The sequence below is a fragment of the Ningiella ruwaisensis genome (genome assembly GCF_004798935.1).
In the GTDB taxonomy this organism is placed as follows: domain Bacteria; phylum Pseudomonadota; class Gammaproteobacteria; order Enterobacterales; family Alteromonadaceae; genus Glaciecola; species Glaciecola ruwaisensis.
In genome coordinates, this window is the sequence record NZ_RAHT01000007.1 from 1 (window position 1) to 57,671 (window position 57,671).

At 43.0% G+C, this 57,671-nt stretch carries 58 protein-coding genes, 4 tRNA genes and 2 pseudogenes (1 of these 64 running past the window's edge); 26 read left to right on the forward strand and 38 right to left on the reverse strand.

Features of this window, described 5'->3' with window-relative positions:
• Positions 1-504 precede the first annotated feature (504 nt).
• From D6V41_RS14080 to D6V41_RS14090, 3 genes are all read right to left on the reverse strand, one after another.
• Positions 505-1,023 carry a cytochrome b/b6 domain-containing protein gene (locus D6V41_RS14080; RefSeq protein WP_136252182.1) on the reverse strand — a complete coding sequence of 173 codons (519 nt, stop codon included), beginning with the start codon at positions 1,021-1,023 and terminating at the stop codon, positions 505-507.
• 121 nt (positions 1,024-1,144) lie between these two features.
• Positions 1,145-1,426, reverse strand: a complete 282-nt coding sequence (locus D6V41_RS14085; RefSeq protein ID WP_136252183.1) for a PepSY domain-containing protein — start codon at positions 1,424-1,426, stop codon at positions 1,145-1,147.
• 139 nt (positions 1,427-1,565) lie between these two features.
• Positions 1,566-2,171, reverse strand: a complete 606-nt coding sequence (locus D6V41_RS14090; RefSeq protein ID WP_168711048.1) for a manganese efflux pump MntP — start codon at positions 2,169-2,171, stop codon at positions 1,566-1,568.
• Positions 2,172-2,397: 226 nt separating this feature from the next.
• Between D6V41_RS14090 and D6V41_RS14095 the strand changes: the two genes are divergently transcribed.
• A complete protein-coding gene (locus D6V41_RS14095) occupies positions 2,398-3,159 on the forward strand; it encodes a MauE/DoxX family redox-associated membrane protein (RefSeq protein WP_136252185.1) in 762 nt (253 codons plus the stop codon).
• Positions 3,160-3,185: 26 nt separating this feature from the next.
• Here D6V41_RS14095 and D6V41_RS14100 read toward each other — a convergent pair whose 3' ends face one another.
• The 3 genes from D6V41_RS14100 to D6V41_RS14110 all read right to left on the reverse strand — a co-directional run bounded on the left by D6V41_RS14100 (position 3,186) and on the right by D6V41_RS14110 (position 5,778).
• Positions 3,186-4,403: a permease gene (locus D6V41_RS14100; protein WP_136252186.1), complete on the reverse strand. Its 1,218-nt coding sequence runs from the start codon at positions 4,401-4,403 to the stop codon at positions 3,186-3,188.
• 114 nt (positions 4,404-4,517) lie between these two features.
• Positions 4,518-5,426 carry a cation diffusion facilitator family transporter gene (locus tag D6V41_RS14105; RefSeq protein WP_136252187.1) on the reverse strand — a complete coding sequence of 303 codons (909 nt, stop codon included), beginning with the start codon at positions 5,424-5,426 and terminating at the stop codon, positions 4,518-4,520.
• The gene (locus tag D6V41_RS14110) at positions 5,413-5,778 is read right to left on the reverse strand and encodes a DUF3703 domain-containing protein (protein WP_136252188.1); all 366 of its coding nucleotides are present in this window, start codon (positions 5,776-5,778) and stop codon (positions 5,413-5,415) included. The genes D6V41_RS14105 and D6V41_RS14110 overlap by 14 nt, the downstream gene beginning before the upstream one ends.
• A 154-nt stretch (positions 5,779-5,932) precedes the next feature.
• Between D6V41_RS14110 and cadR the strand changes: the two genes are divergently transcribed.
• Positions 5,933-6,322 carry a Cd(II)/Pb(II)-responsive transcriptional regulator gene (gene cadR, locus D6V41_RS14115; RefSeq protein ID WP_136252189.1) on the forward strand — a complete coding sequence of 130 codons (390 nt, stop codon included), beginning with the start codon at positions 5,933-5,935 and terminating at the stop codon, positions 6,320-6,322.
• Between the two features lie 5 nt (positions 6,323-6,327).
• On the opposite strand, the gene D6V41_RS14120 is transcribed toward cadR, so the two are convergent.
• From D6V41_RS14120 to D6V41_RS14135, 4 genes are all read right to left on the reverse strand, one after another.
• Positions 6,328-9,459 (reverse strand): efflux RND transporter permease subunit, encoded by a 3,132-nt coding sequence (locus D6V41_RS14120; RefSeq protein WP_136252190.1) that lies wholly within the window; start codon positions 9,457-9,459, stop codon positions 6,328-6,330.
• Positions 9,456-11,132: a copper-binding protein gene (locus D6V41_RS14125; protein ID WP_136252191.1), complete on the reverse strand. Its 1,677-nt coding sequence runs from the start codon at positions 11,130-11,132 to the stop codon at positions 9,456-9,458. Before D6V41_RS14125 ends, D6V41_RS14120 begins: the two co-directional genes overlap by 4 nt.
• Positions 11,125-12,630, reverse strand: coding sequence for a TolC family protein (locus D6V41_RS14130; protein ID WP_136252192.1), 1,506 nt, complete (start codon positions 12,628-12,630; stop codon positions 11,125-11,127). The genes D6V41_RS14125 and D6V41_RS14130 overlap by 8 nt, the downstream gene beginning before the upstream one ends.
• Positions 12,631-12,811: 181 nt before the next feature.
• Positions 12,812-13,111: a hypothetical protein gene (locus D6V41_RS14135; protein WP_136252193.1), complete on the reverse strand. Its 300-nt coding sequence runs from the start codon at positions 13,109-13,111 to the stop codon at positions 12,812-12,814.
• A 460-nt stretch (positions 13,112-13,571) separates the two neighbouring features.
• Between D6V41_RS14135 and D6V41_RS14140 the strand changes: the two genes are divergently transcribed.
• The 6 genes from D6V41_RS14140 (at position 13,572) to bfr (D6V41_RS14165) (ending at position 19,255) form a co-directional block, all read left to right on the forward strand.
• The gene (locus D6V41_RS14140; RefSeq protein WP_136252194.1) at positions 13,572-15,032 is read left to right on the forward strand and encodes a flavin-containing monooxygenase; all 1,461 of its coding nucleotides are present in this window, start codon (positions 13,572-13,574) and stop codon (positions 15,030-15,032) included.
• Positions 15,033-15,104: 72 nt separating this feature from the next.
• On the forward strand, positions 15,105-16,097 hold the full coding sequence (locus D6V41_RS14145; RefSeq protein WP_136252195.1) for an alpha/beta fold hydrolase: 993 nt from the start codon (positions 15,105-15,107) through the stop codon (positions 16,095-16,097).
• A gap of 92 nt (positions 16,098-16,189) precedes the next feature.
• Positions 16,190-16,390 carry a hypothetical protein gene (locus D6V41_RS14150; protein ID WP_136252196.1) on the forward strand — a complete coding sequence of 67 codons (201 nt, stop codon included), beginning with the start codon at positions 16,190-16,192 and terminating at the stop codon, positions 16,388-16,390.
• Between the two features lie 81 nt (positions 16,391-16,471).
• Complete coding sequence (locus tag D6V41_RS14155; RefSeq protein WP_136252197.1) at positions 16,472-18,097, forward strand: cation:proton antiporter family protein; 1,626 nt, start codon at positions 16,472-16,474, stop codon at positions 18,095-18,097.
• 204 nt (positions 18,098-18,301) lie between these two features.
• On the forward strand, positions 18,302-18,772 hold the full coding sequence (bfr, locus tag D6V41_RS14160) for a bacterioferritin (protein WP_136252198.1): 471 nt from the start codon (positions 18,302-18,304) through the stop codon (positions 18,770-18,772).
• A 15-nt stretch (positions 18,773-18,787) separates the two neighbouring features.
• Complete coding sequence (gene bfr, locus D6V41_RS14165; RefSeq protein WP_136252199.1) at positions 18,788-19,255, forward strand: bacterioferritin; 468 nt, start codon at positions 18,788-18,790, stop codon at positions 19,253-19,255.
• A 399-nt stretch (positions 19,256-19,654) separates the two neighbouring features.
• On the opposite strand, the gene D6V41_RS14170 is transcribed toward bfr (D6V41_RS14165), so the two are convergent.
• Positions 19,655-20,104: a hypothetical protein gene (locus D6V41_RS14170; RefSeq protein ID WP_136252200.1), complete on the reverse strand. Its 450-nt coding sequence runs from the start codon at positions 20,102-20,104 to the stop codon at positions 19,655-19,657.
• A gap of 214 nt (positions 20,105-20,318) precedes the next feature.
• Between D6V41_RS14170 and ccoN the strand changes: the two genes are divergently transcribed.
• The 12 genes from ccoN to rssA all read left to right on the forward strand — a co-directional run bounded on the left by ccoN (position 20,319) and on the right by rssA (position 31,412).
• Positions 20,319-21,770 (forward strand): cytochrome-c oxidase, cbb3-type subunit I, encoded by a 1,452-nt coding sequence (gene ccoN, locus D6V41_RS14175; protein WP_136252201.1) that lies wholly within the window; start codon positions 20,319-20,321, stop codon positions 21,768-21,770.
• Positions 21,767-22,372 (forward strand): cytochrome-c oxidase, cbb3-type subunit II, encoded by a 606-nt coding sequence (ccoO, locus tag D6V41_RS14180; protein ID WP_136252202.1) that lies wholly within the window; start codon positions 21,767-21,769, stop codon positions 22,370-22,372. The genes ccoN and ccoO overlap by 4 nt, the downstream gene beginning before the upstream one ends.
• A 9-nt stretch (positions 22,373-22,381) precedes the next feature.
• Complete coding sequence (locus D6V41_RS14185) at positions 22,382-22,555, forward strand: cbb3-type cytochrome oxidase subunit 3 (RefSeq protein ID WP_136252203.1); 174 nt, start codon at positions 22,382-22,384, stop codon at positions 22,553-22,555.
• A gap of 3 nt (positions 22,556-22,558) precedes the next feature.
• Positions 22,559-23,512: a cytochrome-c oxidase, cbb3-type subunit III gene (gene ccoP / locus D6V41_RS14190; RefSeq protein ID WP_136252204.1), complete on the forward strand. Its 954-nt coding sequence runs from the start codon at positions 22,559-22,561 to the stop codon at positions 23,510-23,512.
• A gap of 129 nt (positions 23,513-23,641) precedes the next feature.
• Positions 23,642-24,133: a FixH family protein gene (locus D6V41_RS14195; RefSeq protein WP_136252205.1), complete on the forward strand. Its 492-nt coding sequence runs from the start codon at positions 23,642-23,644 to the stop codon at positions 24,131-24,133.
• A 9-nt stretch (positions 24,134-24,142) separates the two neighbouring features.
• Complete coding sequence (locus tag D6V41_RS14200; protein ID WP_136252206.1) at positions 24,143-26,611, forward strand: heavy metal translocating P-type ATPase; 2,469 nt, start codon at positions 24,143-24,145, stop codon at positions 26,609-26,611.
• A gap of 67 nt (positions 26,612-26,678) precedes the next feature.
• A complete protein-coding gene (gene ccoS / locus D6V41_RS14205) occupies positions 26,679-26,957 on the forward strand; it encodes a cbb3-type cytochrome oxidase assembly protein CcoS (RefSeq protein ID WP_136252207.1) in 279 nt (92 codons plus the stop codon).
• A complete protein-coding gene (locus D6V41_RS14210) occupies positions 26,954-27,622 on the forward strand; it encodes a sulfite exporter TauE/SafE family protein (RefSeq protein ID WP_136252208.1) in 669 nt (222 codons plus the stop codon). The genes ccoS and D6V41_RS14210 overlap by 4 nt, the downstream gene beginning before the upstream one ends.
• A gap of 27 nt (positions 27,623-27,649) precedes the next feature.
• Entirely contained in the window at positions 27,650-28,387 is a 738-nt protein-coding gene (gene fnr, locus D6V41_RS14215; RefSeq protein WP_136252209.1) for a fumarate/nitrate reduction transcriptional regulator Fnr, read from the forward strand.
• Between the two features lie 161 nt (positions 28,388-28,548).
• Positions 28,549-29,454, forward strand: a complete 906-nt coding sequence (gene uspE / locus D6V41_RS14220; protein WP_136252210.1) for a universal stress protein UspE — start codon at positions 28,549-28,551, stop codon at positions 29,452-29,454.
• A gap of 76 nt (positions 29,455-29,530) precedes the next feature.
• Positions 29,531-30,457, forward strand: coding sequence for a tRNA 2-thiocytidine(32) synthetase TtcA (gene ttcA / locus D6V41_RS14225; protein ID WP_136252211.1), 927 nt, complete (start codon positions 29,531-29,533; stop codon positions 30,455-30,457).
• A 31-nt stretch (positions 30,458-30,488) separates the two neighbouring features.
• The gene (rssA, locus tag D6V41_RS14230; RefSeq protein WP_136252212.1) at positions 30,489-31,412 is read left to right on the forward strand and encodes a patatin-like phospholipase RssA; all 924 of its coding nucleotides are present in this window, start codon (positions 30,489-30,491) and stop codon (positions 31,410-31,412) included.
• 19 nt (positions 31,413-31,431) lie between these two features.
• Here the strand turns inward: rssA and D6V41_RS14235 are convergent, their stop codons facing one another.
• The 12 genes from D6V41_RS14235 to D6V41_RS14290 form a co-directional block, all read right to left on the reverse strand.
• The gene (locus tag D6V41_RS14235) at positions 31,432-32,103 is read right to left on the reverse strand and encodes a DUF2987 domain-containing protein (protein WP_421907812.1); all 672 of its coding nucleotides are present in this window, start codon (positions 32,101-32,103) and stop codon (positions 31,432-31,434) included.
• A gap of 81 nt (positions 32,104-32,184) precedes the next feature.
• Complete coding sequence (locus D6V41_RS14240; protein WP_136252213.1) at positions 32,185-32,985, reverse strand: glucosaminidase domain-containing protein; 801 nt, start codon at positions 32,983-32,985, stop codon at positions 32,185-32,187.
• A complete protein-coding gene (locus D6V41_RS14245) occupies positions 32,978-33,760 on the reverse strand; it encodes a DUF2189 domain-containing protein (RefSeq protein WP_136252214.1) in 783 nt (260 codons plus the stop codon). The genes D6V41_RS14240 and D6V41_RS14245 overlap by 8 nt, the downstream gene beginning before the upstream one ends.
• A 59-nt stretch (positions 33,761-33,819) precedes the next feature.
• Positions 33,820-34,446 (reverse strand): LysE family translocator, encoded by a 627-nt coding sequence (locus tag D6V41_RS14250; RefSeq protein ID WP_136252215.1) that lies wholly within the window; start codon positions 34,444-34,446, stop codon positions 33,820-33,822.
• The gene (locus D6V41_RS14255) at positions 34,436-35,506 is read right to left on the reverse strand and encodes a sulfurtransferase (protein ID WP_136252216.1); all 1,071 of its coding nucleotides are present in this window, start codon (positions 35,504-35,506) and stop codon (positions 34,436-34,438) included. Before D6V41_RS14255 ends, D6V41_RS14250 begins: the two co-directional genes overlap by 11 nt.
• Before the next feature lie 121 nt (positions 35,507-35,627).
• Positions 35,628-35,714, reverse strand: a tRNA-Leu gene (locus D6V41_RS14260).
• 69 nt (positions 35,715-35,783) lie between these two features.
• Positions 35,784-35,858 (reverse strand) — tRNA-Cys (locus D6V41_RS14265).
• 82 nt (positions 35,859-35,940) lie between these two features.
• Positions 35,941-36,016: transfer RNA gene (locus D6V41_RS14270), tRNA-Gly, on the reverse strand.
• Positions 36,017-36,131: 115 nt separating this feature from the next.
• Complete coding sequence (pgsA, locus tag D6V41_RS14275) at positions 36,132-36,692, reverse strand: CDP-diacylglycerol--glycerol-3-phosphate 3-phosphatidyltransferase (RefSeq protein WP_136252217.1); 561 nt, start codon at positions 36,690-36,692, stop codon at positions 36,132-36,134.
• Between the two features lie 54 nt (positions 36,693-36,746).
• Entirely contained in the window at positions 36,747-38,576 is a 1,830-nt protein-coding gene (gene uvrC / locus D6V41_RS14280; protein ID WP_136252218.1) for an excinuclease ABC subunit UvrC, read from the reverse strand.
• Between the two features lie 5 nt (positions 38,577-38,581).
• The gene (uvrY, locus tag D6V41_RS14285) at positions 38,582-39,223 is read right to left on the reverse strand and encodes a UvrY/SirA/GacA family response regulator transcription factor (RefSeq protein ID WP_136252219.1); all 642 of its coding nucleotides are present in this window, start codon (positions 39,221-39,223) and stop codon (positions 38,582-38,584) included.
• 453 nt (positions 39,224-39,676) lie between these two features.
• A tRNA-Ser gene (locus D6V41_RS14290) sits at positions 39,677-39,768 on the reverse strand.
• A gap of 290 nt (positions 39,769-40,058) precedes the next feature.
• On the opposite strand from D6V41_RS14290, the gene D6V41_RS14295 reads away from it, so the two are divergent.
• The 5 genes from D6V41_RS14295 to D6V41_RS14315 all read left to right on the forward strand — a co-directional run bounded on the left by D6V41_RS14295 (position 40,059) and on the right by D6V41_RS14315 (position 42,561).
• Entirely contained in the window at positions 40,059-40,718 is a 660-nt protein-coding gene (locus D6V41_RS14295; protein ID WP_136252220.1) for a Bax inhibitor-1/YccA family protein, read from the forward strand.
• Positions 40,719-40,979: 261 nt separating this feature from the next.
• Complete coding sequence (gene tusD, locus D6V41_RS14300) at positions 40,980-41,390, forward strand: sulfurtransferase complex subunit TusD (RefSeq protein WP_136252221.1); 411 nt, start codon at positions 40,980-40,982, stop codon at positions 41,388-41,390.
• Between the two features lie 8 nt (positions 41,391-41,398).
• Positions 41,399-41,800, forward strand: coding sequence for a DsrE family protein (locus D6V41_RS14305; RefSeq protein WP_206663266.1), 402 nt, complete (start codon positions 41,399-41,401; stop codon positions 41,798-41,800).
• Positions 41,801-42,169 (forward strand): hypothetical protein, encoded by a 369-nt coding sequence (locus tag D6V41_RS14310; RefSeq protein ID WP_136252223.1) that lies wholly within the window; start codon positions 41,801-41,803, stop codon positions 42,167-42,169.
• A gap of 20 nt (positions 42,170-42,189) precedes the next feature.
• The gene (locus D6V41_RS14315) at positions 42,190-42,561 is read left to right on the forward strand and encodes a TusE/DsrC/DsvC family sulfur relay protein (RefSeq protein ID WP_136252224.1); all 372 of its coding nucleotides are present in this window, start codon (positions 42,190-42,192) and stop codon (positions 42,559-42,561) included.
• A 91-nt stretch (positions 42,562-42,652) separates the two neighbouring features.
• On the opposite strand, the gene serS is transcribed toward D6V41_RS14315, so the two are convergent.
• From serS to lrp, 7 genes and pseudogenes are all read right to left on the reverse strand, one after another.
• Positions 42,653-43,960 carry a serine--tRNA ligase gene (serS, locus tag D6V41_RS14320; protein ID WP_136252225.1) on the reverse strand — a complete coding sequence of 436 codons (1,308 nt, stop codon included), beginning with the start codon at positions 43,958-43,960 and terminating at the stop codon, positions 42,653-42,655.
• Positions 43,961-43,967: 7 nt separating this feature from the next.
• Complete coding sequence (crcB, locus tag D6V41_RS14325) at positions 43,968-44,351, reverse strand: fluoride efflux transporter CrcB (protein WP_136252226.1); 384 nt, start codon at positions 44,349-44,351, stop codon at positions 43,968-43,970.
• Between the two features lie 47 nt (positions 44,352-44,398).
• The gene (locus D6V41_RS14330; protein WP_136252227.1) at positions 44,399-45,703 is read right to left on the reverse strand and encodes a replication-associated recombination protein A; all 1,305 of its coding nucleotides are present in this window, start codon (positions 45,701-45,703) and stop codon (positions 44,399-44,401) included.
• 17 nt (positions 45,704-45,720) lie between these two features.
• Positions 45,721-46,518 (reverse strand): LolA family protein, encoded by a 798-nt coding sequence (locus D6V41_RS14335; protein ID WP_136252228.1) that lies wholly within the window; start codon positions 46,516-46,518, stop codon positions 45,721-45,723.
• A gap of 3 nt (positions 46,519-46,521) precedes the next feature.
• Positions 46,522-48,306, reverse strand: a pseudogene (locus tag D6V41_RS14340) (DNA translocase FtsK); the annotation flags it as partial.
• Between the two features lie 198 nt (positions 48,307-48,504).
• Positions 48,505-48,978 (reverse strand): annotated as a pseudogene (locus tag D6V41_RS18545) (DNA translocase FtsK 4TM domain-containing protein); the annotation flags it as partial.
• A gap of 155 nt (positions 48,979-49,133) precedes the next feature.
• A complete protein-coding gene (gene lrp / locus D6V41_RS14345; RefSeq protein WP_136252230.1) occupies positions 49,134-49,619 on the reverse strand; it encodes a leucine-responsive transcriptional regulator Lrp in 486 nt (161 codons plus the stop codon).
• Between the two features lie 129 nt (positions 49,620-49,748).
• Between lrp and ald the strand changes: the two genes are divergently transcribed.
• Positions 49,749-50,879, forward strand: coding sequence for an alanine dehydrogenase (ald, locus tag D6V41_RS14350; protein WP_136252231.1), 1,131 nt, complete (start codon positions 49,749-49,751; stop codon positions 50,877-50,879).
• A gap of 130 nt (positions 50,880-51,009) precedes the next feature.
• Here the strand turns inward: ald and pyrF are convergent, their stop codons facing one another.
• The 8 genes from pyrF to serC form a co-directional block, all read right to left on the reverse strand.
• Complete coding sequence (gene pyrF / locus D6V41_RS14355) at positions 51,010-51,723, reverse strand: orotidine-5'-phosphate decarboxylase (protein ID WP_136252232.1); 714 nt, start codon at positions 51,721-51,723, stop codon at positions 51,010-51,012.
• A 39-nt stretch (positions 51,724-51,762) separates the two neighbouring features.
• Positions 51,763-52,932, reverse strand: coding sequence for a lipopolysaccharide assembly protein LapB (lapB, locus tag D6V41_RS14360; RefSeq protein ID WP_136252233.1), 1,170 nt, complete (start codon positions 52,930-52,932; stop codon positions 51,763-51,765).
• Positions 52,933-53,196 carry a lipopolysaccharide assembly protein LapA domain-containing protein gene (locus D6V41_RS14365; RefSeq protein ID WP_136252234.1) on the reverse strand — a complete coding sequence of 88 codons (264 nt, stop codon included), beginning with the start codon at positions 53,194-53,196 and terminating at the stop codon, positions 52,933-52,935.
• A 70-nt stretch (positions 53,197-53,266) separates the two neighbouring features.
• The gene (ihfB, locus tag D6V41_RS14370) at positions 53,267-53,545 is read right to left on the reverse strand and encodes an integration host factor subunit beta (protein WP_136252235.1); all 279 of its coding nucleotides are present in this window, start codon (positions 53,543-53,545) and stop codon (positions 53,267-53,269) included.
• 88 nt (positions 53,546-53,633) lie between these two features.
• Entirely contained in the window at positions 53,634-55,307 is a 1,674-nt protein-coding gene (gene rpsA, locus D6V41_RS14375) for a 30S ribosomal protein S1 (protein ID WP_136252236.1), read from the reverse strand.
• 121 nt (positions 55,308-55,428) lie between these two features.
• Positions 55,429-56,121 carry a (d)CMP kinase gene (cmk, locus tag D6V41_RS14380; RefSeq protein WP_136252237.1) on the reverse strand — a complete coding sequence of 231 codons (693 nt, stop codon included), beginning with the start codon at positions 56,119-56,121 and terminating at the stop codon, positions 55,429-55,431.
• Positions 56,122-56,200: 79 nt separating this feature from the next.
• The gene (aroA, locus tag D6V41_RS14385) at positions 56,201-57,529 is read right to left on the reverse strand and encodes a 3-phosphoshikimate 1-carboxyvinyltransferase (RefSeq protein WP_136252238.1); all 1,329 of its coding nucleotides are present in this window, start codon (positions 57,527-57,529) and stop codon (positions 56,201-56,203) included.
• A gap of 59 nt (positions 57,530-57,588) precedes the next feature.
• Positions 57,589-57,671, reverse strand: the 3' portion of a protein-coding gene (gene serC, locus D6V41_RS14390; RefSeq protein WP_136252239.1) for a 3-phosphoserine/phosphohydroxythreonine transaminase. It continues 1,024 nt past the right edge of the window; 83 of the gene's 1,107 nt are visible here — the last part of the coding sequence; its start codon lies off the right edge, out of view; it ends in the stop codon at positions 57,589-57,591.

Consider the following 57,671-nt stretch of genomic DNA (forward strand, 5'->3'; position numbering starts at 1 on the left):
AGTGCGAAGATTTCTTACTGGTAAATTCAAAACTACGTACTAATCAACCTGTGTTGTTGAAAAGGCATCAGCAAGTTGCAATTTTTTTCATAGCACTTGATTGAACTCGACACGCGCGTACGTAAATAAAATCCGCTTTCGGCACCATAACTACTGTCAAATTTAATCTGACGCACATCTTAGTAAAATTTGAATAAATACAGCATTTACAAGGATTTGCTAAGTATTCACCCTTTATACACATATAATATATATTCGCATAATGTATATTATGTTAAATTAAATATTGTTCTCAGGTTATGCACAAAGTTATTTAAGTTGCTACCTCTTTCAAGCGCAAAAATGCCACTTGCACCCTTCTTTATAATTTGAGTTACAAATTAATATTCTAAAAACAGTGATGTGATGATTGATGAAAAATCGAAGAAGAATCAGTCGTGAGCGTATTGCTTTATTTCAACTCACAATATTTGTTTGAGTGATCGTTGATTGGGAGTTAAATCTTTATTTCTCGTTTCGTTTCCCTGTAATCATTGGCTTGATAAGTTCAATTCGTCCCCACCATCCAACAAACACGACAGCGAGAATATGTACAATCACTATCCCATACAGTACGTTGGCGAAAATGGCGTGAAGACTCTCAAGTAAGGCATTGCCAAAAAACATGTCAATCTCTTCAAACATAAAGCCGCTTACCGCCAATGCTATAAAAAGCGTCCATGTGGCGATGATCATTAACCATCCAAGCGGATTGTGACCACTTTTAAGCGGTATGTTACGCGTGCGTAAGTGCTTTAAATGAGATTTTATGCTTTCAGGCGTAATTGAAAAGTGGCTTACATTTGCAAACCCAGGAGAAAAAAACGACCACGCGATTCGAATAACCACCGCACACAAGGCGGTGTACCCTGCTATCTGATGGATGTCTCCACCTGGGTCTAAAATGAAGTAATTGATAAAAAATGCGCTTACAAGTGTCCAGTGGCAAATGATCACCACTGGATCCCATATTTTAACTGCCATAATTTAGGCGCCACATGTTAAAGCTAGTCAACTGACTCTTTAAGGTAAGTGAAGGTAAGCTATACATAAATCAAAGTAAATAGCGCTAAGTGTTACGAAGCTAAAAAAACGAATTTCAATACTAGTGAGTTTCTTGCTTAACAATTTCACCGTTAACAGGGTTAAAGTAAATCTCGACTTTGTTTCCGTTCATGTCGGTGCCATATATTTCATAGCAATTACCGCCTGTTACTTTGAACTCATTAATATTGTATCCGCTTGTTGTCAGCCCTTGCTGAAACTGCTCCTGATCCATCCAGGCACTCTCCGGCTCACTCGTACACATGGTTTCTTCACTGCCAACACCGCATGCCGACAAACCGATAACAGATGCTATACTTAAAAGCATTAATCGTACTTTCATTATTGACTCTCCATTTCTGATTTATAAATGTGAAGCGAGTACTATACTTTTAGCTAATAGTTGAGCAAAAAGCAATCTACATGTGCGGCGTGTAATAAATAGTTAATGGTTTAAAGCCTGAGTGAGTCCATCTGTTCGCTTAAGAAAGCAATAATCTAAATCCTATGCCGATCAAAATAAGTCCGCCTAAGACCCCTGCTTTATTTTCTAAATACCGAGATGCTTTTTTTCCCAAACTTAAACCGAAAAGACTGATGAATCCTGTTGTAAAACCGATCATCAAAAATGACATAAGTGGCTGTGCCTCAAGAAGAGGAATGGTGAATCCGGCTGCCATCGCATCAATACTGGTTGCCAGTGCAAGTGCTAGAACGCTTAGATGCGACAATGAGGATGATGCGGAACGTGTCGTTGCTTTTGGAGTGTGAGAATCGCCTTCTTCTATATCAATTTGCTGTTTGCTAAAAGCGCTTTTATCGCGAAAGGCTTTAAATGTGTCGAATAACATTTTCAGGCCAAGCGCAAGTAATAATACAAAGCCAATCCAACGCGCATAGCCATCAATCCATTTAACAAAACCAATGCCTACAAAATATCCTATGGCAGGCATCATTGCATGGAAAAGCCCAAAATAAAGCGCAACAAACCAGGTATGTTTTAAGGAACGGCCGTTCGCCCCTATTCCAATAGATATTGCAAAAGCGTCTGCACTGAGCGCCAGCGCGATTAGAGCAATTTCGAGCAAAAAATTTATCCTTTCTTAGTGTGTTAAGAGCTACGGTATTGAATTTGCAAACACCAATTATAAACGCGCTTTATATTAGCATTTTAAGCGCGTTATATTCATTTTAATCTCGTTAAATTTAATAAAATAACCTGATATCAAGAGTTTATAAATTCGCTACTGAAAAGTACGCTATTTAACTGAATGTAAAATATTCAATTAGCCGCAAAATTTTCAAGGAGATGATATGAGCAAGCATCAAAAACAAGCCACGCTTTATCGCATGCACACCGATAGCCACATTTGCCCGTTTGGGCTTCGCTCCAAGGATTTACTTGAAAAAAACGGCTATCAAATTGACGACAACAAGTTAAGTAGCCGCGAAGAAACAGATGCTTTTAAGAAAAAGCACGATGTTGAAACCACCCCTCAAACTTTTATTGATGGAAAGCGAATTGGAGGTTATGACGATTTAAGAGAATATTTCGATAAAGGTGAAGCGGGACAAACTGGCACAACTTATACACCGGTTATCGCCATCTTTTCAGTCGCTCTTTTACTCGCGTTGGCTATTTCCTTTTCGCAAAGCCAATCTTTTACGGCGCTTGTTTCCCTCACTACGCTTGAAAGTTTTATCGCACTGAGTATGGCCATTCTCGCCATCCAAAAACTTCAGGATCTATATAGCTTTACCAATTCGTTTATCACTTACGATTTGCTTGCCATGCGCCACTTACGCTACGGATATATTTATCCTTTCGCTGAAGCCTTCGCTGGTATTGGCATGTTAGCTGGCTTAAGTGGCTACCTTGTTGGGCCCGTATCACTATTTATTGGTACAGTTGGCGCTGTTTCCGTGTTTAAGGCCGTTTATATAGACAAACGCGAATTGAAATGCGCTTGTGTAGGGGGCGATAGTAAGGTCCCGCTCGGCTTTATATCACTAACTGAAAACTTGTTTATGATATCAGCCGGACTATGGATGCTTACGAGCGCAATTAACAGTTAATTAAGTGCACGTTCACCTATTAGCACTTAAATGAGCGCTGCGATAATAAGCCCAACTGTCAGCCAGAGTGCGCATAGCGAGGTTAAGCCAAGCATAATCTTTTCTTTTAAAGAGCGGCTAGTGCTTTGCTCGCTTTTTTTAGCGCGTTGTCGTATATAAAAATATGCCAACACAGCAGTTAAGCCAATAAAACCAAGGTTGAGAAATAGCTGGTAGTTGACCTTAAAAAACTCACGATCGGTGCTTTGAATGGCGCTGCTTGAATCAGGTAAAGCGTCGAGTGCAACTAAGGCGTAATGCATACCGATTGCGCTTATCACAATGGCCGAAAACATGATAAATGCTAGATACAAGGCCATTTTCCAACCATAGTATTTTGCGTTTATTCGTAATACAGGCAAAACCACCAAGTCAGAAAATATAAACGCCATTACTCCAGCAAAGGTCACTCCTTGACTGAATAAAACGGCTGCCAGCGGTATATTTCCCATTGAACCGATAAACGTAAAAAATGCGGCAAATGGAGCAACTACAGTTTGTGCCAAAACATAGTAAAAAGCCGGATTGCTGGCATTCTCTGTGTCTGAGCCAATAAATAAAGCTTCAAAAAATGCATTGGGTACAAACGAGGCAATCACGCCGGCTACGGTAAAGCCAATGAGTACATCCTTCCATACCATTTTCCATTCCATCACAAATTTTTTAGAGATGCTTTCCCAGCCTTTTGAGCTGCTGAGGGTTTCTTTCAGGCTTTGCCCCTTGGTTTCTTCATCGTCAGCACCATCGTCTAATCGCTCGCGAGCTTGCTCTATAAGGCGTTTAGGGCGCGTAATTTTTATTAAAAGCCAAGTGAGTAAAATCAAAAGTACGCCACCTACGTACTCTCCCACTACAAATTGCCAGCCTAAAAATACGGCAATGACCATTCCTAATTCAATCACAAGATTGGTAGATGCCAATAAAAACGCCATAGACGGCGCCAAACCCGCACCTTTTTTAAAAAGAGATTTGGTTGTTGCCAAGGCGGCAAAACTGCATGAGCTAGAGATAAAACCAAAAAAACTTCCCAGCGCGATACTTTTAGGGCCATCTTTTCCCATTGTTTTTTGCATTGCGCTTCGAGTAACGGTGAGCTGGATCAGACTACTCACAAAGTACCCCAACATGAAGGCCCAGAGCGCCATCCAAAAAAAGCCGATTGAAATAGTTGCAGCTTGTGACCAACTTGACAAAAAATTTTGCATTTTGATTTCCTTGCTGTGTCTTTCGTTTTAAAAAGATATCTTCAGATTGCTTATGTGCCCTTATTCCGTCCTATATAAAGATATAGCGTACATAAACAAGCTTTTCTCATGCATTTAATGACTTTGCGGCGCATCTCTGCAGGTTTCATCTGCAAATTCAATTTCTATAGTGGTGTGGGCAAAATTAAAGCATGAGAGCTGCTTGCGTAAATTTTCTTTCAAAGTCTGAAGCGATTGAATGTCAATATTACGTTTAAGTTGAATATGAACCGTCATAACATTTTGCTCACCATCTAATGACCATAGGTGTAAATGGTGAATGCTGGTGACTTCATCATGCGCCATTAAAACCTGCTGCACTTCGTTCATTTGTTTTTGGTCTGGCGTTGCCTGCAAGAACAAAAAAACGGTCTCTTTGAGATTTCGCGCAACGTTAAACAAAATAAAAAGCGTGAAACCAATGGATAAAATGGGATCCAAAATCGCCCATGGCTTGAACATCAAAACAACAGACACAATCAGAACAGCAACCCATCCCATTACATCCTCAAGCAAATGCCAATTCAGCACCTTTTCGTTAAGCGTATTGCCACCGCTTAATTTGTAAGCTGCATAGCCATTCACTGCGATGCCGAATATAGACAGCAAAAGCATGCCTTCTGCGTGGGGCATTTCGGGCTGGGCTAAACGTGGAACAGCCTCAATTAAAATTAAAACAGAACCGGTGATTAGCACTATTGAATTAATAAGCGCGCCAAGTAAAGAAAACCGCTTATAACCGTAGGAAAATCGGTGGTTCGCTTCTTTCTCTCCCAGTTTATTCAGTCCCCACGCGGTTCCGATAGAAAGGCTATCGCCCAAATCATGCACCGCATCAGCCATGATAGCGGTACTGTTGGTTAACCAACCACCAATAAATTCAATGATGGTAAATACCACATTCAGAAAAAACGCCCAGCCTATTCGGGTTGAGGCATTTTCGCCGTTCTTCGCGCCTGAATGGCTATGATTATGACTGTGCATGCTTAATCTTATCCAAAATCACTTGGTTACTTTGGCTGATAGGTAATGGCTTAAACGGGCTGATGTTAGCGCCGCCTGTATTGCCATTTGGAATAAAACCTATGGCGGTTTTTGTTGCAGCACCAACGAGTCGAAAGACCTGCCCTGCTACCTCTTTGAGGTCTCGACGTTTTATACCATGTATGAGCATGTGATAATGCGTCAAGCAATGAAGCTTTGTGGAATGCTGCCCAATTACGTGAGCATCTTCTAAATGCCGAAACCCTTCGTAGTAATTACCTTGTGCTATCGCCTGTGAATAGGCCTTGAGTTTTTCTTCTACGTAGGGCTTAGCCGCTTGATAAAAAGTCATAATTTTCATCCTGATTAATAATAGTGTTAAAAACAGTTTAGAGTCTATACATGGTATAGGGTCAAGCCTTCTAAATGACACAATTCGTTTGCTTTACAAGCAGTAAAGCGAAGTGTACAGTCTATACCTAGAATAGAGTCAAGGGTGGCGTATTTTGAAAATTGGTGAGTTGGCGAAACGGTCTGGTTGCAGTATTCAAACGATCCGGTTTTATGAGCGTAAAGGTTTATTATCAAAACCTAAGCGCACTGAAGCTAATTACAGAAGTTATGATAAAACCTTATTGGACGAATTGATTTTCATCAAGCAGTGTCGATCGCTCGACATTTCGTTGAAAGAAATTAAAAGCTTGATACACAATAAAAATAATCCTGAGCAAAGCTGTTCAAGTGTGAACAAACTTATAGATGAGCACATTTGCCAAGTAAATGAAAAAATTGAAGAGTTATTAAACCTCAAATCTACACTTGAGCAAATGGCTCAATCTTGTGATGCCGATAAAACAATAAAAGAATGCGGTATTTTGAACGAACTCAGCGCTTAAGTTAGTTATCGTTTGCGCCACAAAAAATATACCGCAGGTAAAACAATCAAGGACAGCACCAGTGCGCTCACCATGCCACCTACCATAGGTGCGGCTATTCTGCTCATCACTTCAGAGCCTGTACCAGTGCCATACATAACCGGCATTAAGCCAAATATAATAGATGTTGATGTCATCATGACGGGGCGAATACGCATTTCAGAGCCCGTTATCACCGCCTGTTTCAATTCCTCATCGCTGAAATTGTCGTCAAGCTCGGTAAATTTGCTATCAAGGTAGGTGAGCATAATAATGCCAATTTCCACTGCCACGCCCGCCAAGGCAATAAAGCCCACGCCTACCGCGACCGAAAAGTTGAAATTCTCTAAATATATGAGCCATATCCCACCAATCAAGGCAAACGGTAATGTGCCGATGATCATGGCCACTTGTGGAAAACTCCTAAAACTGGCGTATAAGAGAATTACAATGATGCCCAGTGTGAGTGGCACGACATAAGTCAGTTTTTCTTTTGCGCGCTCCATGTACTCAAACTGTCCGCTCCAGTTCAGCGAATATCCAGCAGGCAGTTCAACTTGCTGTGCGATGATTTGTTTTGCCTTGGCAACATACTGGCCTACATCAATATTCTCTATATCCACGTAAACCCAGCCGTTTGGTCGCGCATTTTCACTTTTGATCATCGGCGGGCTATCTTCAATCCGAATGCTAGTGATATCACCTAACTGGATATGTGCGCCACTTGGCGTTACATAAGGCAGCCGGCGAAGCTGCTCAGGTGAGTCACGGTAGGCTTGGTCAAAGCGCACTTGCACAGGATAACGCTCAAGTCCTTCAACGCTAGTTGTGAGGTTCATACCGCCAATACTGCTCGCAATAAATGATTGTACATCGGCTATATTTAAGCCGTAACGTGCAGCCCTTATACGGTCAATATCGATGGTGATATAACGACCGCCAGCTACCCTTTCTGCGTAAACAGAGGCCGTCCCTTCGACTTTCCCGAGTACCTGTTCAAGCTGTTGGCCGATGGTTTGAATGACCGATAAATCAGGCCCGCCGATTTTAATGCCAACGGGCGTTTTTATACCTGTTGCCAGCATATCAATGCGGGTTTTAATCGGCATAACCCAAGCATTGGTTAGCCCCGGAAAATTAACCAAATTATCAAACTCATTGATTAAGTCTTGGGTCGTGACGCCAACTCGCCATTGACCTTTTGGCTTTAACTGGATAAACGTTTCAATCATGGTTAGCGGGGCAGGATCGGTTGCAGTGTCAGCGCGCCCTACTTTACCGAATACAGTTTCAACTTCTGGCACGGTTTTAATCAGTTTATTAGTTTGTTGCAAAATGTCTCGAGCTTCCCCGATAGACACCGCAGCATAGGTAGTCGGCATATACATCAAATCGCCTTCGTCTAGTGGCGGTATAAATTCACTACCAATTTTGTTTACCGGCCAGAATCCAATAATTAAAATGAAAGCAGACAGCAAGATAGTTATTTTTGGAAAGCGCAGCACAGTTCGTAAAACAGGACGATACACCGAAATGAGCGCTCGATTAATCGGATTTTTGCCTTCAGCAACTATTTTACCTCTAACAAAATAACCCATGAGCACGGGCACCAAAGTAATCGCTAAGAACGCAGCGGCAGCCATGGCATAGGTTTTGGTATACGCCAATGGACTAAACATACGCCCTTCTTGGGCTTCAAGGGTAAATACCGGCAAAAAGCTCACCGTAATAATAAGCAAGCTAAAAAAGAGCGCAGGCCCTACTTCAGTAGCTGATTTCGCGACAATCTCCCAGCGATTTGCAGGGGTAAGCTCGGTTTTTTCCATGTGTTTATGCATGTTTTCAACGAGCACAATGGCGCCGTCTATCATGGCGCCAATGGCAATGGCAATACCGCCTAAAGACATGATATTGGCGTTAATTCCTTGCATGTGCATCACAATAAAGGCTGTGAGAATACCAATGGGAAGGCTGATAATTGCCACAAGTGAGGAGCGCAAATGAAACAAGAACACAAGGCATATGAGTGCGACAACGGCAAATTCCGCGAGTAATTTTTTGCTTAAGTTATCCACCGAGCGCTCAATTAATGACGAGCGGTCGTATACCGGCACAATTTCCACACCATCGGGCAAACTGTTGCTAAGTGAGTCGAGTTTAGCCTTGATGCCGTCTATGATCGCTTGCGCATTTTCGCCAAACCGCATCACCACAATGCCACCAACGCTTTCCCCTTCGCCATTGAGCTCTGCGACACCGCGTCGCATTTGAGGGCCAATTTCGACTGTGGCAATGTCTCTAATAAAAATGGGAATGCTGTCGTTTTGCGGGTTTGTGCGCTGATCTGGGCCCTCTTCTGAGCTAGCACGCAAGCCAATCGGGATATTTTCGATATCTTGCTTGTTTTTTATGTAACCGGTGGAGCGGATCATGTATTCCGCTTCTGCCATTTCCACCACCGACGCACCCGTCTCCTGATTACCGCGCTGCACGGCCATTTGTACATGCGATAAAGGAATATTAAGTGCTTGGAGCTTTAGTGGGTCAACCATGATTTGATATTGCTTGACCATGCCGCCAACTGTAGCTACCTCAGAAACACCTGCCACCGTTTGCAGCTCGTATTTCAAAAACCAGTCCTGAATACTTCTTAGCTCGCTTAAATCATGCTGACCGCTTCTGTCGATAAGCGCATACATGTATACCCAGCCCACTCCTGTAGCGTCAGGCCCAAGTTGAGGTTTTGCTGTGGCGGGGAGTGTAGGCGCAACCTGTGATAAATACTCCAGTACTCGGCTTCGCGCCCAGTAAAGGTCAGTATCGTCATCAAAAATAATGTATATGTATGAATCGCCAAAAAACGAAAAGCCTCGAACCGTTTTTGCATTGGGCACCGACAACAAGGCTGTTGTCAGTGGATAGGTGACCTGATCTTCAACCACTTGTGGCGCTTGCCCGGGATAGGATGTTTTTACAATCACCTGCACATCGCTTAAGTCGGGTATGGCATCAACAGGCGTATTTTTTAATGAATAGAGACCACCACCAATCAGCAGTAGCGTGGCAAGCAAAACAAAAAAGCGGTTATAGATAGACCAATGAATGATGGCGTTTATCATGGGTGGTCTCCGTGAGTGCTATCCATCTCGTCATCTACCATCTCGTCATCTGCCATCTTATCCATAACATGCAGCGTTTTTACTTGAAACATGCCAGATGGCTCTCTGATGATCTCTACGTGAACGTTTTCACCAAGCACGAAATCGTTCATGTCAATGTCAGGGGATACCGTGAAATCCATGGTCATGCCCATCATGTCAAAAGCATCTAAGTAACCATGAGTCAGGTTGACTTTGCGTTGTTCAAAATCAATTTCATTAACGCGTGCCTCGGTCCACGCGCTAACACTTGTTTCTTCTACAGAGTGCGTCGCCTCAGGTGATTCAAGCGGCGTCATGCGCATAAAGTCGGAGCTTATGCTGCTTTCAGAGTCGATAAGAAATTGTGCTGAGGTGACCACTTTATCGCCTTCACTGAGTCCGTCTAAAATTTCGAAAACATCATCAAAATCTCGACCTAGACGCACATTTACCGATTTGTACTTACCCTCATCTAAGGCCATTACCACACGGTCGCTTTTGCCGGTACGGATAACGGCTTGCTTAGGCACAGCTAAAATGTGTTGCTTCTCGCCTGAATCATCTTTCGGGCTATAAGGGATTTGTACAGTCGTATACATCTGTGGTCTGAGCCAAGTGGACCTATTAAATTGGCTGTTATCAACAGTGAACCGAACTTGTACGGTGCGAGTACTGGCACTTAGTGAGGGATAGATATAATCCAGTTCAGCATGAAACGCTTGTCCAGGTAAATTCGGGCTTGTGATGATGGCATGCTGCCCGATACTAAGCATACTGGCGTCTTTGGGGAAAACATCGGCAATCACCCATACTTTATCAAGTGGTGCAATAGACATCATGGTCATACTTGGCTTAACGTAAAATCCTTGCTGAATATTAAGCTCGTCGACAAAGCCCGACTGGGTGGCAGAAAATGCTATTGATTGAGTCACTTTTCGTGTCTTTTCGATTTCCTGAATCGTAGACTGTGGAATTTCCAAGGCACCTAACCTGGCTTTTGCGGCATTGATTAGCGCAGTATTATTCTGGCTCAAGGCTATGACAAACTCTTCTTGTGCGTTGACCAATTCTGGAGAATAAATCGCATAAAGCGGCTCACCTTTTTCAATATATTCGCCTGATGCACGCACGCTTAAGTTTTCTATCCAACCCTCGACACGTGAATGCACATGTTCAACGGAATCTTGTGCGTATTGAACCTGTCCTGAAGCGATTATTAAAGTGCTTGGAACGATTGACTCAACAAGACCGGTTTTTACGCCTAAATTTTGAACAGTAAGCGGATCGATAGTCACTGTGCCGGGCGAGTCATTCATTGCTTTGCCCTCTAAATCCTTTGCATACACGGGCACTAAATCCATCCCCATGGGCGACTTTCCGGGCTTATCTCGTTTAAAATTTGGGTCCATTGGGGCTACCCAATACAGTGGCTCATCTGGTTTTGATGTGTCTTGTAAGTGATGACTGTCTTTGCCTGAGGCTGCATCATACGAGCCAGGTGCTAGTAATAACAAATAGGCAGATATGCCAATAATAATTCCTACAACAATCCCCACTACAAGCCAGCTGATGACATAGCTGACCGGCCTCCCCCCTGCTGTAAATCGTGAACTAGCATTTGGTGTGTCAGATGACTTTGTTGAATTATTCATTTGGAAGACTCTTTAGTGAAACTGATGGCGCTGATGGCTTTGATGACAGCGTTGGAAAAAAGTACGCGATTTTTGAAAGCGCTTTTTGCAAGGATATTCGTAAGGTTAAGGCCGTCAGTTGTGCGTCAATCTCTGCAATTTTTGCGCGGATCACTTCGGCAAAATCACCGTTATCGTTCGTGTACGCGTTCATTGCAGTATCTGAATATTGTGCCATTTGCGGAATGATTTGTTTTTCGTAAACGGCTAAACGCTGTGCTGCTCCTGAATATTCCTCAAAGGCACTTTTTGCTCCAGCTGCCAATTCTCTGAGCACTAATCGTTTTTCAGTTTTAAGCGCTTCGCTTGAATGAATCGAGCTACTGATTTGTGCGTCTTGCCGAGAACTGGAAAATAAGGGCATGGAGACACTAAGGCCGAGTGAAAAAAAGTCTGCCCGACTGCTGTCGATCATGCCGCCGCCACTAGATGCGTCGTCTCTGTAGGCATAGCTGGCGTTAAGTGCATATTGTGGCTTCAAACTTTCCCTGGCGATTTGCGTGTCAAATTGAGAAGCTTTTACTCTCTGCTCACTTGCAAGCACAAGTGCGTGTTCTGACAAGTATGAAAACAACTTGGATTGGCCTGAAGGGCGAAGTGAGGCCTGTAAAATTTGAAGTTGTTGTTTAGCCGAGTCTGAAATAGTTGACGATAGCTCAGACAATAGCAGGCCTTCGTCATTCTGTTGATTTAACGTAGCCATCTCGCTAAGCGCATTCATATTAAACAGATATTGCGACAAGCGCTTTAAAGCAACATGTTTGTCGGTTTCAAATTGTAAGAGACGATCGTTTAACCTCAGTAATTCCAACTCAGCTCGAATCATATCCTGCTGTGTTGAGCGCGTTGCTGCTGTGGAACGGTAAGCAGAAGTCACAAATTCGCTAAGAGAATCAAATAAAGGGCGTGATTGTTCCAAGATTTTAAGGCTTTGTTGAGCCTCGTAAGCGTCTAACCACAAAATGGAGGCATTTAAAGCGACTTTGTTTTTTCTATCGACTCGCAAAAACGGTTGAACTTTTGCCTGAGCTAACAATTTATCTTGTTCAAGTGCCAAGGTATCTCCTCTCGGGAACTGTTGACTTGCCCCAACTTTAAGTTGCGTCATCGCTTCCTGATCAAAGGAAAAGGTATCAACAGGCAAATTTAATAGGCTAAGGCTCAAGACGGGATCGGGTAAAGCTGTTGCGCCTTCACTTAAGCTTTGTAAACTGCGCTCCAGTGATTCGCTTTTTTGCAGCCAATCGTCATTGTTTTGCGCAATTTGAATAGCCTCTGACAAACTTAACGACGGCTTTGAATATTGTTTCTTTGCGATGGGGCCGTTTTCGCCTGGCCTATTTTCGTTTTGCCTTTTTTCGCCTTGTCTGGGGGGCTCAGGCGACTGGCCAAGTGCAGATTCAGACGAGCATAAAGCTAAGCCCGCTAAAATGAATGTAAAAACCTTTGAAATACGCATAATAAAATCTCATTTAACACATGATGTCCTGCTAATTTGCGCTTCAGTACCGATATTGTTGTAAACATCTGCAAAGATGCCAGTGATAGAGCAAACGCGAATAAGAAGAACCGTTAAAACCTGCTGACCATGTTTGACAGGTAGGTTTAATGACCAGATTGATGGTCAGGTTAAATAGAAATTATGCGATAGGAGGTCGTTTGGCCTGTTCAACAGGTGCCTGAACAGAGCTACGGATATAGGAGTGCAAAGCGGCGCCTGAGCGCTCCAATTGGGGTGGAGTATATACCGAAATGTATAAGGTTAATGAGTTAAATACTGAACTGCACTCACATTGTCCTTCACAGCACTTGTGTTCGCCAATGTCAGCGCCATTTGTCACTTTAAGCGAAGAAAAACTGTGAGCAATGCGCATATCGTCGCAGCAATCCATTTGGCTTGATTCAGCAGCAAGTGATGAATGTGTTACGGACATGCTCATTTGCGTCTCTTGTTGCGCCTTTTGTTTCGCCTTTTGTTTTTTTGGGCAATGCTCCGAAGATGAGACAACCAAGGAAGAATCCTTAGACAAGAGACTTTTTAAAACCGGAGAAGCAGCAAAAGCCCCGCTAACTTGACTTGTTAGCAAGCTGATAATCACAATGAGGCTGTTAAACAGTTGGATTTTTCTCATTTGCTAAGTGTAATTTATATTACGTGGGTGTCAACAGGGTTTAAAAATGGTAACGCACCAACAGTTTTAATTGATTTCTAAAGCGCTCGTAAGAGGTAAAGTAAAAGGTAAATGCATTATCTCAATAGGTATAAAGTAAAACTAAACGCTATCAAAACGAAAAAGTCATCGAAAAATTAAAATTTAGGGTATATTGATTCGAATATTTTCAAGGATATGCGCTAAGAATATCGCTAATAATCGCCTGAAGTGGAGGCAGCAAGCACGCATGACAAAGCATCGTATTGTTATAATCGGAACTGGATTTGGTGGGATCAGCACCGCACTTAATCTGTTAAGAAAAGGGATAAGCGATTTTATTATGCTTGAGCGGCGTAGCTTCTACGGTGGTACATGGCTGCAAAATCGTTACCCGGGTGCGGCTGTAGACGTTCCCTCCCCTTTATACAGCATCGAAGGCGAGCCATATGCATGGTCGCAACTTTTTGCGGCGCGCGATGAACTGGAGTCCTATACGGTAAATCTCATCAAAAAGCATAAGCTTGATAAACACATTCGTTTAAATAGTGAAGTGAAGACTGCTCAGTGGGATGAGGACAATAAAAACTGGCTTATCAGCTTATCAGACAATTCACAGTTAGAGACCAAAATACTGGTCAATGCAACAGGTCCTTTAAGCACGCCCGTGGTGCCAGACTTTGAAGGAAAAGATAGCTTCAAAGGTGTGAGTTTTCATTGTAATGATTGGCCAGATGGCCTTGATTTGACAAATAAATCAGTGGCGATTGTTGGTTCAGGGGCGAGCGCCATTCAAATCATACCTGCTATTGTTGATAAAGTAAAAACCTTGCATGTATTTCAGCGCACGCCTCACTGGGTGTTATCGCGTCCTGATATGTACTTTCCAAAATGGTTTAGGAAGTGGCTTCCCAAAAAATGGCTTTACGGGCTCATTAAGTGGACCATTTATGTTCATCATGAGTTACGCGTAATCGCTTTTAAGTACAGTAAAACGCTTCTTAAGCTGGTTGCACAAAAACCTGCCCTACGCCATTTAAAAAAGCAGGTAAAAGACGAAGATCTCCGGCAATCGCTTACGCCCGACTTTGTTATTGGATGCAAACGCATTTTAATGAGCAACACCTACTATCCTGCTTTACAAAAAGACAATGTGGTTTTTCATGATAAAACAAGCGGGATCAAGCGAATTAATGAAAGCGGTATCGAAACAACAAAAGACGAACAGTTAAATGTCGACATTATTGCGTTCGCTACGGGATATGATGCCGCTGACTCAATGATTTCGTACAAGGTGATTGGCAGAAAGGATCTTAGCCTTGATGAACAATGGAAAACTTTTCCCCGAGCCTATTTGGGTACAAGCTTACCGAATTTTCCTAACTTTTTTGTTGTCACCGGTCCTAATACCGGTATTGGGCACACCAGTGCGATTTTTGTAATTGAATCTCAGATGCGCTATATCATGCAGTGCATTGATATTGCGCTATCATCTGAAAATGCGACGATTGAGCCTACAGAATATGCAGAAGACAACTACACGCGTATGGTACACGATGAAATGACGAAAACAGTTTGGCATTACGGTGGCTGTCAGTCTTGGTATCAAAATAAATCTGGTAAGGTCATTGCTATGTTTCCTGGCTTTAGCTTTACCTACCGTCAATTGTGCAAGTCATTTAAAAAGCATGACCATACGATTAACTTATAGCGCGTTGATGGTCAGAGACTAAAACTTACTAACTTGTACATTATATGTACAATATGAAAATGGAGTACGTGCATGATTGGGATCTATAGTTTTGTGGTACTGAGTTTGTTCGGCCTGCTCTTGCTTTATTTCCTTTTTATTTCTCGCTCTCCGTCCGTTGGAAAGTATTTTTATCGCTATTTTATGGCGCTGGAGCGTCAACTGGCAGGATTGGAATCAGCTCATATCAATCTAAAGCTTGAGAACAAGCCGCCGCAGCGCATATATTTTTATCGTAATAAAGGCTTCCGTGATACAAATAAAGGAAATAAAAAATCATCAACGGATAAACCCTACCTTTTACTTCTGCACGGATTCAGCGCAGATAAAAGTATTTGGCATCGATTTGCCCGCTATGCTCAGAAGGATTTTAATTTAATTATCCCGGATATGTTGGGCCATGGAGAGACTGCTTACGACCCGCAGCAATCTTATAGCACGCTTGAACAATCAAAAATGCTAATCGCATTATTAAGTGAATTGGGGATCGAGCATTATTACGCTGCGGGTAATTCAATGGGCGGGATGATTTGTGCGCAACTTTTAGAAATGGATGCTTCACGCATCAAAAAAGCCGTTTTAATTGATCCTGCAGGCGCAAAAAGCGCGTTTACCGACATGATGGACGAAACACGCGCCAATCCATTTTTACATAAAGATTTAAAAGCGTTTTTTCGTTTTTATAATGGCGTAATGTCTAAGCCCCCTTTTGCGCCACCCTGCGTACTGCATTATGTTGGTCAAACGCATTATCTTAATCGACTCGAACAGTTCAGACATATGTTCAGAGACTTTTTTAATACGCAACATTTTTATTGCGAAGCCCTTAAGTGCAAGCCATCGGATGTTATGGTTATTTGGGGAGAAGAGGACAAGTTAATTCCGGTTGAAGATGCAAAAGTGTGGCAAGGTCTTACTCAGTCAGAGCCTATAATCTATAAGGGTATTGGCCATATGCCAATGACCGAATTGCCCAGAAAAACCTATCAGGACTGTTATAAATTTTTTGAGTATTCAAAGTCTTAAACTAAGCTCATACTTAAGTATGTTAATTAATGGTGAATTTTTCGATCTTATTGCTATAGTTTAGATTCTTCACACAATAGAAGGAAATAGTTATGACTGGAAAAGCTTTTATCCGACTCATTGCTAAACGTGGTATTCCTTTAAGCTGTATTGCAAATAAATTAAACTGCAAACTCTCTACCTTGCGTTCGCTTGAAACCTATGAAAAGGTGCCTTCCCATTACTTAAAACGTTTTAAGCAGTATTTTCAGCATAACTTGACGGAACAGGACCTTTTGCTTCTGGCAAACTAAAGCGTAAAAGTAAACTGTATTTGAAGCGCTATTTAAGCTATCGTATTGAAAATACAATTGTTTGAATGCGCTTTTCTCTGCATGGAATTTTTACTGCTTTTTATTGCCTTTTTATGTGGTTTTGCCTGCAAATATCTGAGCCTGCCACCTTTAGTGGGCTATCTTATTGCTGGCTTTGTTTTAAACGGCTTAGGCTTTACGATAAGCCCCAATCTTGAAACCATTGCCAACCTCGGCATCACGGTAATGCTCTTTACCATCGGTTTAAAACTCAATGTGAAAGACCTCATTAAGCGCGAAATCTGGTTTGGCTCTGTTGCACATGCAAGTGTTTGGGTGCTCATTTGCGCGGGCTTTTTGTTTTTATTGTCGCTGACACCTCTTGCTTATGTCAGCGGCTTGTCGCTTGCGCAGCTAGCCTTAATTGGCTTTGCTTTTAGTTTTAGCTCTACGGTATGCGTTGTTAAAATTCTGGAAGAAAGCGGCGAGAGTCGCACTCGTCACGGCAAGGTGGCCATCGGCATTCTTATCATGCAGGATATTTTTGCAGTATTGTTTATGGTGCTCGCTACAGGAAAGGCTCCTTCAATCTACGCACTTGGCCTTTTTGCGCTTATTCCCCTCGCCCCCTTATTAAAACGTTTACTGTATGAAGCCGGGCATGGGGAGTTGTTACCCTTGTGCGGCTTCGTATTTGCCTTGGGAGGCTATCATTTATTTGAACTTGTTGGCATCAAAGGCGATTTAGGCGCGCTGATTTTTGGTATTTTATTGGCGGGTACGCCAAAAGCCATTGAGCTATCCAAATCATTACTCAGTTTTAAAGATATATTTTTAATTGGTTTTTTCCTTTCAATTGGATTAACGGCATTACCAACGCTCGAAATGACCTTCATTGCATTGGTTATCACTTTGCTCTTGCCCGTTAAATTTCTTCTGTTTTTTGCTTTATTTACGCAACTCAGACTTCGTGCCCGCACCTCCTATCTGGCAAGTTTGGTGATGGGTAATTATAGCGAGTTTGGACTTATTGTTGCCGCCGTTTCAGTTTCTTTGGGATTAATGAGCCAAAGCTGGCTAGTTATCATCGCGATGAGTGTGTCGTTTTCGTTTGTGATTTCAAGTGTGCTCTACAAGAACTCCCACAATCATTATCGACGTATGAAGCGTCCTTTGCGCAAGTTTCAAAAACCTCATGCGCTACCTGAAGATGTATATCCTGACTTTAACGACGTTGATGTTTTGGTTATCGGCATGGGCCGTGTTGGAAAAGGCGCGTTTCATGCGCTTTCAAAAGTACTTGGAAGTGCGGTTTGCGGTATGGATGCTGATGAAGAAAAAATCAAACGGCTGACGGATGAGGGACACAACGCCATTGTAGGTGATGGTGAGAACATCGATTTGTGGGAAAATTTGGACATTTCATCCCTGAAGCTGGTTCTGTTGGCCCTACCCTCAATTGAAGATTCGTCAAACATTACCCGACAATTGCGCAATGCGAAGTTTGATGGCAAAGTGGTCGCCATAGCGCGCTACGAAGATGAGGTGCAACCTTTGCTGGATCAGGGTGTGGATCAGGTATTTAACTTTTTCACCGATGCGGGTTTAGGTTTTGCTGAAGAAAGCCTGGCAATTTTAGAGCACGGTAATTTGGAAGATGTGCAGCTTGATCAGGAAAAAGAACTTAAACATGCCTATACTGACTAGGGCATGTAACAAAGAGCGGTGAACACATAGAGCGCACAAAACTCATACAGCAAAAATCAACACGCCCTAACCTAAATCGCATCCTAAATGAGAATGATTATATTTAGTAAATAATTGAAATTAAACAATATTTTTTGATCTATCTCAATTATTTGCTACACTCAGCACTTGAATAAGTGTGGACACCAGAAAAAGGGGCAATTTATGCAAGGCGTTCCAGCGGTGGTAAAAGCGCTCAACGAGATGTTGACAGTTGAACTTACCTCCATCAACCAATATTTTTTGCACGCAAGGATGCATAAAAATTGGGGTTTAAAAAAATTAAACGATGCAGCTTACAAAAAATCGATACTCGATATGAAACAAGCGGATCGTCTTATCGAACGGATTTTGTTTTTAGAAGGTTTGCCGAACTTGCAGGCATTAGGAAAATTGTATATCGGGGAAGATACACCAGAATGTTTAAAATGCGATATGACATTCGAACAATCTCAACTACCCCAATTAAAGCAAACTATTGCCTTATGTGAGTCTAATCAGGATTATGTCAGCCGTGATCTCTTATCCAAGATACTTGAGGAAGAAGAAGAATATTTAGACTGGCTTGAAACGCAAGTTCTTCAAATTGAACAAATGGGCCTTGAGAATTATCTCCAGGCGCAGGTTGACGAATAAAACGGGAGTAAAATCATGCAAGGTAAAGAAAAAGTAATTGCAGGATTAAATAGCCTCTTAGGCTACGAACTCGCCGCAATGGATCAGTACTTTATCCATTCGCAAATGTATTTGGACTGGGGCTTAAATAAGCTTTATGAACGGATAGACCATGAGTTTGATGACGAGCGCGGCCATGCAACCAAGCTAATTGAGCGCATGCTGTTTTTAGGCGGAACACCTGATATGGTGACCCGTACTGGCTTGAAAATCGGGTCTGATGTAAAAGAAATGCTCGAAAGCGATCTACGTGTTGAATACGAGGTGGCAGCCAAACTTAAAGAAGTAATTGCCATTTGTGAAGAAGAACACGACTTTGTTAGCCGCGATATGCTTATCGTGCTACTGGACGACACCGAAATGGACCATGCCCACTGGCTTGAACAGCAGCTTGGTTTAATCAAACGTTTGGGCTTGCAAAATTACCTACAGTCGCAAATGTAGCATAAACCATAGTCATCCCGGCCCTGAGGCGGGAACTCCAAAGTCATCGTCATCCCGGCCTTGAGCCGGGAACTCCTAAATACAATAACTGAAGCAGGATATTGCAAATCAAGTTTGCAATGACGAGGGTTGTTGGGAGATTGCAAATCAAGTTTGCAATGACGAGGGTTGTTGGGAGATTGCAAATCAAGTTTGCAATGACGAGGGTTGTTGGGATATTGCAAATCAAGTTTGCAATGACGGGGCTTGTTGGGAGATTGCAAATCAAGTTTGCAATGACGGGGCTTGTTGGGAGATTGCAAATCAAGCTTGCAATGACGAGGCTTGTTGGGAGATTGCAAATCAAGTTTGCAATGACGAGGCTTGTTGGGAGATTGCAAATCAAGTTTGCAATGACGTCTAGTTTAAATACGTATAAAAATCAAAACTTGCGCGATGTCGCTCGCTGCTTTCGATATGCTCAAGCTCAACAAACAAGCGCCACTGCATCTCTTGCAAATTACAGCTACCTAGAAACGTCACGCCGCGATTTTTTGAATTCGCGTCCTCAAACATTACGGGCGTCTTGCCCATATACATGTTGATGCCCTCAATCCATGCTTTATCAATGTGATAATTGGGTGGCATATCAAACTCGAGTAACAATTCCTCCTCGGCAACAGGTGTTTGTAAAAATCGAACGCTCAAATATTGTTCACCTAATGACACATTGCATGCGCTATTCGTTAAATTACATTCAGCTTCGTTATTTAACGAAGTGTTAACATAACCAAGATATATGCCAAAAATTAGCATGCAGAGCAGTAAAATGGTCGTAAAAACTTGCCAATGACTCAGTGATTTTTTCACAATTTATTAACCGTAAACTTTCCTTTATTGACCAAGATCAAACACTGGTCGCTTTCTATATCTTTTTGTATTTAAAAACATTAGTATTCTCGCTGACTAGTGCCGAGTTTACTTTATCTTATGCGCTCCACTCAACTAGGACCTTAGGTTTCAAAGTGAATTCAACACCAGTTTTATGGGTTCCAATTTATTTCTTTACACGGAAATTTCAGTTATGAGCGAAACAAGCCAAGTACAACCTGATTATAATTATAAAGTAGTCAGGCAGTTTACAATCATGACGGTGATATGGGGCATCATAGGAATGCTGGTAGGTGTATTACTCGCGGCTCAATTGTTCGCGCCTGCACTTAACTTTGACATTCCTTGGCTAACCTACTCCCGTTTACGTCCTCTTCATACTAACGCCGTTATCTTTGCTTTTGGCGGATGCGCGTTATTTGCCACATCTTACTACATTGTACAGCGTACCTGTCAGGTAAGATTATTCAGCGATAAACTTGCCGCCTTTACCTTTTGGGGTTGGCAGGCAGTTATCCTTTCGGCAGTCATTACTTTACCTTTGGGCTTAACCTCATCTAAAGAGTACGCTGAACTGGAATGGCCAATTGATATTTTAATTACCCTCGTTTGGGTTGCGTATGCAATCAACTTTTTTGGCACCTTGGTGGTCAGAAAAACCTCGCATATTTATGTGGCAAACTGGTTCTTGGGTGCCTTTATATTAACCGTAGCTGTTTTGCATATCGGAAACAGTATGGCTGTACCTGTTTCAATGTTTAAATCTTATTCGCTTTATGCGGGTGCGGTTGATGCAATGATGCAGTGGTGGTATGGACACAATGCAGTAGGCTTCTTCCTGACAGCCGGATTTTTGGGAATGATGTATTACTTCGTACCCAAGCAAGCTGGACGCCCTGTTTATTCATATCGTTTATCGATTGTTCACTTCTGGGCACTTGTTTCCTTGTACATCTGGGCAGGTCCTCACCACTTGCATTACACTGCTTTACCTGACTGGACGCAGTCTTTAGGTATGGTGATGTCTGTGATCCTGTTTGTACCTTCCTGGGGCGGCATGATCAACGGTATTATGACCTTATCTGGTGCATGGCATAAGCTTCGTACCGACCCGATTTTGCGCTTCCTTATCGTATCGTTGAGCTTCTACGGAATGTCTACGTTTGAAGGCCCGATGATGGCAATCAAAACGGTAAACGCGCTTTCACACTATACTGACTGGACCGTTGGCCACGTGCACTCTGGTGCGCTAGGTTGGGTTGCGATGGTATCGATTGGTTCTATCTACCACCTTGTTCCTATTCTTTTCGGTCAGCCTAAAATGTACAGTATTCGCTTGATAAACGTGCATTTCTGGTTAGCAACGATTGGCGTAGTGCTATATATCGTCGCAATGTGGATTTCAGGTGTACTTCAAGGTCTTATGTGGCGCGCAATTAACGCCGATGGAACCTTGGCCTATTCTTTTGTTGAATCACTTGAAGCGTCAAAACCTTTCTATGTAGTTCGCTTTATTGGTGGTGTGTTTGTTGTGGCTGGTATGCTGATTATGGCTTACAACTGCTATATGACTATCCGTGCACCTAAAACCGAAGAAGTTGAAAGTGGCAATGAGCAAACCGAAGCATTAGGAGCCGCTAAATGAAAAATCCACATGAGTTAGTCGAAAAAAACGTAGGCTTGTTAACGATATTGGTATTAGTTGCTATTAGCTTTGGTGCAATGGCGCAAATTCTGCCGCTGATGTTCCAGCAAAGTGCCCTTGAGCCAGTGAAAGGTCTACGTCCCTACACGGCCCTGGAACTTGAAGGTCGCGACATTTATATTCGTGAAGGCTGTGTAGGCTGTCATAGTCAAATGATCCGCCCATTTAGAGCGGAGACGGAACGTTATGGTCATTACTCTGTTTCTGGTGAATCGGTATGGGAGCGTCCCTTCCTGTGGGGTTCTAAAAGAACTGGGCCTGATCTAGCGCGCGTTGGCGGTCGATATTCTGACGAATGGCACCGTGTACACCTTATTAACCCACGTAACGTGGTACCTGAGTCCAATATGCCTGGTTATCCTTGGTTGGAGACTAACATTCTCGATGGCGAAGACACTGCCAAGAAAATGGAAGTCAACAAGATGTTGGGTGTGCCTTATACAGAAGAAGATATAGCAGGAGCGAAAGCTGCCGTTGAGGGTAAAACCGAAATGGAAGCACTGATTGCTTACCTTCAGTCTCTTGGCACTCAGCTTCAATAGGCCATGATAATGGACCAAGGAACTATCGGAAGTATTTTTACCGTTATTGTATTTGTTTCTTTTGTAGGTGTTGTCATCTGGGCGTTTAGCAGCCGTAACAAAAAAAAGTTTGATGAAGCTGCCAACCTCCCTTTTGAAGACGAAGAGAAACATGAATCATCAAAGAAAGATCAGGAGTCATAAGCTATGACTATGTTTTGGACGATATGGATTACTGTTTTAACAATCGGCACAATTATTGGCTGCTGGTGGTTACTACAGTGGACGCTGGCAAATAAAACCGGCGTTGAAGAAGGCGAATCAATGGGTCATGAATTTGATGGCATTGAGGAAATAAACAACCAATTACCGCGCTGGTGGACAATGCTGTTTTACATCACCATGGTGTGGGGCGTATTGTACTTAATCGCTTACCCAGGTTTAGGAGGCTTTAAGGGACTCTTGGGCTGGAAAAGTGCAAACTTGCATGTACTGTCGCTTGAAGAATCTGAGCAGGCACTTCGTGAAGACATTGAGCAAGGTCGTTTTAACGAATATGCGACGCAAATCAAATTGGCAGAAGAATTATTTGACCCAATTTTTGCTGAGTATGCCAAAGTTCCCGTTGAGCAACTGGCCGAAAATGAAGAAGCTTTGCAAGTGGGCAAACGCTTGTTTCTTCAAAATTGTGCGCAGTGTCATGGTTCAGATGCCAGAGGCCAAAATGGTGGCTTCCCTAACCTGACTGATAACGACTGGTTATACGGCGGTAGCGGTGACAAAATCAAAGAAACGCTTATCAAAGGTCGCATGGGTGCCATGCCAGGTTGGTTAGCGAGCTTTGGTGAGCAAGGCATTGAAGAAATTGTGGCTTACACCTTAAGTTTAAGCGGTCGCGAAGTAGATACCGCGCTAAAAGAAGCCGGTAAAGCCCGATTTGCAGCCTGCGCAGCCTGTCACGGTATGGACGGCAAAGGCAACCAAATGCTTGGTGCGCCTAACCTGACCGACAACATCTGGTTGTACGGCGGCAGCGAGCGCGCAGTCACTGAAACACTTAATTACGGTCGTAACGGTGTCATGCCTGCGTTTAATAAAACGCTTGGTGAAGACAAAGTTCATGTTGTGGCAGCTTACGTATATAGTCTGTCGCAAGAATAGTCGCGAATTATGGTGTTGATTAGCAGTTAAATTCGTATGTTAAAAGCCTCGTTTTGCGAGGCTTTTTTGTGTAAATTCAAGCTATTGTTCGTAGTAATAATATTCATCAACGTTGTTTTAAGGTAGCAAATGCAAGAACGTGATACTCAGCCTTGGTATAAGCAGTTTTGGCCCTGGTTTTTAATAGCGATTCCGCTTTCGTCGGTCATTGTTGGTAGCGTGGTTTTTAATTACGCCACTGACGGCACTAACTCGCTAGTTGTTGATGATTACTATAAAGAAGGAAAATACATCAATGCCCGCCTGGATAAAATTGAGCAGGCGAAAGCCTTAGGTATTGTTACAGAATTGTCTATTCAAGGTGGTGCGGTCAGCTTACAGTTTATTGAAGGTGCCCCGCAAACCGGTGAAGCCCTGAAACTGGACTTTTTCCATGTCACTCTGGAAGAAAAGGATTTTGATGTATTGCTTACACGTGATGCAAGCGGTATTTATCGTGCATCGTTTGATGAAAATATCAAAGGAAAATGGCGCTTACGCCTCATGCCCCTTGATGAAAGCTGGAAGGTGCAAGACACCCTCAATTTACCCCAGTCAGCCCCCTTTCGTTTTATTCCCTAGCAGGCCTGTATGAGCATAGAAATACAAGACGGTGCCTGCTATCACTGCGGCTTGCCGAATACAGAGGGTGAAAAATATCCCGTCACTATTGTTGGACAGCGCCACTACATGTGCTGTCCGGGTTGTCAGGCGGTTGCTTCTGCGATCGTAGAAAATGGTCTGGAAAGTTATTATGAATTTAGAACCGAGCCTGCCGCCCGCGGAGATGCCGCATTAGATAATACGCTCTCCAAATTAGCGGTATACGATGAGCCGGAATTACAGGAAGAATTTGTTTTTGATCAAGGCAAACATAAGCAAATTCAATTAACTGTAGAAGGCATTACCTGCGCTGCGTGTGGCTGGCTAATTGAAAAACAGCTTGCCAAGGTAAAGGGCGTAAAACAAGTTTCAGTAAATGTGTCAGCAAGGCGTGCTTTGGTCACCTGGGATAACGCTGAGCAAAAACTCTCTGGCATATTGGCAAGAATGAAATCGATTGGATATGAATCCTTGCCCTTTCAGGCCGACAATCATGAAGCTTCTTACAAAAAAGAACAAAAAAGTTATTTAAAAAAACTAGGCTTGGCCGGCATCATGACCATGCAAGTAATGATGCTCGCGATGGGTCAATACTTTGATATTTTCGGCAACATAGATGCTGAGGCTATAGCCTATTTTAATGCGGTGAGTCTTATTCTCACTACGCCTGTTGTGCTCTATTCAGGCAGTATTTTTTACATCAGTGCGCTTAAAGCCTTGCAAAATCGCAGTGTGAATATGGATGTTCCTGTTACGATTGCCATATTAGCCACATACATAGCGGGTGTAATGGCAGTGAATCAGAGTACCGGTGAGGTGTACTTTGAATCCATCTGCATGTTTATCTTCTTTTTGTTGATCAGTCGCTTTTTAGAGCATCGCTCTCGCCATCGCGCCTCTGAAATATCATCCAACATGCTAAAGCTCATTCCGGTAACTGCGCTTAAATGGGAAAATGAGCAGTGGACTTCAGTGTTAGCCAAGCAGCTTAAAACAGGTGATAGGGTTTTGGTTAAGGCAGGCAGTAACATTCCTATTGATGCACTGATTCTCGAAGGGGAATCCACGGTTGACGAGTCGATGCTTACAGGTGAATTTGAGCCTGTGCGAAAAGCCCCTAACGACCGCGTATTTGCCGGCTCTCTCAACCAACAAGGCAGCCTGACAATAGAGGTAACAAGCACCCTTAAAAACGCAATGATGAATCAGATTTTGCGTTTACAAGAGATAGCCATGGGCAGCAAGCCAAAAGTAGCGCTTATAGCGGATAATTTGTCGCGTTATTTTGTAAGCGCCGTGCTGATTATAAGCGCCCTTACCTACTGGTATTGGTGGTCAAAAGATGACCCGCATGCATTTTGGATAACGATTTCGGTCTTAGTTGCAACCTGCCCGTGTGCGCTAGGGCTTGCAACGCCTAGCGCACTTACCTGTGCAATGGCTAAACTCAATAAGTTGGGTATCTTGCTAAAACGGGCAGATGCGCTTGAACAAGTCACTCACGCAAGCGACATTGTGTTTGATAAAACGGGCACCCTGACTAAAGGACAGTTTTCTATTTCAAAGAAAGTCTTCAGGCCGTTACCCGCATCATTTACACAAGATCTCGCAACAAATGACTCAACGACTGATCCAATGCTCATTATGCAGCTTGCCAGCTTGCTTGAAAGTCGCTCTGAGCATCCTATTTCACAAGCCTTCAATGTCGACATCATGATCCATAATGCAGGTGCTGAAGTGCTAAACGATGCCGATATTAGCGATTACAAAATCGAAATTGGCAAAGGAATTAGTGCGCAAATAAATAACATTAAATGTTTAATTGGGTCTAAAAAGTTTGTTTTACAAGCAAGCTCATGTAATGACGAGACAGAATGGGCTGGCGCGAATGTTCTGATGTCGGTTGATAACACTATTGTTGCTGCTTTTTGGATTAATGATACGGTAAAAGACGATGTTCAGGACGTACTCAATACTCTACGAGACTACAACCTATCAATTTTAAGCGGTGATGAGCAATCTAATGTAGCGAGCGTTGCAAATAGCTTAGGGATAAAAAAAGCGCTCGGTGGATGTACACCAGAGGCGAAACTCAGCTACGTAAAATCAGAGCAAGCCAAAAAACACTCTTTAATCATGTTAGGTGATGGTATCAATGATGCGCCGGTGCTTGCAGCAGCTGATGTCTCTGTCGCGGTAGGTAATGCCTCTGATTTAGCAAAAAATGCAGCAGATGTGGTCTTACTCAATCCCAGTTTGCATGCCCTTGCCGACCTAATACATATGTCGAAGCGCACAAAACGAAAGATTAAACAAAACATTGCATGGGCGCTTGGCTACAACTTGCTTGTTTTACCCTTTGCAGTATCGGGTGTTTTAACGCCCTGGCAAGCCGCTTTGGGAATGTCTTTAAGTTCTGTTATTGTAGTTTACAACTCCACGCGGCTTATGAAGTAAGATATAGTAGATTAATACTTACAAAGGCAACAATGACTCGACAGATACTAAATGAGAAAATAGCAAAATGAGCGTTATATACGTATTAATACCACTGGCTGTAATCATTGTTGCTTTGGCAATCGGTGTTTTCTTTTGGGCGGTAAAATCCAATCAGTTTGACGATTTGGAGCGTCAGGGCTACAGCATTTTGTTTGACGATGATATCAAGAAAAAACCCGACGCTCGCGACAATGAGGGTGATAGCAGTGCAGTGCAATCTGAGAATAATTCATCTGAAACCCCTACGAATAAAAATGTAAACGACTCCCTCTCGGAAGAAAAAGGATTTGACGAAAAGCAATAATGGATATTAATTTACTATCCGCTTTTCTTATGGGCTTGGCAGGAGGCGTGCACTGTATTGGAATGTGCGGAGGAATTGCGACCGCGTTTACTTTTGCTATACCAAAAGAAGCATTTAACACTCCTTATATTTTGGCCTACAATATCGGTCGGATATCGTCTTACACAGCCGTTGGCGCATTGACTGGCTATTTGGGCGCCATTACCAGCACGGCAATTACAACAAATTTTCCCATTTTAACGCTGATAAGCGCTGTGTTTTTAGTGCTCCTGGCGCTTTACATCAGCGATTGGTATAAAGGGCTGTCGATACTCGAAAAAGCGGGAAGTCGTTTTTTTAAAAAAATTCAACCTTTCGCAAAACGCTTTTTGCCCTTTAAACACCCTGGCTCTGCCTTAGCCTACGGAATGGTTTGGGGGTTTTTACCCTGTGGATTGGTTTACACAGCATTGACCTGGTCATTGGCAAGTGGAAGTGCCTTAAACGGTGCGCTTTTCATGCTCATGTTCGGGCTAGGCACCTTCCCTGCTCTAATCGCAAGCAGCGTCGGAGCCAGTTTTTTAATTCCTTTTTTACAACATAAAATCACGCGGCAGGTTATCGCCATTAGTCTAATATTCTTCGCAATAATTTTGATTTTCCCTGTTATTAAGGGTATAACATGATCCAAATCAAATTTTGGAGTGTAGCTCATGGCGAAAGGACCTGAACTCTCTATTCACTGCCAAAGCTGCAGCTTTTCGCATCTTTGCCTGCCTGTAAGTCTTAATAAAAATGAACTTGAATCGCTAGACGATATCATTGAGCGCAAACGTCCTTTACACAAGCATGACAAATTGGTTCGTGCTGGGCAGGCATTTCATTCTCTTTACGCTGTTCGGTCCGGTTCATTTAAATCCTACATCAGCGATAAAGACGGTGTTGAACAAATAGTGGGATTCCACTTTCCGGGCGATATCATTGGCTTTGATGCATTAAAAGATGATACGCACCAGAGTTACTCGCAAGCGCTTGAGACGGCGATGGTGTGTGAACTCCCCTACGAAACCTTAGATAAAGTATCGGAAAAATATCCTAAGCTGCGCCAACAAATCATGCGTTTTATGAGTTCTGAAATTAAACACGATCATGATCTTATGATGTTGTTAAGCAAGCGCAGCGCTGAAGAGCGTTTATTGCACTTTATTAGCCATTTGTCACAGCGCTTTGATGAACGTGGATACTCCGCCAAACAGTTCAATCTTTCCATGACTCGTAACGAAATAGGAAACTATTTAGGGCTAACGGTAGAGACAATTAGCCGCTTACTCACGCGTTTCCAAAAAGAAGGCTTAATTCAAGTCGATGGAAAGCTCATCACAATTTTAGATTTTGATGGTTTAAGGCACCGTATTCCCGAGTCCGAAATTCCTTTTACTGCGGCAAACTAATTTATTCGTTGATGAGTCATATAAGCATAAACTGACATTCTCTAATCTTATTAACAACTTAATTGATTTAGAACAAGGTGGTTACATGCAAATGTAAACCACCTTTCTTATACTACAAGGGTAATAAATTCATCCACTTATTTTAAAAGCCTGGAGCGCATATGTTGACTAGTACCCGCATTCTTGTTGTGTTTGACCCCTACCATGATAGTCAGCCAGCTTTTGACCGAGCCTGTTTTTTGGCGCAAAAACTAAATGCAAAATTGTTATTAGTATCGTGCATTTATGACGAAACCTATGACATGACGAACTTTCTTACCACTGAACAGCGGGTAGATATGAAAACCGCACTCATTGAAGGACAGACAAAGGCTATGCAAGCCTACGTGGGTAAATGTGATAATACGGATGTTGAAATTAAAGCGGTATGGCACAAATCACTGTATCGCGGGATCATAGATGTCGCTTCACACGAACATTGCGACTTAATTGTAAAAAGCTGCAAGAGTCACAACAAATTAGCGCATCGCATTTTTACTCCGAATGACTGGCACCTTTTACGTCACAGTCCAGTAAATGTATTGATGGTGAAAGAGCACGACTGGCCCGAAAACGGCAATATCGTTTCTGCTATCAGCATCGACACTAACGACAAAGTACATAATCTCCTAAGTGAACGTATAACGAGCATCAGTACCGAACTTGCCAAAATGGTCAATGCCAATGTCCATCTTGCAAATACCTTTGCTGGCGCTCCCGTGCATATCGCTATAGAGGTGCCAAGTTTTAACGCTCAGGCTTACAATCAGGACGTACAGGCCAAGCATGAAACAGAAATAAAAGTGATTGCCAAAGAGTATGGTATTCCGGAATCCAATGCGCATGTGGCAGAGGGTTTACCAGAGGATGTCATTCCTGCCTTGTGTGAAAATCTGGACGCTGAGCTGTTAGTATTAGGCTCTGTTGGCAGGCGAGGTATAAGCGCAGCCTTGCTGGGAAATACTGCTGAACATATTATCGACAAAGTAAATTGCGATACCTTGGTGATCAAGCCACAAATGCATTAGGTCTAAATCTTAGATGAAAAAACGCGGTAATTTACGTATACTTGCCGCGTTTTCTACTATCTAAGACTTATGTTTCATGTCAGTAAAGCCAAAAACCACATACAATTTTAATAAACTTCAGAAGCGAATTCGCCGAGAGACAGGCAAAGCCATCGCTGACTTCAATATGATTGAGGATGGGGATAAGGTCATGGTTTGTCTTTCCGGTGGGAAGGATAGTTACACCCTTCTGGACGTTCTTTTGTACTTGCAGCGCATTGCCCCTATTAGTTTTTCGATTGTGGCTGTAAACCTGGATCAAAAACAACCTGGGTTCCCGGAACACGTACTACCGGAGTATCTTACAAATTTGGGCGTGGACTATCGTATTGTCGAGGAAGATACTTACTCCATTGTTAAAGAAAAAGTGCCAGAAGGAAAAACAACCTGCGCGCTATGTTCGCGTTTGCGCAGAGGAATTTTGTATAAAACGGCGTCGCAACTTGAGGCGACAAAAATTGCTTTGGGTCACCATCGTGACGATATGATTGAAACATTGTTTCTTAACATGTTTTATGGTGGGAAAATGAAATCAATGCCACCTAAACTCCTCAGTGATGATAATAAACATGTGGTGATCCGCCCTCTTGCTTATTGCAAAGAAGCTGACATCGCTCGATATGCTCAGCATATGGATTTTCCAATCATTCCATGCAATTTGTGTGGCTCTCAAGAAAATTTGCAGCGCAAAAATATAAAGATGATGCTTCAGGACTGGCATAAGCGTTTCCCTGGAAGAATTGAGTCTATGTTTAGCGCCATGCAAAATATTACTCCCTCTCATATGCTTGATCACACGCATTTTGACTTTAAATCGTTAAATAGCAGCACTATGTTGGAAGGTGAAGGCGATATTGGCTTTGACTCACCTGACCTTCCCATGCAATTTAAAGTTAATGAATCGAATGATGAATTACACGAAGGCAATCAGGTCATTCATACTAGCGTGATCCAACTGAAGTAACATTTTAATTGACAGTCAATAAGGAGATTCGGTGAAAATAGGTTTAGCACTTGGCGCAGGCGCAGCACGTGGATGGGCACATATTGGTGTGATAAAGGCGCTTGAAGAGATTGGTGTCAAAATAGACGTGGTTGCCGGCTGTTCTATTGGTGCCTATGTCGGCGCAGCATATGCAAGTGGTAAACTTACCGAGTTGGAAACGTGGGCAAATTCATTGACCGAATGGCAAGTATTCGGTTTGTTAGGCATTGGCTTTAGACGCGGCGGATTAGCCAGCGGCCAGAAGGTGTTCGACAAACATAAAGCCGACTTTTGTGCCCCTTCTTTCGAGCAAATGCAAAAACCATTTACCGCTGTTGCAACGGATTTATATTCTGGTAAAGAGGTTGTATTTAATAAAGGTGATATTAACGATGCGATCCAGGCTTCCTGCGCCATACCTGCCCTGTTTGCACCCATCGAACACGAAGGTCGCTGGCTTATCGATGGAGCTGTGGTCAATCCAGTTCCGGTGAATCAGTGTCGTCAGCTAGGAGCAGACTTTGTCATAGCAGTAAATTTAAGTGCAGATTTTCGCCCCCAATTGATTGAAAAGTTTGAAGATGAGCACCGTGAGTCGCAGCAGAAAACCGACGAGTTTATCGGGAAAGCATCAAAAGGCTTTATGAAACAGTGGTTCTCACCTGATCCAAAACCTAATAAAAAAACAGCACCAGGAATTGTCGGGGTAATGAGCAGCGCCCTTGAAATTTTGCAAGCACGAGTCACCCGTTCACGACTGGCCGGTGATCCGCCCGATATATTAATAGAGCCCCAATTAAGAGATGTGGGCCTGCTCGAGTTTCATCGCGCAAAAGAACTGGCGGAAAATGGCGAAAGAGCGGTACAGCGGCTGGCAGAACAAATTGCCTATCAGCTGAATATCAGAAAAGACACGCTGATGAAAAATGAATAGGAAATGCTCAAAAACTATATTAACTGCTGGTTACAGCGGTTACGCGTAGCGGCGCTTCAGGTAAACGGATAGGTTTGCCGTTTTCAAAGAATGCTTTATCCAATTTTAGATTACCTTGAATAATTTCATAGCCATTTGAAAGTTTTGTGCTTAAGGTTTCGTCTCTGAACTGAAGCATTAAGCCGTTTACGCTGGGCATCATAAAAGACATAAAACTGCCCATCTCATTAAAAAATGCCTCGTATTGCTCAAATAAAAAGGCTAATTCTTCAAAGCTATAGTTGGCCTTCAAATATTCAGGCTTGGTTTCTAGTTGCACAGAAATATCGCAATGATTGCTCTGTTCAACAATATCAATAATCACCAGGGCATCGGCTAAGCGCAAAGCGCGCTCAGTTGGGACAGTAAAGCGATTTTCTTCGCTAACCTCAAGCGGGATTTGCTTTTTATCGGTGCTAATTCGTGCGCTTTCAATTTGGCATAAGGCTTTACTGTGTATATTTACAAAGCCGAAGGCGAATTGAAGGGCTTGTGTATCTTCGTTATTGAGTTTGCGCACATGGGAATAAAACGTTTTATATTCGACTTCTATCGTTTCAGCGCGTGTCACATCACTATACAAAACCATAAACAGAATCGGAAATAAAATCAGGGAGACAAAAATGGCTTTAGTTGCCAGAGACCGATTCATTATTTTGCTTTTGTCAGAATTTACTAAACTTGCCAACTTGCTCATCTCCGCTTTTTGAAACTTATAATCGTACATAAATTGCTAAATCAGGTCTCTGTTGATTTGTATCATCAGTTGTAACTCTTCAACATATTCTTCGCCGCGTTCAGAGTACTTATGGAGGCCTTCAGCAAGCTTCATAGCGGTAATCTCTTGCTGGTTTGTCCGCAACTTACTCCTGATACTGCGTAACTCTCGGTATGCGGGGTGTCGGTTAATATTCCGCATATAGGAATACATCGCTGACGATAAATCATCGAACTTTGCTACTTCATGTACCGCGCCTGAATTTCTGCGCTTTGGAACAAATCCACAGCCTTCTACAAAGCACCATATACCAAAAAAGTTATATCCTTCCTGTGCAAAACGACTGGTTCCCCAGGCAGACTCATTGGCGCTTTGTATCAGTACCAGTTCGGCAGGAATAATATCAATTTTGCGCAATAGTGCGTCAAAAATCTTTATCTCGTCTTGATCAGTATCAACACGATACTCTTCTATTAGCCATTCTAGCTCTTCTTGCTGGCTTTCACTTAAGGATTCACCAGCTATCAGTTTAGCTCGTAAACCTTGTAAATAGGCACGTAAATTCAGTAAATATTCATTTTGTAGGTCAATTGCTGGGCGAAGGTAATTAAAAAACGCTTTCTTTTTATCTTCTACCCTTTCAAATTGAGAAAAGTCAGGAACGGGATCATCTGCAAACTCCACTTCCGGAATATCAGCAACAAAAGAAGGACTAGGTTGCATAAAAATAACAAGTGCGATCACAAGCACAAGGCTCAAAGCTGCGATCCCAATAATTTTTGCCTTATGTTTCAGCTTAGCGTTTTTGTTAAGCATCAAATACTCCTGATTGAGATGGATCGTTCTCAGTCCTTTGTTTGTCCTCTTCTTGCCCACAAAATAGGTCTTGATAAAGGACTGCTTTCACATTGTAGTAAAACGGACCGACCCAAATCAGCGCAAAACCAAATGAAATGATGACGCCGAATAACAAGGCAACGAAGATTAAAAATAAAATAGTGAAAGGGAATAAATACGCGTTCACCATCCTCACAGATAATACAATAGCCGAAAATGGCGTGACTCCCTTATCAACAATTAAGGGCAGAGCAAACGTTGTCGCCATTAAAAGGTAAAAACCGGGAATGACAAAAAGCGCAAATCCTAAACTCACTGCTAAATTAATTAGCACAAAAGCAACACCGAGCGGCAGGATATAGGAAATATAAGCAAAAACCTGAAACAAACTGATACCGTTGTTTCTCACCGTATTAATTGCCAGCATGACTAAACCTGCTAGCAAGGGAGAAAGAATAACGTTCATAATCAATTCACCAATGGCAAATCGCGTCTGGTCGACATTCTGAAGTTGAGCCACAATGTCCTCTGCGCTTGAATCACGTATATCAATACCGATAAATGCATAAAAAATAAAGGTTAGCGCTACAAAGACCGCGACGGTCAGCATAATAGCTCCAAAAAGCATAAGGGTATTTTGACCGCTCACCTCTCTGGCTTTGCTCAACACACGCTTTACATCAAACTCATACTTTTTCGCAAGCATGCTTTGAATATGGGCATGATTTTTAAGCTCTGATTTACTCAATCTCAATACATCTCTCTGTTTGCTGGAGTTAGATACAAATTACCTCTTAAGGATTAATACTAACATTATTGGAAAAAGACTAATAGAAGCGCCATTGCTATAAGCACTGCACCCATCACTCTATCAAACCAGTGACCATGACTTACGTAAGCACGTCGTATTTGCCTATGACTTACAAGAATACTGACTAATATAAACCAACAAGCTGTAGCAACGGACAAATAAACACCATATATGGATTTTGCGAGCAAGGTGCTTTCGGCCGGAATAGCCAGCGTATAGAGCGTAAGAAAAAACAGCGTCGCTTTTGGGTTAAGTCCATTCGTGACAAAACCTATGATAAACGCTTTTACACCAGAGTGGGCGCTAATACTTTGCGGTGCGTCATCGTCGTGGCGACCGGGTCGACTTCGCAAGCCACTCACCCCCATCCAGATAAGATAAGCGGCGGCTGCATACAGTAAACTTTGGTAAATCCATTCGGTTGTTTTGATGATAATGCTGACACCTAAAATACTGTAAGCCACGTGAAGCAGAATACCAGTGCCCACACCAATACTGGTAATAATGCCAACACGCCTGCCTTGCTGAAGACTTTGTTTCATGACTACAGCAAAATCAGGACCAGGACTTGCAACGGCAAAGGCATGCATAATAGCGATGCTTAACCAAACAGTGACATCAATCCCCATCGGCAGTATCCTTTTTTGTAGTGATGGGTAAATGGGTTTGCATGCCCCATTCCGACCACGAGCCGTCATAAACGAAAAGTGGTGAGTAACCCAAAGCATCTGCTGCTTGAGCTAGAATACAGGCTGTCACACCGCTACCACAGGTAAAAATGAGATGAGGATTAGCGTCTTTATTGCGCTTTGCTTGTTCTTGCATTGCTTGTTCTTTTATTGCGCGTTCATTCATTACGCGTTCTTTCATCGCGCATTCGTTCATTACATTGTCAAATTCTTTACGCAGTGCATTTTTATCTTTAAATTTACCGTTTTTATCTTGCAAACGTGCGTAGTGAAGATTTAAGGAGTTAGGGATGTGCCCTGCCCTTAAATTAGGTTTAGACTCATTTTGCTCTCCATCAAAGCGCGTTTGTGAGCGTGCATCCAGCAATACCTGAGCATCGTTATCTTCACTGTCTGATTCTACGATCTGCCTGAGAATGTAGTCTCTGTCAACAAAGCGAAAGTTGGTAGATGGACTGGCGATATATGATGTTTGCGTCGTTCCTGAATTCACACATGCCGAAGTGAGAAGCTGAGTGTCGGTTGGCAAATCTGCATGAAGCCAGGCAGCCAGGCCACCGCGTAATACCTGAATCTTATCATGCCCCATTGACTTAAACATGAACCACACGCGAGAGGCACAAAAGTTACCAAAATCATCGTAGACAACAATGTGACTTTCGTTACTGATACCTAAGCGCTCTACTTCACGCTCAAAATCATGTGCCGGCGGCATGGTGTTGCTTAAAGAGGAGGTTTTGTCCACAACATTATGTTGAAAGTCAATGAAGATAGACCTGGGAATATATTTGTCTGGATTAGCACTTACAATCTCGGGCTTGGAGGCTGGCGCATTTCGCATGCTTGTATAAAGCACAACAAGATTGCTGTTAGATTGTATTTCGTCTGAGGCTGTGTTTTTTGTGTTGGGCCTTGCGTCGAATGTTGCGTCAAGTATTGTTTTATAATCAATAGATAAGCGTTCAGCCAAGTCTTTACACGAAATTTCAGATTCAATCATTGCTTGTTCTCAAAAATACTGAATATCAATAGCTTAATGTAAATTCAGTATAGGGTAAACGTATAGATACAATCAGTAAAATGGCTGAGATGAATGAGTGAAAATGACTTTGAAAAGTAGTTGGTGCCCGGGGCCGGACTTGAACCGGCACACCATTACTGGCGAGGGATTTTAAATCCCTTGTGTCTACCAATTTCACCACCCGGGCATTTTACTTCGTATTATCAAAGATTGATAACAGAATAAGGGGGTATGTTTTTAAATTAACAGCAATAAGTGGAGGCGCCGACCGGATTCGAACCGGAATAGTACGGATTTGCAATCCGCTGCATCGCCATTCTGCCACAGCGCCGTAAATTTACTTAGTACTTAGCACACTTCAAAATCAAACAATTCAGAATCAAACAAGTCAAAATCAAACAAGTTGAAAGAATTGGAGCGGGAAACGAGATTCGAACTCGCGACCCCGACCTTGGCAAGGTCGTGCTCTACCAACTGAGCTATTCCCGCTCTGAAATGTGCGGTGCATTCTACCGTTAAAACAAAAGCTGTCAACCACAAATCTACTGAAAATAAGCTACTTAGCTAATTTTTAAGCACTTAGTGCATTAAGCATACATTTTGCTTATTTAAAAACCTTCCAGGCAGCAATTGAGTAACTCATCATGGACCACAGTGATAAAACAGCCGCTATCCATAATAGTATATAACCGAGTGTCACCCAGTAAATTGTCACGCCTAAAAATACTTCGAGGCCTGAGAGCAAGCCGATAAGCGCCAGCATTTGCGCCATTGTTTTTGCTTTACCGATAAAACTGACTTTAACAGCATCAGATGCATCATGTTGCCCCATCCATTCTCTTAACGCCGATACAAAAATTTCTCGCATTAACAAGATGATGGCCGGTACTGTGATCCAGATGTCTGCATATGTGTGAGTAACCATCAATAAAGCGGCTGCAACAATGAGCTTATCTGCCACTGGGTCCAAAAATGCGCCAAACGCGCTAGACTGCTCTAACTTTCTGGCAAGATAACCATCAAACCAGTCTGTAATGGCCGCTAGCCAAAATAAAAAGGCACCTGCTTCATGCGCCCAGCGCCAGTCTAAAAAATATACAGATACAAAAATCGGAATTAATATCACGCGAATAAGCGTAACAATATTCGGTATAGTCCACGTCATAGAACTGAAATCTTTTATCGTTCTTCTTTGCCACGCATAATACCAGAACTAGACTTAAGCGTGTAAATAATCATAGATAGTTTCAGCTAAATCTTCACTGATCCCCGGTACTTTTGCAATCTCGTCCCTGCTCGCTTTTTTAAGGCCCTGCAGGCCTCCCGTATATTTGAGTAATGCCTGACGTTTTTTTGCGCCAATTCCTGGAATTTCTTGTAAAACTGACTGACTTTTTGCTTTTTGCCGACGATTGCGATGTCCGGTGATGGCGAAACGATGTGACTCATCCCTTATATGTTGAATAAGGTGCAAACCAGGTGCATCTGACTCGACAGGAATTGTTTCGTGGGAATCTGCCAATATCAGAGTTTCGAGGCCTGGTTTTCGTGTGGTGCCTTTTGCAACCCCTACAATTAATGGCGTAAACTCGCTCGGCCAGTCCTGAAAATGCTGTTCAGCCTGAGATAGCTGACCTTTTCCGCCGTCGATTAATAGAACATCAGGCATTTTGGCATCTTTGTTAGGTTTTTTGTATCGACGCTTGAGTGCCTGGGCCATCGCTGCGTAATCATCCCCTGGCGTTATACCTTCTATATTGAAGCGTCGATAATCAGACTTGAGCGGACCGTTTCGGTCAAATACAACACACGATGCCACAGTTTGCTGCCCAGACGTGTGGGATATATCAAAGCATTCCATTCGTTTAATAGGGTTATCGCTACTCAGCAATCGTTCTAAATCGCTAAAGCGGGCAAAAATGGACTTTTGCTGATTTTGCTGTGTTTCCAACGCATTTTCAGCATTGGTGTTTGCCAGTTTCAGGTATTTGCGTTTCTCATCGCGGATCCCTTCGTAAAACTTTATTTTACGATGCGCCTCCTGAGACAGTACATCCTGCACCTCTTCTATCTCATCAAACTTTATCGGAATAACGATTTGTTTTGGAATAAGCTTGTTTCCAGCCAAGTAAAATTGCAGTAAAAAAGACTGGAGAATTTCTTCGGGGGTAGCGCCTTTTGGTATTTTTGGGAAAAAAGACTTACTCCCAAGCAGCTGGTTGTCACGTATGAACATCCCATAAATACAGGCCATTCCATTCTTAAAGCAAAAACCAAAGACATCCATTTCCTGCTGTGAACCGCTTATTAATTGTTGTTCTTGCACCTTTCTCAAGGCGCTTATCTGGTCTCTGTATTTTGCTGCCTGCTCAAAATTAAGTGCCTCACTTGCTTTTTCCATTTTGGCAACAAGTGTTTGTATAACTTCTGCGTTTTTTCCTCTTAAAAAAAGCGTAGCTAAACGAACCTGCTCATCATATTCCGCTTCACTTACGTAGCCCTCAACACATGGCGCTGAACATCGCTCTAACTGATACTGCAGGCAAGGACGCGAGCGATTTCGATAATAACTGTCGTCACACTGGCGAACAGGAAATAATCGCTGCATTGAACGGAGGCTTTGACGCACTGACCATGCACTTGGATATGGACCGAAATATTCTCCCTTCGCTTTTTTGGGGCCTCGATGAAAAGCTAGTCTGGGATGTTTGTGGTCTGATAGAAAAATAAAAGGATAGGATTTATCATCCCTTAACACCACATTGTAGCGAGGGCGGTATTTCTTTATGTAGTTATTTTCAAGCAAAAAAGCTTCGGTTTCGCTTGATGTAAGGGTTACATCAATATTGGCTATATTAGCAACGAGGGATTGGGTTTTACTACTGTCTACGTTTGCTCTGAAATAAGAACTTAAACGCTTTTTTAGGTTTTTAGCTTTACCAACATAAATTACATCGTTTACCGCATTATACATACGATAAACACCTGGCTTGGAAGCCAGGTGTTTTAAAAAGTGTTTGGGTTCAAAGGTGTTTTCTGAGCTTGCCATGACCTTTATGTGGCGGTTTGAATTAAGTCATGCCTGAGGGCTAAATGCGTTAATTCAACGTCTGATTCAATGCCTAGTTTATCAAAGGTACGATAACGGTAGGTATTCACAGTTTTTGCACTTAAATTTAGCGAGCGCGCAATTTGAGTGACTTTTACGCCCTGTGTAATCATCATGGTTATTTCTAACTCACGCTCGGTAAGTGCTTCAAAGGGATTTGACTGATTCAAATCCAGCGCACCAATGGCAATTTTTTGTGCAATCTCGGGGGAGATGTATTTTTGTCCGCTCGCCACTTTGTAAATAGCGTTAATCATTTCGCTATGCTCAGCATCTTTTGTCAAAAACCCATAAGCCCCGGCTTGCATTATTTTGGCCGGTATGGGGTTTTCTTTGTGCATAGACAAACAAATTACGCGTGAATCATCACACATGCGTAGAATTTTTTTGGTTGCTTCAAGCCCGCCCATTCCGGGCATGCCTACATCCATCAACACAATGTCGGGAGAATGTTTGCGGCAATAGGCAACTGCATCTTCACCGTTTGCCGCTTCTGCGACAACGTTAAAGTCTTTCACGTCGTTAAGTATTCGACTTATCCCTGTCCTTACGAGCTCATGGTCATCCACTACTAAGATTTTGATCACGTCGTAAATCAGCCTTATTGTTATTGTCGAAATTTTCTTTGTTGAACTGCGTGCAAGCTAAGTGTGTAACTGGCAGCATCTTAGTATCATACAATTATTGGCATTTGGGAATAGCTAATGAGGGCTATAAAGCTATACTTTGGTTTAAATTTTAATCATCTAAGCAAAAAATAAGATGATATTAGTGCAAAATGGCATCCTGCCATTTTGTCGAACCCAGCGGGGCTTCTCAACCTTCCCTTTCAGACAAATACAAAAAAACCGCCACGTGGGCGGTTCTTTTAGAATATTGGTGGGAGGGATTCATTCGGCGCATCCATGCGCCTCACCCTTCGGGCGCGCTTTGCGCGTGCAAAATGGCGTCCTGCCATTTTGTCGAACACAGCGGGGCTTCTCAACCTTCCCTTTCAGACAAATACAAAAAAACCGCCACGTGGGCGGTTCTTTTGTATTTGGCGGAGAGGGAGGGATTCGAACCCCCGGAAGGTTTGACCCTTCGCCTGATTTCAAGTCAGGTGCATTCAACCGGACTCTGCCACCTCTCCAATGGGTGCGCATCTTAAAATCGAATCAGAAAAATGTAAAGTGCAAATATCAAAAAATCGTAAAAATCTTACTTTGTTCGCACATTTTTCCGACATGTATTCGCAAATGAACAATATATACTCTTATTAATCACGATAAGACTTGAATTATTGAACCAAACACCCTACAAATAGACTAAGAATAGTAGAGTAAATCACTCGACTATTTTTGTTTAAGAAGTAGCAAAAGTTAGTTCTTGATTAACTTCTAAACAAAATAAACAATACTCAAGCATTTACTGGAGAAACAAATGGACAGGCGTACTATGTATTCGAGCGCGGCAGATCGTCCCGCGATTGAGATAAATAAAGTACTTCGTAACACTTACATGTTATTGGCATTAACCATCGGGTTCAGTGCGATAACAGCCACTATCTCTGTCATGGCAAATGTTGGCATGATTGGGTATTTTGCAATGATCATCGGCGGATTCATCAGCTTATTCATTGTTCAGAAAAAAGCCGATTCCTCTGCGGGTCTATTTTGGGTCTTCGTTTTCACAGGTTTGTTCGGTGGTGCGCTTGGCCCAATATTGAATATTTACTTAGCTGCAGGCGCAGGCTCAATTGTCGCGCAAGCTTTAGGCGGAACGGCGTTGGTTTTCTTTACGTTGTCAGGCTATGCGCTTGTAAGTAAAAAAGACTTTAGCTTTTTAGGCGGCTTTTTGATGGTAGGCTTGGTAGTAGCCATTGTAGGTATTATTGCAAATATCTTCTTAGCCATCCCAGCGATGAGCATGGCAATTAGTGCATTGGTTATTTTCATTATGTCGGGTTTAATTTTGTTTGACACAAGCAGAATTATTCACGGCGGAGAAACAAACTATATTCGCGCTACCGTTGGACTATACCTAAATATTTACAACATCTTTGTTCACATGCTTGCTTTACTTGGCATGAACAACGACTAGCTTGTATTATCCTCGTATTATATTTTGCAATTTACGCCCCACATTCTGGGGCGTTTTTGTTTATGAAGAAAAACGTTTATAAACGCTTCTTCTACTTGAACTGGCAAATTACTAAGCTCGCATATTAAGAAGCGTCTTATTATAATGCGGGACACGGTAATCCAGGACACAATAATGCAGGACAAGATAATCCAAGACACCGTGCTTTTAGATCGAGCCTGGTTTACTTACATCCTGTTCAATATTTTGAGTCAATGAATTATGCAGCGCTTTGCTATTTTTGTTACTAAAAGTCCCTATGATTCTCGGAATGCTGAATCAGCTCTGCGCTTTTGCGAAGCCGCTATTACAGCTGGGCATCGTATTGAACAGGTGTTTTTCTACCAGAGCGGTGTTCACAACTCGTCTACCTTTTTGGATTTAAATACAGATGAAATTAATATGTGCAAACGTTGGTCGGAATTTAAACTAGCTAACGATGTGCCCCTCAATCTATGTGTTACAGCGGCTGCTCGTCGGGGCATTGTAGCCGAGGATCAAAAAAGCAAGCCTGACTCAAATTTGGCTGCGGCGTTTACTCCGGTGGGGATGAGCGAATATTTTTCAGCGCTAAATGAAAATGCCAAAAACGAAAAGGACGCCGCATCAACTATTAAGAGTATTCAGTTTTGAGCGCCTATTTGTTAATTATAAGCACGCATGCGCCGTATCATAGTAGCTTTGCTATGGATGCTTACGAGGCCGCGCTTGGTGCAACAAACGTTGGTCTTGAGGTTCGTTTTTTATTTCAGGGAAACGGCGTTTTTCAATTGCTAAGTGCGCAAACGCCAGCAGGTATCCAGCACAAAAATATGGCCAAAAAGTTAAAGGCGCTTCCCCTTTTTGATATTGAAGACATTTATGTGTGTAGCAAAAGCGTCGCGCTTCGCTTTGAAGCAATCAGTGGGCAAAATCATGCGCAAAATTATACAAACGAGTTTTTTGAAAAAATCAGCATTTCAGATGAGCTTGAGGCTCAAATAGTAAATGAGCAAGAACTCAATATTCTCATGGCAAACGCATCACATATTCTGAGGTTTTAAATGCTGATACAAGTCTTATCCAATAGTTTCGATCTAGTGCAAAGCTATTTGCCAAACAGCGTTCAAAACGATGACGAGAACAAAGAGCGGGCAGGGTCCGTTGAAGCTGATAAAAAGATATGCGTAGTATTGTTGCAGGACGGCGTATATTTGTATCCAAGTCTAGTCAGGATATTAGAAGAAAAGGACCTCAATAATCTTATTGATTTAAGGGTTTTGGATATAGACTGGATGGCCTCAGGATTAGGAGCTTTAGTCTCTTCAGCAGACAAAAGCGGTGCACAAACCATCGAGCGACACCTCGTGAATACCCAGCAGTGGGTGGCACTTTGCGCTGAGCATTCTCCGATCATGACCGTTCAAGACTAACAGAAGAAGTATACGAAATAATGGAAGCATCCAAGCCACACAACACATTACCCAAGCAAGATTTTCTAAAGGTTAAGGGACGCGAGCTTGAATTGGACAGACACGGCTATTTAGCCAATTATGAAGACTGGTCTGAGAACGTCGCTCTGGCCTTTGCAGAACAGGAAGATTTAGCACTTAATGATAAGCATTGGGAAGTTATTCGTTTTGTACGCGAGTTTTACGAAACTTATGATACAAGCCCTGCGATAAGGGCTTTGGTTAAGGCTATGAAAGAACAATTTGGACCCGAGGTAGGAAACAGTCGATATTTACACCGATTGTTTCCAGATGGTCCGGCAAAGATTGCAACAAAACTAGCCGGTCTGCCAAAGCCGGCTAAATGCCTATAATTGCTAATAAGGCTTTAAAGCCAGCAACCTGGTATCGCATAGGATCTCTCATATAGACGCCTGTTTTCTATGCGTATATTTTTATTTCTATTTATGTCACGTTAATTTCAGTGAGACCATTCATATAGGGCACCAGAGCTTCTGGTACCTTTACACTGCCGTCAGCTTGTTGATAGTTTTCCAAAATTGCCACTAAGGTACGACCAACTGCCAAACCTGAACCGTTGAGTGTATGCAGTAATTCAGGCTTTTTCATATCTTTGCTCTTGTATCTGGCCTGCATCCTTCTGGCCTGGAAGTCTCCCATATTTGAGCAAGAGCTGATTTCCCGATAGGTATTCTGCGCGGGTAACCAAACCTCCAGATCATAGGTCTTACAGGAACCAAAACCCATATCGCCGGTACACAGAATGACTTTGCGATATGGCAGCCCTAATTTTTGCAGAATCGCTTCTGCGTGTGAGGTCAATTCCTCAAGCGCATCCATGCTCTGCTCTGGCAAGACCAGTTGTACCATTTCGACTTTGTCAAACTGATGCTGTCTTATAAGACCGCGTGTGTCTCTTCCGTAACTACCGGCTTCACTTCTAAAACAAGGCGTGTGCGCCGTCATTTTAAGCGGGAGTTCTGTATCTGCAAAAATATGATCACGGGCGATGTTGGTTAAAGGAACCTCAGCCGTGGGAATAAGAGACATACCCTGCCCCTCTTCGGTAGCTGGTTTGGTATGAAATAAATCCTCACCAAACTTTGGCAGTTGCCCTGTGCCATAGAGACTATCTGAATTGACCAAATACGGTACGTAGACTTCCTGATATCCGTGCTCTTGGGTATGCACGTCTAACATGAATTGAGCAAGTGCTCTGTGCATGCGGGCGATTGCGCCATTCATCACAACAAAGCGAGAACCTGAAAGTTTTGCGGCCGTCTCAAAATCAAGGCCTTTGCCCGCCTGGTTACTGATGCGCTCACTAATATCTACGTGATCACGCACGTCAAAATCAAACTTGGGTATCTCTCCCCATTTTGTAACTTCAACATTGTCTGCTTCGTCTTTACCAACGGGCACTTCTTTTGCCGGCAGGTTTGGCGTTTCTTGATAAAAAATGTTTAACGCGTTTTGCACATGCTCAAGTGCATCTTTTGCTGCATCCAGTTTTTCACCAAGTTCGCTAACTTCAGCCAATAAAGGCGCAATATCTTCACCCGACGCTTTTGCCTTACCAATAGACTTGGAACGCGTATTTCGTTCATTTTGTAAATCCTGCGTTTCAATTTGCAAGCTTTTACGTTTTTCTTCAAGTTCCTCATACGCGACAACATCCAGTTTAAATCCGCGTGTTGCAAGTACTTCGGCAGTTTCATGCAAACTGTTGCGAAGTAAGCGTGGGTCTAGCATAGTGACTTTATCCTTTAATTAACATCATTGCGCACCAAACTGCCAACACGCAGAGGCACACGTTTAAAAATACGGTTATTACAGCGTGCAACCATTCGCCTTGCTGTAAGAGTAATAATACTTCTAATGAGAAGGTCGAAAAGGTGGTCAAGGCACCTAAAATGCCAACAATAATAAACATTTTAAGGTCATCGTTTATTTGGCTGTGAGTCATAAAATGCGCATATGCCAAACCGATACAAAACGAGCCCACCACGTTTACGCTAAGGGTAGCAAATACCGAGCTTTTGCCCAATAAATTTATAAACACAACATTGGTAAAAAGCCTTAAACAGGCTCCAATTGCGCCTCCAATTGCAACATAGACGTACGTGAGCCAGGTAATTGTCATAGTTTTGTGTAACGCAACTGCGCGCTCCTCACTTAAGTCCTTGAATTTTAGCTATTGTTTGACGCATTGTCGTCTAATTCTTTCAGAAATGCGATTTTTTGTTGTAGCTGCTTTTCAAATCCACGTGAATTGGGCTGATAATACTCTCTGGCAGGCATTGCGTCCGGGAAGTAATTTTCGTTGCTGGCGTAGGCGCTTTCTAAATTATGAGGGTAAATATAATCACGTCCGTGGCCCGCCTCTTTTGCCAGTTTCGTTGGTGCATTGCGTAAATGTTTGGGAACAGCTTCACTATGAAATTGAAGTGCATCGGCTTTCGCTGCTTTAAAGGCTACATAAACCGCATTACTTTTAGGTGCTAGCGCACAATATATAACAGCCTGAGCCACCGCCCGTTCCCCTTCGGCCTGACCAACTCGATGATAAACGTCCCATGCCGTCAAACAAACCTGCAAGGCTTTTGGATCGGCATTTCCTATATCTTCAGAAGCGATCGCCAAAAGCCTTCGGCAAATAGGCGTAACGTCTGTGTTGGCGCATAGCATTCGGGCAAACCAATAAAGCGCAGCGTCTTTTGCGCTACCACGAATTGATTTATGAAAGGCTGAGAGTAAATCATAATAATGATCACCTTGCTTATCAAATGCACCAATACGCTCACCCACCGCAAGCTCAAGGCTTGCTAAATCAATTCTTATGGATTTGCCTTGCTCTTCAGTGATATCACACGCTAACTCGATTGCATTTAATAAGCGTCTTGCATCACCATTGGCGTATAACAATAAAGCAGCTTTTGCGCTCTGTTCAATGGTTACAATTTTGTTTTGCTCTGATGATAAGCGCCCAAGCGCCTTGATACAAAGCTTGTCCAGAGCCTTTTCATCAAGTGCTTCAAGGCTGAAAACGCGCATACGTGATAGCAAAGCCTGATTTATGGAAAAAGCAGGATTTTCAGTCGTAGCACCAATTAATCGGATTACACCACTTTCCACAAAAGGCAGAAATGCATCCTGTTGCGCTTTATTGAAACGATGTATTTCATCCACAAATACAAGCGGAACACGAGCAAATAAGCCTGCCTGTTCTGATTGTGCCTGTTGAGCAATCGCTTTAATATCTTTTACGCCCGAGTTAATGGCTGAAAGTGAAATCACCTTTGTGTCGCCTTCAGTGGCTAACACATGTACTAAGGACGTTTTGCCGCAGCCAGGAGGCCCCCACAAAATCATTGACGGTATGTTTTTTTTCGCACTTAAGCGACGGAGTATGCCACTTTCTCCCATCAGCAATTCGTTGCCAACGTAATCGTCAAAACGCGAAGGTCTAAGCAAATTAGCAAGGGGAGAAGACATCAATTCACCTTCGCTGCCTAGCGCTGGTCGTCAATAATGTAAGTTTCAGGAAACTCTGGTCGAAATAAATCAGCAGGTAAGGCTTTATTTGTGCGCTGCTTTGAAAGTGAAATAAAATTAACCTGCCCCTGACGATCTGTTGAGCGTAAGCTTAATAAATTCTCTTTGTCAAAGGTCAGTTCAAGGGCAACAATCGTCGCATCCTGTTCAAGCGTGGTGATGAGATAACGTGAACTTCCCCGGATAAACTGCCTATCTGGATTTGAGTCCTGACTTCCAGGCAAACGGGCTTCCAGGGTCATCGGAATTTGTAGTTCACTAATATTCACATTTTCCCATGCGTTCTCATTATCTGAAATCAGCAGCATAAGCGGATTATTACTTTCTATTGCTGATTGACTGATGATGCTGACCTGTTCAACAAAAGGGTCGATGTTATAGACAACTTCTCCGTCAGCTATAAATAACGATTCATCAGGTGACTTCACCTCCCATCTTAATTTATTTGGTTTGCTTAAGGTAATCGTGCCTTCGCTCTGCTGGAGCGTTTCGCCCTGCTCATCTTTGATGACTTGAGTGAACGAGGCTTGTAAATTTTTTAATTCGGCCAGCTTCTCTTTGAGTTCGATTTTGGCTCGCTGTGCATCAGCATTTGACGCCTCCTGACTATTTGAGGTTTGCGCAATAGCCGTATCTGAGAATGAAGCGAAGGCAAGGCTGCAAATACAAACAGCGAAAAACAGGAAATCGCGCGATAAGCGCTTGAAAAACGATGAACGAAGATCACTGTAATACATTATTTTACTCAGATACATGGATTAGTCCTTTGGTGGTGGCGGTGCAAGTACTTCACGGTTGCCGTTGTGCCCTGCACTGCTTATGACGCCATCCATTTCCATTTGTTCCACGATACGTGCGGCGCGATTGTATCCAATACGGAATTTGCGTTGAATGCTTGATACCGAAACTTTGCGTGTTTCTGTCACAAAGGCGATAGCCTCGTCATAAAAGGCGTCATAGTCCTCAGCATTAGATTCGCCTTGCTCACCGGGAAGAAGCACCTCAGCGTTTGTTTCGCCGTTTAATATCTCATCAATATATTGAGGTTCTCCTCTTGCTTTCCAGTCAGCGACAACCGCGTGCACTTCATGATCGTCAACAAAAGCACCGTGCACTCGCGTTGTTATACTTGTGCCTGGGGGGTTATACAGCATATCACCCATTCCCAATAATGATTCTGCTCCCTGTTGATCCAATATGGTACGAGAATCAATTTTACTGGACACCTGAAAAGCGATACGCGTTGGAATATTGGCTTTTATTAAGCCGGTGATAACATCAACGGAGGGGCGCTGGGTTGCGAGGATTAAATGAATTCCGGCTGCCCTGGCTTTTTGTGCGATGCGGGCAATAAGTTCTTCCACCTTTTTACCCACAATCATCATCATGTCTGCAAACTCATCTACAATCACAACGATAGACGGCAGTTTATCCAGCGCAGGTGCTGAATCTTCCATACTCTGATTAGGTTGCCACAGCGGATCGTAAATTTCCTCGCCAGCGGCCTTTGCCTGCGCAATCTTTTTGTTGTAGCCCTTGAGGTTTCTTACCCCTAACGCAGACATTAAACGATATCGACGCTCCATCTCGCCTACACACCAGCGAAGTGCGTTTGCCGCCTCTTTCATATCGGTAACAACTTCTGCTAACAAATGCGGAATGCCTTCGTAAACAGACAGTTCCAACATTTTAGGATCGATCATGATCATGCGAACATCTTCAGGCGTTGATTTATACAACAAGCTTAAAATCATGACGTTAACGCCAACTGATTTCCCCGACCCCGTTGTACCGGCTACCAATAAGTGCGGCATTTTTGCAAGATCAACTACCACAGGGTTTCCAGAAATATCTGCACCAAGCACCATGGTTAGGGGGGAATCGTTATTTTGAAATTCATCACAGCCTATTACTTCGCTCAAACGCACCATTTCGCGGTGTTTATTCGGTAACTCGAGCCCTATTACAGATTTACCTGGAATCACTTCAACAACGCGTACTGAAATCGCCGACATAGCGCGCGCCAAATCCTTGGCAAGGGTTGTAATTTTACTCACTTTTACTCCCGGCGCCAAATCCAGTTCAAATCGAGTGATAACAGGCCCGGGAAGCACATCGACCACTTCTGCCTGAATATTGAAATCGGCCAGTTTTGCTTCCAGCAGCCTTGAAACCTGATCCAACTCTTCTTGCGTGATAGGATTTTGCTTTTTATCGGCTCTTTCTAATAAATCGAAGGAAGGCATTGGCTCAAGTGGCTGCTCCGCATCAGGGCCTGATACTGTAGCGTTTGATTTGCCTGATGAATTCGTCTGCGATTTTGATACGGAACGACTGTCGACATTGGCATAGTTGCTTTGATCAGTTTGCCTGCCAAATTCTGACACGCTTTCATCATTAACAGAAAACGGTGCCAGCTCATCATCATCCAAAGCATCGTCGGGAATGCCAAACGAAGGTTCAACGGCTTTTCTTTTTGCAGCCCTGTTCGAATCAAGCGTGGTATCTCTGCGTGAAAAGCCAGGTTCAGCGCGAACGCTCGTAACGGTTACTTTTGATGAATCAGCCCTGCCCTCTTCTGTCTCGTCGTCGGATTTGCGCTTCGGACTGGGTAAGGACAATTGTCCCACTTTATTTGGCAATGCGATCAGCGTTTTACTGCTTTTGACAGTTATGGCACCAATAAAATCAATAATACTTAACCACGAAATCCCCGTGGCCAAGGTAAAACCAGTGCAAAAAAAGCAAAGTAAAAGTAAAACTGCGCCGACAAAGTTAAAATGCGGCATTAGGGCAGCACTTATAATATCGCCCATTGCACCGCCAGCAGACACTGAATAAAAATCATCGAAATTAATACTGGCGATCCCGGTAAAGCCAAAAACCATTAAGACCACACCTATCAGGCGCAAACTGATGGTTAAATAATCCAGCTCTTTAAGACTGCGCAGATGAAGAAATACAAACCAGCCAATAAAGGCAAGCGCAAATGGCACTAAATACGCTGTAATGCCAAAGGTAAATAATAAAATATCGGCACAATATGCACCAACCGCGCCCATCATATTTTGAACTTGCGCGCTTAAGCCTGCTTGCGACCAACCTGGATCGCTCGGATGAAATGATGCAAGCGAGACCAACAGAAACAAGGCAAATGCACATGAAATGAGCATGCCGACTTCGATGATTCGCTGAATGCCTGATAATCGTGACATATTATAGTTATTAGTTAGCGCCAATAAGACTGATGTAAATTAAAAACGAGCTAAGATTAGCATAAAATGAAAGCGCATATCACCTTAATAAGCGCTTTATAAACTGCCAACTGCCTAAGAAAACGGCAGGTGAAAATAAAGTGATTTGTTTTATGCTATTTCATATTTATTTTAATGCGCGACGTGTGTTTAACTTCTTCCATAACAACATAGGTTCGGGATTCGCTTACGCCGGGTAATCGTAACAGCGTGTCGCCAAGCAGTTTTCGGTAGCTCGACATATCAGCAACCCGTGTTTTCAACAGAAAATCGAAATTTCCTGATACTAAATGACATTCCTGAATGTCTTCGTGTTCTTGCACCGCCGCAGAAAATTCGGCAAAGATATCCACAGACGTTTTAGTCAGGGTGATTTCGACAAACACAAGCATCGCTGCCCCAAGCTTTTCAGGGTTAAGCTTTGCATGATAACTCTCAATATACCCTTGAGCTTCCAAGCGTCTAACCCTCTCCAAACAAGGGCTAGGACTTAGACCAACAACTTTTGCCAGTTCGACATTTGATATCTTTCCGTTATTTTGTAACTCAGACAAGATTCGACGATCAATTCGATCGATATGCTTTGGTGTTTTAACCAGCAATATATTCACCTGCTAAATTAAGCAATATCAAACTAATATACTGCATTTTATATAAATACAAAATTTTTATTTCCATAAGTTTCGGTACAATGCGCAAAAATTTGTAATCAGCTTTATAAGAGAGAAGCTATGTTAGTTGGTGTACCAAAAGAAATAAAAAATCACGAGTATCGCGTTGGCTTAACCCCGGCAGCGGTGAAAGAGTTTGTTGCACACGGCCATTCAGTCATTGTTGAACAAACTGCAGGGACTGCCATTGGATTTCCTGATGAGATGTACATCAATGCAGGTGCTGAAATTATCGCTACCCCAGAAGAGATCTTCGCCAAAGCTGATATGATTGTGAAGGTAAAGGAGCCTCAGCCGAATGAATGTAAGATGTTACGTGAGGGGCAAATTCTTTACACCTACTTACATCTGGCACCTGATCCTAAACAAACAGAATTATTAGTCGCCTCAGGCGCAACCTGTGTTGCTTACGAAACGGTAACCGATGCCAAAGGAGGCTTACCGCTTTTGGCACCCATGTCTGAAGTGGCTGGACGCATGTCCATTCAGGCAGGGGCACATTATCTTGAAAAGGCACATGGTGGTAGCGGCACACTTTTAGGTGGCGTACCGGGTGTTGCGCCTGGCAAAGTACTTATCATCGGTGGTGGTGTAGTGGGTACACAAGCAGCCAAAATGGCGGTAGGTTTGGGTGCAGATGTCACTATTTTAGACCGCTCGCTTCCGCGTTTGCGCGACCTTGATGATATCTTTTTGGGCCGCGTTCACACTGTTTATTCCACCGAAGAGGCTATTGAGCATTACTCTTCACGCGCAGACTTGGTTGTTGGCGCAGTGCTTATCCCGGGTGCAGCAGCGCCAAAACTATTAAACCGTGAACACATTAAAAATATGAAACCTGGCTCTGTACTGGTTGATGTTGCCATCGATCAGGGCGGTTGCTTTGAAACATCAAAAGCGACGACGCATCAGGATCCTGTTTACATTGTTGATGACGTGGTTCATTACTGCGTTGCCAACATGCCAGGCGGCGTGGCGCGCACGTCGACTATGGCACTTAACAATGCAACCTTACCTTTTGGACTGGCGCTTGCTAACAAAGGCGCGAGACAGGCCATGCTAGATGACAAAAATCTGCTAAATGGTCTGAATGTGCACAAAGGTTTGGTAACCTATAAAGCCGTTGTCGATGCCCTGGGCGAACAGCTTAATCTAACTTATTGTGATGCGCTTGAAGCTTTAAATAAATAAGTTGAAGTGAGTTAAAAGAAAAAAGTCCGGGTATTTACAAAATACTCGGACTTTTTGTAAGTACTTTTTGTGAAGCGACACTTAGTTAAAGACAAACTCCAGCTTCAGCGAAGCACCAATAAATTAAATGCTACACGGCTAGACCGAGGGACTCATTGATATCCAATAGGCTCTGCTGAGGCGATAGAGACTGCGTAATAGGCCTGCCAATGACCAGATAGTCAACGCCAGCCTTTATCGCTTCTGAAGGTGTCATAATGCGTTTTTGATCATCGCTGGCACTGCCTGAAGGACGGATGCCTGGCGTGACCAAGCAAAAATCTTTTCGCACATACTCTCGCAACATTGTCGCCTCTTGTGCCGAACACACCACACCATCGGCGCCCGCTTCTTGCGCTAGCAGGGCTAAATCGCGCACCTTGCCGGCAATATCGCTATTTTGGTAAACGGCTTTAAATTGCGTCTCGTCCATGCTAGTAAGCACCGTTACCGCAGTAAGGAAAGTCTGATGGGAAGATGATTGCAGCGCTTCTTTGGCAGCAGCAATCATAACTGGGCCGCCGCTGGCATGAACATTAACCATCCAGACACCTAGTTTACTGGCAGCGCTTACCGCCTTTGCAACTGTGTTTGGAATATCGTGAAATTTCAAATCCAGAAAGACATCAAAACCTTGGTCAATCAAAAAACGCACCCAGTCCGGTCCAAATAGCGTGAACATTTCTTTGCCCACCTTTAAGCGGCACTGATTTGGTGATAGCTGACTAACTAGGTTCTTTGCTGCATCAATATCATCAAAATCGAGAGCGACAATAACGGGAGATTTTACAATCGACTGGCTCAAACTAACTACCTTTTCTTTATCAACGTTTGTTTATTGGTGCTACTCACCGTCTAAACCTTTTATTGGCTTGATCACAGACCACTTTTTACATGACGGACACAACCAGTAAAGCTGACGCCCTGAAAACCCGCAGCTGTGGCAACGATATTTAGGCCGTTGTTTAATTTGCTTGATAATCAAGCCCTGCATTTGCTCCAAGCTTTGTTGCGTGCGTTTATCTGGTAAGGCTTTTTGATATAAATTCAATAGTGACTCGAAGCCTCGCATGGTTGGATGGTTTTGCAACTGACGATTTAAGGTATCAATCGCCTCTTCCATTTCACCTTTACGAGCCAGAATTTTCACTTTTGCAATATAAGACGAGGCACATTTTTGCCAATATGGCTCAAGCAGCTTTTCAAGCTTGTCCCAGCCGTCGGTTTTGCCTGCACATTGCTCTAAGAGCGGAATGGCTTCACTTAACCAGTCCAGATCGCGTTTTGGTATTTCAGCCAGGTAATCCATCGCTTGCGCATATTCTTCTTTTTTAATCGCAAGTTTACCTAATTCAAGCCAGGCTCTGACCTCTTTCCCTTCGACCATAATGGCTTTTTTGAGGGTGAGTTCTGCGCCGTCTAAGTCACCTTCCTGAATTTGTTCAAGTGCTTGCTCGCAATAAAAATGCGAGAGTAACAAATACATAAACTCGTCGTTTGGCGTAATTTTAAGACTGCGAGAGGCTAATTCAACTGCTTTATACCACTCTTTGGTAACCTGATAGATGCTAAACAGCTTTGCCTGAGCAGTGTTAAAATGCTTTTCATCTTCCAGTAGTTGAATAAAGACACTTTCAGCGCGCTCCAAAAACCCCGCCAATAAATAATCCGTCCCTAATTCAACTAGCGCCAAGGCTTCCTGACGTTTATTAATTTCTTCCCGACTGACAAGATTCTGATGGACGCGAATAGCGCGATCTAATTCTCCGCGGTGCCGAAAAAAATTCCCCATCGCGATATGCGTTTCTATCGTGTCGTTATTGACACTAATCATTTTCATAAAGGTATCGACCGCTTTATCAGCCTGATCCGATAGCAAAAAATTCAGACCTTTATAATAATGATTCGATAAGATGGATGACTGCTTTCGTTGGGCGCGACGTAAGGTATATCGGCCCATTACCCAACCATAGGCAGCGGCGACAGGCAAAAGAAGAAAAAGATATTCGATCATCTACGGGTTTTCGTTTTTAGCAAGTTTATTTAATTTACGGCTTAACAAACTCACCTTCACCCGAAGAGCAAGGTACTTGGTCAAGATAGTAGACATGCCTAAAATAAAACCTGCGAGCATTGACCAAACCATAAACGTAGACACGCGCATTTCGGTTTGTGCAATTAGATAGTTGACCGATATTAACTCGGCGTTTCTTGAGCCAACTACTAACGCTAACAATAAAAGCAATACAACAATTATAATGACTAAAATTGCCTTCATGGCCTGTCCTTGTTAGCCCTACTTAATTGATAGGGATAATAAAAAAGCTTAAGCATGTAGTACTTAAGCTTTATAGATCTACTCGGTCTCTTAACTCTTTGCCCGCTTTAAAATGGGGAACGTGTTTGCCTGTTAACTCAACGGTTTCGCCTGTTTTAGGATTACGTCCAACACGTGGCGCACGGTAGTGCAACGAAAAACTACCAAAGCCTCTTATTTCAATTCGGTCACCACGCTGAAGCGTTTGCGCCATTTGTTCAAGCAATTCCTTTACTGCACTTTCAAGTTCTTTGCCTTGAAGATGCTGCACTTTTTCGCCTAAACGTTCAATTAATTCAGATTTGGTCACAATATAAACTCCCAACAAGTGTTATGAGAGGAAACCTTAGGTGCAGGTAATAAAGAAGGAGCGGCAGAAAGCCGCTCCTGATTGCGAATTACTCGCCTTTTGCAGCTTTAAATGCTTCTGCCATTGCGTTCGTAATACCCGCATCGTCGCCTTGATTATTAACTTTATCAAGAGCTTCTTTCTCATCAGCCTGATCTTTAGCTTTAACAGAAAGATTAACAACACGATTCTTACGGTCAACACCCATGAACTTAGCTTCTATGGTATCACCCACTTTCACTACGTCATTTGCATCTTCCACTCTATCACGTGCAAGGTCACCAATTCGGATGTAGCCTTCAACTTCATCTGCAAGTTGAACTTTCACACCCTTAGCATCGGCTTCGATGACTGTTCCATTAACAATAGCACCTTTTTTATTGTCTGTCAGATACATATTGAACGGGTCTTCTTCGATTTGTTTAACACCAAGAGAGATACGCTCGCGCTCTGGGTCAACCTGAAGAACAACAGCGCTAATTTCATCGCCTTTCTTGTAGTCACGAACCGCTTCTTCACCTGCTTTCTGCCATGAAATGTCAGATAAGTGAACTAAACCGTCGATACCACCGTCAAGACCGATAAAGATACCAAAATCTGTAATTGATTTGATCTTACCAGTCACTTTGTCGCCTTTTTCGTGCGACTTAGCGAATGTTTCCCAAGGATTGTCAATACACTGTTTAAGACCTAAGGATATGCGACGACGTTCTTCATCAATTTCCAGAACCATTACGTTTACTACATCGCCCAAGTTAACAACTTTAGATGGGTGGATGTTTTTATTTGTCCAGTCCATTTCAGAAACGTGAACCAAACCTTCAACGCCGTCTTCAATCTCAACAAAACAACCATAATCAGTTAGGTTGGTTACTGCACCGCTAAGCTTGGCGCCTTCTGGGTAACGCTCAGCAATTTCTTGCCATGGATCGTTGCCCATTTGCTTCATACCTAGAGAAACGCGTGATTTTTCTTTGTCAAACTTCAGTACTTTTACGTTAATTTCATCACCCACGTTTACGATTTCACTTGGGTGCTTAACGCGCTTCCACGCCATGTCGGTAATGTGAAGTAGACCGTCCACACCGCCTAAATCAACGAATGCACCATAATCTGTAAGGTTCTTGACGATACCTTTAACTTCATCACCTTCTTCAAGGTTGGCAAGTAATTGATCGCGCTCTGCACTGCTTTCAGCTTCAATAACGGCACGACGAGATACAACTACGTTATTACGTTTTGCATCTAGCTTGATTACTTTAAACTCTAACTCTTTACCTTCAAGGTGAGCTGTTTCGCGCACTGGGCGAACGTCAACCAAAGAACCTGGCAAGAAGGCACGAACTGTATTAACTTCAACCGTAAAGCCGCCTTTGACTTTACCATTGATGACGCCTTTGATGGTTTCTTTATCTTCGTAAGCTTTTTCAAGCTCAACCCAAGCTTCGTGGCGCTTGGCTTTTTCACGAGAAAGAATCGTTTCACCGAAACCATCTTCTACTGCGTCTAGCGCCACATCAACTGTGTCGCCAATTTCAATTTCTAATGTTCCATCAGCTGCTTTAAACTGGTCAGCTGGGATAGCACTTTCTGACTTCAGGCCAGCATCAACAAGAACGATGTCTTTATCGATAGAAACAACGGTACCTTTAACAATCGCGCCTGGACGCGTTTCTAGTTGCTGTAGGCTCTCTTCAAAAAGTTGTGCAAAATTTTCAGTCATATTTAAATTCAAAGTTAAGTCCGTCAATTCAATCCAGAATTACGGGGTTATTAATAAGACCTTATTCATCCTTAAATTCGGTCGCGTAAATCTATGTATCTATATTCGGCTTTCTCAGGATTTACTCAAACAACTTACTATCAATAAATTGTTTAGCTTTTTCAAACACTTGAGTAATACTTAAGACGGTTGAGTCTATCTCTAATGCGTCATCAGCACGCTTGAGAGGAGCGCTACTTCTGTTTGAATCCCGCTCATCTCTGGCTTGTATATCCTCTAAAAGGCGCGAGAGTTTAACATCTCGCCCCTTATCTTTCAACTGGTGATATCGGCGTTCTGCCCTCGCCTGGGCGCTAGCTGTAAGAAAAATCTTGGCATCAGCATTTTGAAATACAACCGTTCCCATGTCCCTGCCATCTGCCACAAGTCCCGGCGATTGTGCAAAGCCTCGCTGTCTTCTGAGAAGCGCCTCCCTGACAACGGGAATGGCAGCCACCTTGGAAGCTGCGGCACCCACTTCTTCAGTACGAATGTCATCTGTCACATCTTCGCCTTCAAGAATAATACGCGTGTGCTTATGTTCTGTAATAGAATGTTCTGTAATAAAACTGACGTCTAGTCCCGAGGCAAGCGGCACCAGTGCGTCTGCGTCATCCAGTAGAATTTCGTGGTGAAGTGCAGCGACAGCAAGTACACGATAAATTGCCCCGCTGTCCAGGAAATGAAAGTTGTAGGCGTCGGCAAGCATCACACTGAGCGTACCCTTCCCTGCGCCTGATGGACCGTCTACCGTAATAATCGGTATATGCTGCATGATATTGGCTCGTTGCTAAAAACGGCGCAATTATACGTGCTTAGGCGTAAAAGGCAATGTAAGTCCTGTGACAATCGTGTTACTGAGCCTTGTGAGAAACTGACTCAAACGTTGCAAAAAAGTCTGGAAACGTTTTCGAGGTACATTTCGGATCGTTGATAGTGACACCAGCCTTATCATCAAGGGCAAGAAGCGCAAAACACATCGCCATTCTATGATCGTCATAAGTATCTATAGCAGCGTGTTGAATCTGTTCAGGCGGAGTAACTTTAATGTAATCCTCGCCCTCTTCAACAATTGCTCCCACTTTTCTGAGCTCTGTTGCCATAGCATGTAAGCGATCCGTTTCTTTGACGCGCCAGTTGTAAATATTGCGAATAGTGGTTGTGCCCTTGGCAAAAAGAGCCGTTGTCGCAATGGTCATTGCGGCATCAGGAATATGGTTCAGGTCTTGATCTATCGCCGTTAGCTTTCCACAACTGGCAGTAATTGCGTTATCTTCCCAGTGTATCTGTGCGCCCATGTCCTGAAGCACATTCGCAAATTTAATATCACCCTGGACTGACTTGTTGCCCACGCCAATTACTTTGATACTCCCGCCTTTAATTGCAGCTGCTGCAAGAAAATACGAGGCGGAAGAAGCATCGCCTTCTACCCAAAAATGTTTCGGACTGAGATAATGCTGTCCGGCTTTTATAACAAAGCGCTGATAATCGTGGTTTTCAACTTCTACACCGAACTTGCGCATGCTATCGAGTGTGATGTCAATGTAAGGCTTTGAAACCAAGGTCCCCTTAATATGGACTTCTACATCAGATGCTTCAATTGATTCAGCGTTATTTGAGTCAGACTGCGCTAACAATGGCGCTGCCATCAACAGAGCCGTCAAAAACTGGCTGGAGACGGAACCATCAACTTCAAAGTGTCGTTGCGTAATCGTTGCGCCTCTAATTCTTAAAGGAGGAAAGCCGGTATTTTTGAGGTATTGAATATTTGCACCAGCTTTTATTAAGGCATCTGCCAAATCACCAATGGGGCGTTCTTCCATTCGCGGTTCGCCAGTTAAATCGACACTCACATCTGAAAATGCCAAAGCAGCACATAAAGGGCGCATTGCCGTGCCTGCATTTCCAAGAAATAGTTCATCTTTAAAACTTTGGCTAAACTTACCACCAATTCCCGTCACTTCACAGCGAGTGTTATTGTCAGATAAGGTATACTGGACACCAAGCGCTTTAAGGGCATTTAACATATGCCGGATATCGTCACTATCAAGCAGATTTTCTAAAACCGTGGTGCCTTTGGCGAGTGCGGCAAGTAAAAGCGCTCGATTGCTCAGGCTTTTTGAACCGGGTAATCTGATTTCACCCTCAACACGACTTATAGGTGAAAGCGTTAACTGCTCCATAAACAGCTCTCCGTTGATGCAATTAATGAATAGTTTACTATGCTCGTTTTAATGCGTGTTTAAGCTTGTGTTCGTTCAAACTCTTGCATGAAATCCACTAGGGCTTTTACACCTTCCAAGGGCATCGCGTTGTAGATACTGG

Bases quoted from the DNA above. Each gene is read 5' to 3' on its own strand.
- D6V41_RS14080 (WP_136252182.1), bottom strand. From the start codon at position 1,023: ATGGCAGTTAAAATATGGGATCCAGTGGTGATCATTTGCCACTGGACA.
- D6V41_RS14085 (WP_136252183.1), bottom strand. From the start codon at position 1,426: ATGAAAGTACGATTAATGCTTTTAAGTATAGCATCTGTTATCGGTTTG.
- D6V41_RS14095 (WP_136252185.1), top strand. From the start codon at position 2,398: ATGAGCAAGCATCAAAAACAAGCCACGCTTTATCGCATGCACACCGAT.
- D6V41_RS14100 (WP_136252186.1), bottom strand. From the start codon at position 4,403: ATGCAAAATTTTTTGTCAAGTTGGTCACAAGCTGCAACTATTTCAATC.
- D6V41_RS14105 (WP_136252187.1), bottom strand. From the start codon at position 5,426: ATGCACAGTCATAATCATAGCCATTCAGGCGCGAAGAACGGCGAAAAT.
- D6V41_RS14110 (WP_136252188.1), bottom strand. From the start codon at position 5,778: ATGACTTTTTATCAAGCGGCTAAGCCCTACGTAGAAGAAAAACTCAAG.
- D6V41_RS14120 (WP_136252190.1), bottom strand. From the start codon at position 9,459: ATGATAAACGCCATCATTCATTGGTCTATCTATAACCGCTTTTTTGTT.
- D6V41_RS14125 (WP_136252191.1), bottom strand. From the start codon at position 11,132: ATGAATAATTCAACAAAGTCATCTGACACACCAAATGCTAGTTCACGA.
- D6V41_RS14130 (WP_136252192.1), bottom strand. From the start codon at position 12,630: ATGCGTATTTCAAAGGTTTTTACATTCATTTTAGCGGGCTTAGCTTTA.
- D6V41_RS14135 (WP_136252193.1), bottom strand. From the start codon at position 13,111: ATGAGCATGTCCGTAACACATTCATCACTTGCTGCTGAATCAAGCCAA.
- D6V41_RS14140 (WP_136252194.1), top strand. From the start codon at position 13,572: ATGACAAAGCATCGTATTGTTATAATCGGAACTGGATTTGGTGGGATC.
- D6V41_RS14145 (WP_136252195.1), top strand. From the start codon at position 15,105: ATGATTGGGATCTATAGTTTTGTGGTACTGAGTTTGTTCGGCCTGCTC.
- D6V41_RS14150 (WP_136252196.1), top strand. From the start codon at position 16,190: ATGACTGGAAAAGCTTTTATCCGACTCATTGCTAAACGTGGTATTCCT.
- D6V41_RS14155 (WP_136252197.1), top strand. From the start codon at position 16,472: ATGGAATTTTTACTGCTTTTTATTGCCTTTTTATGTGGTTTTGCCTGC.
- bfr (WP_136252198.1), top strand. From the start codon at position 18,302: ATGCAAGGCGTTCCAGCGGTGGTAAAAGCGCTCAACGAGATGTTGACA.
- bfr (WP_136252199.1), top strand. From the start codon at position 18,788: ATGCAAGGTAAAGAAAAAGTAATTGCAGGATTAAATAGCCTCTTAGGC.
- ccoN (WP_136252201.1), top strand. From the start codon at position 20,319: ATGAGCGAAACAAGCCAAGTACAACCTGATTATAATTATAAAGTAGTC.
- ccoO (WP_136252202.1), top strand. From the start codon at position 21,767: ATGAAAAATCCACATGAGTTAGTCGAAAAAAACGTAGGCTTGTTAACG.
- D6V41_RS14185 (WP_136252203.1), top strand. From the start codon at position 22,382: ATGGACCAAGGAACTATCGGAAGTATTTTTACCGTTATTGTATTTGTT.
- ccoP (WP_136252204.1), top strand. From the start codon at position 22,559: ATGACTATGTTTTGGACGATATGGATTACTGTTTTAACAATCGGCACA.
- D6V41_RS14195 (WP_136252205.1), top strand. From the start codon at position 23,642: ATGCAAGAACGTGATACTCAGCCTTGGTATAAGCAGTTTTGGCCCTGG.
- D6V41_RS14200 (WP_136252206.1), top strand. From the start codon at position 24,143: ATGAGCATAGAAATACAAGACGGTGCCTGCTATCACTGCGGCTTGCCG.
- ccoS (WP_136252207.1), top strand. From the start codon at position 26,679: ATGAGCGTTATATACGTATTAATACCACTGGCTGTAATCATTGTTGCT.
- fnr (WP_136252209.1), top strand. From the start codon at position 27,650: ATGGCGAAAGGACCTGAACTCTCTATTCACTGCCAAAGCTGCAGCTTT.
- uspE (WP_136252210.1), top strand. From the start codon at position 28,549: ATGTTGACTAGTACCCGCATTCTTGTTGTGTTTGACCCCTACCATGAT.
- ttcA (WP_136252211.1), top strand. From the start codon at position 29,531: ATGTCAGTAAAGCCAAAAACCACATACAATTTTAATAAACTTCAGAAG.
- D6V41_RS14235 (WP_421907812.1), bottom strand. From the start codon at position 32,103: ATGAATCGGTCTCTGGCAACTAAAGCCATTTTTGTCTCCCTGATTTTA.
- D6V41_RS14240 (WP_136252213.1), bottom strand. From the start codon at position 32,985: ATGCTTAACAAAAACGCTAAGCTGAAACATAAGGCAAAAATTATTGGG.
- D6V41_RS14250 (WP_136252215.1), bottom strand. From the start codon at position 34,446: ATGGGGATTGATGTCACTGTTTGGTTAAGCATCGCTATTATGCATGCC.
- D6V41_RS14255 (WP_136252216.1), bottom strand. From the start codon at position 35,506: ATGATTGAATCTGAAATTTCGTGTAAAGACTTGGCTGAACGCTTATCT.
- pgsA (WP_136252217.1), bottom strand. From the start codon at position 36,692: ATGACGTGGACTATACCGAATATTGTTACGCTTATTCGCGTGATATTA.
- uvrC (WP_136252218.1), bottom strand. From the start codon at position 38,576: ATGGCAAGCTCAGAAAACACCTTTGAACCCAAACACTTTTTAAAACAC.
- D6V41_RS14295 (WP_136252220.1), top strand. From the start codon at position 40,059: ATGGACAGGCGTACTATGTATTCGAGCGCGGCAGATCGTCCCGCGATT.
- tusD (WP_136252221.1), top strand. From the start codon at position 40,980: ATGCAGCGCTTTGCTATTTTTGTTACTAAAAGTCCCTATGATTCTCGG.
- D6V41_RS14310 (WP_136252223.1), top strand. From the start codon at position 41,801: ATGCTGATACAAGTCTTATCCAATAGTTTCGATCTAGTGCAAAGCTAT.
- D6V41_RS14315 (WP_136252224.1), top strand. From the start codon at position 42,190: ATGGAAGCATCCAAGCCACACAACACATTACCCAAGCAAGATTTTCTA.
- serS (WP_136252225.1), bottom strand. From the start codon at position 43,960: ATGCTAGACCCACGCTTACTTCGCAACAGTTTGCATGAAACTGCCGAA.
- crcB (WP_136252226.1), bottom strand. From the start codon at position 44,351: ATGACAATTACCTGGCTCACGTACGTCTATGTTGCAATTGGAGGCGCA.
- D6V41_RS14330 (WP_136252227.1), bottom strand. From the start codon at position 45,703: ATGTCTTCTCCCCTTGCTAATTTGCTTAGACCTTCGCGTTTTGACGAT.
- D6V41_RS14335 (WP_136252228.1), bottom strand. From the start codon at position 46,518: ATGTATCTGAGTAAAATAATGTATTACAGTGATCTTCGTTCATCGTTT.
- ald (WP_136252231.1), top strand. From the start codon at position 49,749: ATGTTAGTTGGTGTACCAAAAGAAATAAAAAATCACGAGTATCGCGTT.
- lapB (WP_136252233.1), bottom strand. From the start codon at position 52,932: ATGATCGAATATCTTTTTCTTCTTTTGCCTGTCGCCGCTGCCTATGGT.
- D6V41_RS14365 (WP_136252234.1), bottom strand. From the start codon at position 53,196: ATGAAGGCAATTTTAGTCATTATAATTGTTGTATTGCTTTTATTGTTA.
- rpsA (WP_136252236.1), bottom strand. From the start codon at position 55,307: ATGACTGAAAATTTTGCACAACTTTTTGAAGAGAGCCTACAGCAACTA.
- cmk (WP_136252237.1), bottom strand. From the start codon at position 56,121: ATGCAGCATATACCGATTATTACGGTAGACGGTCCATCAGGCGCAGGG.
- aroA (WP_136252238.1), bottom strand. From the start codon at position 57,529: ATGGAGCAGTTAACGCTTTCACCTATAAGTCGTGTTGAGGGTGAAATC.